The sequence below is a fragment of the Xenorhabdus miraniensis genome (genome assembly GCF_002632615.1).
The window spans coordinates 1-54,510 of the sequence record NZ_NITZ01000014.1; the positions used below are offsets into that span (position 1 = coordinate 1).

The window sequence follows — 54,510 nt, forward strand, 5'->3', positions numbered from 1 at the left end:
CAGCCCAGAGCTGAATCTGATTGAAATTGTCTGGAGGCAGGCTAAATACCACTGGCGACGTTTTATGACCTGGACTCAGGAAACAATGGAATATGAGCTCAATACGTTATTGGCCGATTATGGCGACAAATTTGCAATTAATTTCTCTTGAGGACTTAACTGCACTTTGTTTCAGATAAAAAAATCACTCTAAGTAGGCGTTGTATACAAATTACAGGATATTACCCTTAATGTTGAAATGGACCAAAATTTGGCCTGACAAACCCAGCTTAATTAAATTTTTTATTGCATTTGTGATAAATGTCACTGAAATATATATAATAAACTACTTTACCCCACATCGTTCATATCATCTATAAATTTATATTTAGTCAGTTTAAGTTTATATTTATCGATTCAGGTGACTTAGGTGAAATTATGTTTAATGACAAACAAAAAATAAATATACCCCCAAATAAAATAAAATTGAATCATTAATAATAGGCTGTACCATATCCCGCGGTAAATGTTTGCATTATGTTGTTTTTGCTCTGTTTCATGTTCCAGTTGATGAGCATTTTTTAGAGGTAATAATGAAGAACACAATGAATGAAGCCATTAAATCAATATTTAATGGCCTGCCTGATCTTCCGCCTGAAACTTATTTTCAGGAAGGTTTTTTCAGGGACCCCGCGAGAACTATCAATACGGATGATAGGTACTTTCTATCTCCTGCTGATGGGTTTGTTATCTATAGTGGAATAATAAATCCAGATGAGGCGATTACTGAAGTAAAAGGAAAAAAATACAGCATTCAGGACATTATCAGAGATAAGCATTATGACAAGCGTTCACTTGTCATTGGTATCTTTATGACATGTTATGATGTGCATGTTAATAGAGTTCCCTATGATGGCATCCTGAGTTACGTGGAACATGAACCTCTGGAAACCAACAATCTACCAATGATTGATGTAGAGAGTAACATTTTTTATAAAGAGAATATTGAATTAATTTATGACGACTATTTATGCCTGAATCAGCGTGTCGTTAATAAAGTCTATTCTCCGGGCATTGGCAGAGAATACTATATGGTTCAGGTTGGTGATTATGATGTTAACACGATAACGCCATTCCATATTCAGCAGAACACCCCTGTATTCCAAGGAAATAGATTCTCTATGATTCGATATGGTTCACAAGTCGATTTAGTCATTCCTGTCGCTGATGACGATGAATTAACTTCATTGGTATCTGTAAAAGAACACGTGACTGGTGGTATGACTAAGTTAGTCAGAATCAACGATAACTCTCTATAATATATAATATAAACTAGAATTGAGGTTCCAAGATGTTAAATAAATCGCCTAATATCATTTCTGATCTGAAAATGCCCGTTTTTTTATTAGCTCCTCCATTTTCATTAAATACCAGTGTAAGAAATAACATTTGGATGGAAGAACTAGATGAATCCGATATTAATGTTAACAGTAAAGTGGCATTGAGACAGTTTTATAAGCTTTACAGCTTTATGTCATCACAATCATTAGTCTATTTATTGCCATCTGATACTCATCAAGCACTGCAAGATCAAGTATATGTTGCTAACTTGGGAATTATTATTGGTGATGAAGATCCAACAGCAATAGTTGCCAATTTTGCATCAGAAATCAGAAGATCAGAAACACCAATTGGGGTGAGTTTCTTTGAATCATTAGGCTATAAAACTGAAGTTGCCCCTTACTATTTTGAAGGCGAAGCTGAGTTAAAACATCTGCATAGTAATGTACTGGTTGGCGGTTATGGAATAAGAAGTGATATTAGAACCTATGACTGGATGGAAGAAAAATTCAATCTCAAAATCGTAAAAGTAGAAGAAAGAGATCCTTATCTGTATCACTTAGATTGCAGTATCTTCCCTCTGGATAAAGAAAACACTCTGGTTTATACCGGTGGATTCAACAGTGATGAATTGAAAGAACTGGAGAAAGTGACTAACGTCATCAGTATCAACAAAGATGTTGCATATAGTGGTATTTGTAACTCTGTTAGAGTCAATCAGCATATTCTCTGTTCATCCAATATCAACGACCTGAAAGCAGGTACAGAGGAATATATCTATGAAATGAACAAAAGCCATGAGCTGGAAAAAATTTGCTCCAAACTGGCATTAACGCCAAAATTATTCAATTTATCTGAATATATGAAGAGCGGTGCCCTGCTTTCCTGCATGGTTATGCACTTGAATAGATATTCTTATAAAATACAGGTAATCTAAAAATTGCGAACAATGATGCTATAATATTGGTCACATCTTTTTAGCTATAATTAAGTTGGTTGCAATATAAATAATATCTTCCATTTTATATTATGGTGCTTTTTATTTCTTTTGTTATTAAGTGAGATAAATCCATCATGATTTTAACGCGGAACTGTATTTTATTGATATAGGATGAATGTTTTCCAAGGATGGAATCAGCTGCCCTTTTTATATCATGGTAAGTCCTAACACATTATCTATACTAGTTAAATTGATAACTTAACAGTGATCAGTATATGAAATACATTACATTTCTCTATTCATTTATACGTAAGCAAAGAACAGCACTGGTGTTGGCTATTGTTTTTACGATAGTGGCAGCTTTAGCGGAAGTTATATTCCCATTTCTTGTACAAGAATTAGTTAATACTTTATTGAAGGATAAGTTAATACTTTCCTTTTCTTTTAACCAATTAATTGCTTCCCTGATAGCTATATCATTATTGATCGTCATAAGCCACGCCATTATTATCTGGATGCAGACGATTAACGCTTCAGAACTGAGTTATAACATGAGGAAATCGCTCGTCGATTCTTTCCTCTCCTTTCCCTATCATATAACCAGAAAATTCCATTCTGCCAATCTGGCTTTTAGAATAAAAAACGATACGTACCTTGTATCGGATAGGATTAGAGGGTTATATAGCGAATTTCTTTACGATACGTTATCCATCATTGGTCCATTTATAGCCATGGCTTTGATTGATCTTAAACTGGCAATTCTGGCATTTATGATGGTTTGTCTGACCACGGTGATCAGCAAACCACTCACTAATCGCGTGGCGGTTTATGAAAGGATTTTGCAGATATATAACTCACGATTAACCGGGGTCATACAGGAATCGCTTTCCTGGATTAAATCCGTCAAGATTTTTAACTCTGAAGAGTCAGAGAAAAAGAGAATTGATGATGCCAACATCAAGGTAAAGAACGTTGAGAGAATTACAGGCCTGTTCATGTCCCTTTCTGTTCCTCTTGGTTATTCCGCACAGTTAGCTTCAACAATTGCGGTGCTTTGGTATGGTGGTTTGTTATTAATGGATGGAACGATCAATCCCGGTAACTTTGTCGCTGCATTTACCTATGAACAGTTAATGTCTGATTCCATCAAGAGATACAGTAATCATTTAAATAAATTTGCTTCGCTCAAATCACTGTTGGACAGAATTTTCGAATTGTTGGGTGCCCACAAACCAAATACCCACAAAAAAAATCAGTCAGTAGCTAATGGCAATGCCGATGCTATTGATATCAACATCAAGAAATTCTCCTATAACGATAGAGATACACTGTTCAGCGATATGAATATCTCTATCCAAAAAGGCGAGCGAGTTCTGATTGTTGGCGATAACGGCCAGGGCAAGAGTACGATATTTGATATCGTGACAGGGTTAACACCACTAAGTGAAGGCCATATTTCAATTTTTGGTGAGGTTATGAAGGATCCCGATGCTCAACATTGGCTGAAAAAGTTTGGAGTGATGTCTCAACAAACACAGATCATAAAAGGTACTTTATACGATAACCTGCATATTGCTAATACTGAGTCCACCAGCGAAGAGATGATTTCTGCATTGATTAAAGCCGGTGGCAGTGAGTTATTGGGTAAACTGAAGGATGGCCTGGACTCATACATTGATGAAAAAGGCGCTTCCTTATCAGGTGGTGAAAGGCAGGTTATTGGTTTGGCTCGCTTGTACCTCAAGACGCCAGAGATACTACTGTTTGATGAGCCGACAACTTATCTGGACAACAGTAAAATAAACAGTTTTGCAGAGTCTCTGAATAATATCGTTCATGGTAAGACTGTGCTTATGATAAGCCATGACCCACGTGTATTCAGACTCGCTGATCGGGTTATCAAAATCGACAAGGGTAAAATTGCATTTGATGGCTCCCTCCAAGAGTATATGAGCCAAGTAACAACACACTAGTCTTTAATGGCCCATTAAATTGGGCCATTTTACTTTTCCTACATGCCCAAGGCAGTTTCAGCAAATTCCCCGAGTTCTATTTCAGAATTTTCGAATTTTGGATGGTAATTTTGCCATAAAGAGGCATCCTTACCTTCTATCCATGGAGGTGCCACAGGCACACCTTCCCTCCAAAATTGAATACAAGATCTCACCTTCGGATCACGTCTATTTCGGTAAATCCACCTTAGTTCACTCCCTGTATATGAACTCTTTTTCTTTCTCTTATTTTCAGACAGTTTGTAGATAACGCGTTCAATATCGATTTCATCTAAAATAAAATGAATACATGATCGTGTCAAAGACTGAGAGAACCAAGATAATCCTGCTTTACATTTTCGACTAGTTACCTGCTCGGGATAGTGAACATTTTTGCTACCAAAATCAATATCCAATTTCGCTGCATAGTGGCGTATTGAGTTGTATTTACAATGATTTTTTATTGCGTTATCAAAAGATTCTTGATTAGATGGAATTTTGTGCTCAAATTTTTTACGGATGTCGTATTCTCTCTGGGTTATTGAATATCTGTCAATTGTCGATATATTCTTAGTATCAAGAAAGCGAGCAAATCCAAATTGTGGATATTTTTGAGCATATTTAACTCTTTCTCTAGAAAGTCCAAATATAAGATCTCCTTGCTCAAAACTCGTCTTGAATGGTGGATAAAATGGCATATTTACCTCCCAGTACAACTACTTATATAAAACTATATCTATAATACTATAAAAAACCATAAGACTTTTAACAACCATATAGACTCAATAAAAGTAATCAACATTTGTTATTAGTTTTCATCAAGGTTTTTACCCTACCAAACTTTTCTTTTTTGTTGGTATAAAAAGGATTTAAAAACAAGGCATTAGTTTTCACCAAAGTTATTTGGCCTTGACTAATGCAAAATAAATTTTTTTACTAACGTGAAGATTAACGATAAAAACTCGCAAACAGAGGGCAATATGATTGTTTTTGTGACAGGGGCAACTTCCGGTTTTGGTGAAGCAATTACAAGAAAGTTTATCGAACATGGTTCCACAGTGATTGCTACAGGGCGCCGTGAGGATAGATTGGAAAAGTTGAAAAAAGAGTTAGGTGAACAATTCCACCCCATTCAACTTGATGTGAGAGATCGCGCTGCAATTGAACAAGCAGTCCAGCAATTACCAGATACGTTACGCAATATTGATGTTCTTGTGAATAATGCGGGGCTTGCTTTAGGGCTGGAACCAGCTCATCAAGCTAATATTGATGATTGGGAAACTATGATTGACACCAATACCAAAGGATTAGTAAATATGACACGCGCCCTGCTGCCTAATATGGTAGAAACCAATAGTGGGCATATTATTAATATTGGCTCTACCGCAGCAAATTGGCCTTATGCGGGTGGTAACGTATATGGTGCTACGAAAGCTTTTGTAAAACAATTTAGTTTAGGATTACGGGCTGATTTACAAGGCAAAAATATTCGGGTCACTGATATCGAACCTGGCCTTGTCGGCGGAACCGAATTTTCTCACGTACGTTTTAAAGGCAATGAGGAAAAAGTGGATAAAACTTATGAAGGCACAGATGCACTGACGGCTGATGATGTTGCAGAAGCGGTATTTTGGGTTGCTAACCTCCCTTCTCGTGTCAATATTAATACATTAGAGATGATGCCCGTTTGTCAATCATTTGCGGGTTTAAGTGTACATAGAAACCAATAATCCTATTTTGGTGAACTGTTAACTCTATTAATTCAATTAATGTGGTGCTACCAATAAAACTCCTGTTTGACGCTTTTTTGGTAGCTTCAGTAAATGACCTAGTCTTGCTAAATGGCACAATGAAAGAGGTTCAAATATGAAATTTGTGAAATATGTTTCCGCTATCGCTCTGTTGTTGTCATTCTTTTGGCAAACGCCTGCATTCTCTGCGCCCTGCACATCAGATAGCACATGTGTAACCATTAATGGTGGCGGTGAGAATTCGATAAGCAAAGAAATGGCTCGTCAGAGCAAAGAAGAATGGAATGATCAGAGAAGATTACGTAAGAGAGTGGAGCAGCGCAGAGAGAAAGAATTTGATAAGTATGAAGTAGAAGTTGATAATCGAGAGGCCTGTTTAGAAAGCGCCAATATCAGTGCTTATTGGGAACCCAATACGAAACGTTGTTTGGATATTAACACAGGCCGTCCGATCAAACCTTGATAGACTCAACACCGACATCAACATCAAAGTAAGGAGATGATGGTGAAAAAAATCCTACTGGCTACAGCACTGCTCTTTACACTTTCTCCCTTTGCAGTACAAGCTTCACAAAAGGTTACATGTGAAAGCCTGAAAGCGGAAATTGCACAGAAAATCATTAACAATGGCGTTTCTGAAACGGATTTTAAGCTTGAAGTCATTCCTAATGACCAAGACGCTAAGGACAGCGCCGTTAATGGGAAAATTGTTGGTCATTGTGATTCCGGCAAGCAGAAAATAGTTTATATCCGCCTTGCTCACACTAATACGGATAAAACGATTTCTGGCGATAAGAAAAGCCAAGAGTAACACTCTTTCAGATTTAACAGTAAAAAGGGGCATCTTTTGCCCCTTTTGTTATTAAATATCGATAGCTGATATTGCATTAGTATCCAAATAGCACGACAAATCGCGTTCTTCCGGCCTTAAGAGATAAGGAATTTCACCAATTTGTGGCGCCGGTATGTGACACCGTAACCTCTCTAGTGTCTTAGCGTAATGTGCTAATCCAGGGTTGATTCGGTTAGCAACCCAACCTACTAAGGGAACGCCATCGTTAATAATGGATTGAGCTGTGAGAATAGCATGATTAACACAACCAGCCTGAATCCCAACGACCAAAATGACGGGCAACTTTTCTTGTACAACCCAATCAGAATAAGACACCGCATCTTCCAGTAACATACGCCAACCACCGTTACCTTCAATAATCACACGATCTGCTTTATTCCCCAGGTTTTTCAGCCCTTTTGTCATTTGAATAAAATCAGCTCGATTTCCTTCTTCGTAGTTACTTTCCCAAATAACAGGGTTGACCTCTTCATAGTCCACTTTAACAGGTGAGGATTGATATATGATTAAAGCATCACGATTGCGTATCCCCTCCGATGTTTCTCGTTTTTCTGTTGCAATGGGTTTATATCCTACCGCGGTTGTGCCTTCACGATTAAAAACTTGCAGTAATGCGCGGGTAACAACTGTTTTACCAATGTTGGTATCCGTGCCTGTAACAAATAAGCGCGTTATCATAAATTCATTTTCCGTTTTCCATAGTAACAAGTACAGATAGGCCGATTACTCTTTTTAGCGAGCAGGCTTAGAGTGTAGGAGATGTATTTGAGGTAGGGATTGCGTTAGCTCAATGTTTTTCCTGATGCGAACTATCCTTATCCTTGCATGAGTGCTATTAGTAACTCACCGCTATACAAGGATTGTTTAATTAATGCTGTCGCAGGAAATGTATCTGTATTATTAAATTGAGTGGCAACTATATCAACCTGTTGACTATAGCCGGGAAGAGAACGCTGAGATATCTGCTGTTGAATGGCGGGATAAAGGATATGTTTTACACTGTTCAGCGGTGAACCAATCAGGATCCTTTCGGGGTTAAAGATATTGACCATAATCGCCATGATGCGCCCGATTCGTTCTCCGGCATCATGGATAATGTCTGTTACCAGCGGATCTCCTTCTATGGCCGCCTGACAAAGTAAATCAATCGTCAATGGCACATGATTAGTTGTCATCGTATTGACTAAGGAGCAAGGATATTGCGTTGCCAAACAGCGGGCTTTCTGCAAAATGTTTTTGATACTGATAACCGTTTCAAGACAGCCCCGGTTACCACAATAACAAAGCTCTCCATCAGGTTCGATTTGAGTATGCCCAATCTCTACGACACTTTGATTCCCAGCGTGAAGCATTTGCCCTGCGGTGATAATGCCTGCCCCGACATTATCATCAATGACTAATTGAATAAGATTCTGGCAGTTTTTCCCTGTGCCGCACAGAGACTCTGCTATTGTCCATGCGGTTATACTGTGCTGTAAAAAGATCGGTAATCCTGTGCGTTGATGTAAGAATGCCCCTATGGGGATATCCAGGATATCGTAGTACGGTGAACGGTGAATTATTCCGTTAACCGGATCAACTATTGCATCAATAATCACGCTAATAGCTGTTAAACGCTCAAGAGCAGATTGATGACGCAAGAAGAAGTTATCAATTTCATCAACGATACGGTCCAGAAAAGACTGATTTTGAAGTACAGAGAATGGTAATTCCTCTTCTACCAGAAGATTACTGCTCAAATCACGAAGCCCGACGACAATACTTCCTTTGTTAATGCGGATACACAAGAATTGCCACCCTTCACTATCTACTTTTAATCCGATAGCAGGACGCCCCCGAAAGCCGGGTTCGTGAAACTCAGCTTCTTTCACTAAATGGGCATCAATGAGCTCCCGCGTAATTTTAGTAATGCTAGCGGGTGCCAATTGGGCTTTTTTAGAAAGTGCAATTCGCGAGATAGGCCCGTATTGATCAATTAACCGATAGACCAAACCAATATTTGCCTGTTTAATCTGGTCAATATGACTTGGTTGAACATCGACACTCACCTCGCCTCCCGCTATTTAATTCGCGCCGCTAAAAAATTAATAATGATTATGTCGTTGTTTAAACGATAAGATATCCGCTTGAAGTAGAAATGTGATCTTTCACACGAACTTCTCGTGATTATTGCTTTTTATTAACATTCTTGCCTTTTGTTTAACAACGTCATTTACGAGTTTTCGTCTACGACAATATTTGAGATTAAAAGATTGGTTAGCCGGGCTGCCGCAGCACTGTTATTGTAATTTTTATGCTTAACCAACCAAACTTCAGAGTAAGCTGGATTATTTGCTAAAGGAATATATTGGACACCATCTAGTTTCATGCGAGTAAATGATTCAGTAATTATGCTTATACCTAACCCTGCTGCAACCAATCCAAGTATTGTCATCGCCTCACCCGCTTCTTGCGAAATCATCGGCGTCACCCCTGCATTTGCCAATAACGCGATAATTTCATCGTACAAAGCTGTCCCTACATCACGCTCAAAGAACACCAGTGGATAATCAGATAGCATTTCCAGATTAACGCCTTCATTGGCATATTGAAGTAAAGGGTGATCATCATATACCGCTAGCATAAAACGCTCACGGAAAAGTAACTGATACTCTAAGTTATCTGGTAACAACGTATTACGCATAATCCCTATATCGATTCTTCCCGTCTGCAAAGGCGCTATTTGCTGTTTGGTATTCATTTGATGCATATGAATAGCCACGTCAGGATAGCATTCGCGGAACTGGCGCAGGCTAAGAGCGACTTTATACATAAAAGGCGCGGTGGACGTGAAGCCAATGGATATTTCCCCTAATTCTCCTTGATGCATTCTGGCAGCTTTAGTTGCTGCTGCCTCAATTTGAGCAATTATCTGATATGCTTCCTGAAGAAACATATGCCCTGCGGGAGTTAAGCTAACATTTCGATTATTACGCATAAGTAGCTTGGCGTTTATATTAGCTTCAAGCGCTTGAATTTGCTGGCTTAATGGGGGTTGTGAGATATTTAATCGTTCTGCTGCGCGCCCAAAATGCAACTCTTCCGCCACTGCAATAAAATAGCGTAAATGTCTAAGTTCAACATTAATACTCATACTCTATCACTCCCTAACGTTATCACCTCAATTGATATGTTTAACATATCATTCTATTGAATTAATATATTAGACAAAATATTCACGGATTTCTATTCTTGATCTGAATCAAGTACTTAACGTTTTTTTACTTAGATAAGGAAGTAGCGTGAATACAATCCAAAGCGTCAGTGAAAAATCAGCAGTCTCTGGCGTTGAAAGTGATGTTGAGAACACGATCGAGCAAAGACGCGGGAGTAAGCAGCATTATATTCAGCGTGAAGATGTAGCATACCTACGTGTAACGCTATCATTCTTTACTGTTGGGCTGGCAACTTTTGCATTGCTTTACTTCATCCAGCCAATATTGCCAATTTTGTCAGAAGAATTTAACGTCTCACCGGCGAACAGCAGCTTAGCGCTATCACTCTCCACCGGAATGTTATCCCTTGGATTACTCATTACAGGGCCTCTATCCGATGCACTTGGCCGTAAAAATGTGATGGTTATTTCATTGATTGCGGCAGCTATTTTCACCCTCTTGAGCTCTGTCATGACAAGCTGGCACGGAATCTTGCTTATTCGTGCACTTGTGGGTTTGTCAGTCAGTGGCGTTGCCGCTGTAGCCATGACTTATTTAAGTGAAGAAATTCATCCGAGCTATGTTGCCTTATCTATAGGGCTATATATCAGTGGTAATTCAATTGGAGGAATGAGTGGTCGTTTGATTACCGGTGTGGTTGCAGATTACTTCTCCTGGCGATTTGCTGTTATTTTATTGGGTACTTTTGCTTTGATCTCCGCCATTGCATTTTGGAAAATGTTGCCAGAATCCAAGCATTTCAAACCCTGCTCACTAAAACCTAAGACATTGCTCATCAATTTAAAATTACACTTCCGAGATGAAGGGCTTCCTCTTCTGTTTGCTGAAGCATTTTTGCTGATGGGTAGTTTTGTCACAATGTTTAACTACATTGGTTATCGGTTATTAGATGCGCCCTATCATTTTAGTCAGGCTATTGTTGGATTATTATCCGTTGTCTACTTAACCGGAACTTACAGTGCAACAAAAGCAGGTTCTCTGACCAGTAAACATGGACGTGGCAAAGTATTGTTAGTAGCAGTCAGTACAATGTTGATTGGTTGTATAATCACAATGTTCTCCTCCATCTGGGCGGTCATACTGGGAATGATGATATTGACAACAGGTTTCTTTGCCGCTCATGCTGTTGCTAGTGGATGGGTTGGAAAACGAGCTAAACGAGCCAAAGCGCAGGCTTCATCTCTGTATTTATTTGGTTACTACGTGGGTTCAAGTATTGCCGGCACGTTAGGTGGTGTATTTTGGATGTATTTTGCATGGAATGGTGTAGCAATATTTATTGCACTCTTAACCACAACTGCTCTTTATTTAGGTGTTAAGCTCAATAATTTGTCAAATTAAAAGAATATAATTGCCGACAATCTATTATGAATGTCGGCAATTTTCCAAGAAACTCATTTAAAACCCCCAATTATTCGCTTTTTATTTGTTTATTCTTTGATTATCAGTAATAAGATTGATGAGGTAACGCAATAACTTTTGTTAAATAACCATCAATGATCTCAATACACCCTTCTTTCTTCAATGAAAATAATATGCGTTGTATACAACTGCGAGAAAGTGTGCACCTCTGCTCTATATATTTGATAGCAGAAATATTTTCTCGAAATTCATCAGGTAATGTTATTAGGCGAGATAATAGGCCGCATACAACCTCTTTGGCACCATGACGGAAGATACTAATATCCCTCGCATACAAGAAAGACATTTTATACGAAATTATTCTCATCCATTCCCGGTAAAGATCATGCTTTTTTATGGCATTTAAAGCATTAACTCTAGGAATTTGATAGAGTTCGCAATCTGGCCCCAATTCAATAGAATAGTAGATTTCTGAGCCGGAATAGAAAGATATTCCTATGATATAAGGTGAAAAAGACGTCGCGATGATTAGAGCATCATTTATTCTGCGCATATTGACATAACCTTTCTCCAGCAAAAAAAATTTAGCAAACTCATCTTCAATTTTAATAAATGTTCCTTGTGACGATAAATCTGATGTGATTAATTCAGAATATGGTAATAAAACATCTATAACCTTTCTAAAGGAATTCACTGGCTTGACTAATTTTTTCATATTTAACAACCTTGGTGCATTACTTCACCCCACGGAAAATAATGTGGCGTGAAAAATAAGTAAAAAGTTTTTCTTATGTATAACTGTGTAAATGTCTTCCTAACTCACTCTTAAATAGTTTATTCATATTTTAATACTCATAATTAATGGATTATTCGATTTTAAATTTTTATCACAATGTTGAAATATATCTCAATAGGCATTTTTTTACTTTTTTGTGTTATTGAATTTTTGTTTTATTTGATTGTGGAGGTTTGCACTTTTTAGGGGTATAGTTAAAAGTATGTTGTAACTAAATAAAAAGATCTTAATGATACAATTGTTGAGGATGGCAATATGAATAAATACCTTTCAATTGAGTCGCTTACAAGCTGCTTCAAAAAACAAGAAAAAAAATTATCTGAACTGATTGCTTTGTTGATGAACTATCCGCTTATTGATGCCCGGGTATTCGAATTACCTCAGATAGAAAAAGGCGAAGAACATGAACAAATAACTGAAATTACAGTTAATCCTCTACAAGGAAATGACGCTCTCAATTTAGGTTTACGTTTCTATCAGAAGTTATTCATACACCATAATAACCCCAATATCAGTAGCAAAGCAGCCAGTCGGCTTCCCGGAGCATTATGTTTTGCAGTTAGCCACCAGCAATATAAGGAAGCAATGAGTGTAGTTAATGAAGTGAATCAATTAAAAGTCGAGCTGGAAAATATCGTCACCAAAGAATCCGGCGTCAGAAAAGAACAACGCTTTGAATTTGTTCATAATCATTTGCGAGGGCTCATTACATTGAATGCCTACCGCACCATCACTCCCCTATTAGATCCTGATTCCATTAACTTTGGCTGGGCCAACAAAAACATCATTAAAAAAGTCACCAAACAACAAATTCTGGAACAACTGGAGAAAAGCTACAATGCAGGGCGAGCAGTTCCTCCTTACACTAGCGATCAATGGGCGTCTCTGGTAGCTCTGGAAATTACAGACATCAAGAAACTACCCGATGACGTGATATTGAAGATCAAAAGACCAGTAAAAGTACAACCCATTACTCGCGTATGGTACTCAGAGCTGCAAAAGCAAGTTCAATACGCGTGTCCACTTCCTATTATTGTATTCTATACAAAGGACAGTGAAGCCAAACCGAAAATCGGCGCATTATCTGACTATAATGCCAATGCGATAAAATATAGATATAAACCCAAGGCTAAACCATTGGAGCTCGTCATTCCTCGTCTTCATCTCTATAAAGAAATTTAAGCGATAAAAAAACCGGAGTGAATATTCTCCGGTTTTTAAATTTAATGGCGTAAACAGAAGTACATCATAGCAAGAACATTACTTCATGCTGCCAACCATATCTTCTGGACGAACCCAATCATCAAACTCAGCTTCAGTCAAATAGCCCAATTGCATCGCGGATTGTTTCAAAGTCAGACCTTCTTTGTGGGCTTTTTTAGCAATCTCAGCGGCTTTATCGTAGCCAATATGAGTATTCAGAGCCGTTACCAGCATCAGTGATTCATTCAGCAATTGAGTAATGCGATCATGGTTTGGTTCAATACCAATCGCGCAGTGCTCATTGAAGCTGCGCATGCCATCCGCCAGCAAACGAACAGATTGCAGGAAGTTATCGATAACCATTGGGCGGAATACATTCAGCTCGAAATTACCCGACGCACCACCAATATTGATAGCCACATCGTTACCCATAACCTGAGCACATAGCATAGTCATTGCTTCACACTGAGTCGGGTTAACTTTACCCGGCATAATTGAGCTGCCTGGTTCATTTTCAGGGATGGAGATTTCACTGATGCCGCAACGTGGGCCAGAAGCCAGCCAACGAACGTCATTAGCAATCTTCATCAACGAAGTAGCCAAACCTTTCAGCGCACCATGAGAATGAACCAGTGCATCACAAGTTGCCAAAGCTTCAAATTTATTTGGGGAAGTCACAAAAGGATGGCCAGACAATTCAGCGATTTTTTTCGCAACGCGAACAGCATATTCTGGATGAGTATTCAGACCGGTTCCTACCGCTGTACCACCCAAAGCCAATTCGCACACATGAGGAATGCTGTCTTCAATATGTTTCAGGTTATGTGTCAGCATAGCTGCCCAACCAGAAACCTCCTGACCTAAAGTCAGAGGAGTCGCATCTTGTAGGTGGGTACGGCCAATTTTTACGATATTTTTAAATGCTTCTGCTTTGTCTGCCAGTGTTTTTTGTAATACTTTTAACTCTGGTAACAAGTTCTCACGTACTGCGGTAACTGCTGCAACATGCATAGCAGTTGGGAAAACGTCATTAGAACTTTGACTTTTGTTGACATCATCATTAGGGTGAATCAAACGTTCATTGCCCCGTTGACCGCCAAGGATCTCACTACCACGGTTCGCCAACACTTCATTCATGTTCATGTTGCTTTGAGTTCCCGAACCGGTCTGCCAGATAGCAAGAGGGAATTCTGTCGGGTGTTTACCTTCCAACACCTCTTTCGCCGCAGCGATAATTGCGTCACCACGTTCTTTAGGCAGAAGGCCTAAATCCATATTGACGCTGGCTGCTGCTTGTTTAGTCAATGCAAGAGCATGAATCAACGCAACAGGCATTTTCTCCTGAGAAATGCGGAAATGCTCCAGTGAGCGCTGAGTTTGCGCTCCCCATAATTGGTCAGCAGGTACTTCGATAGGTCCCATTGAGTCTTTTTCAATGCGAGTGGCTGCCATTACTATCTCCTTAGCACACAGAATAATTGAATACACCGGAATAAATTTTGCAGATAAATTAGCCGGCATTTTTTTATAATGCCATAAATTTATGATCGATAATGCGACCTAGCCGTGTTTATTGTATCGTTGTCATATAAATAAATTTATTTTTTATTACAGGAAATTCCGCCATGCTGAAAATGACTAATAACATCCAACATTATGACTGGGGGAGCAAAACTGCCCTGACGGATATTTACGGCATCGAAAACCCTGATAATCAGCCAATGGCAGAATTATGGATGGGAGCACATCCGAAATGCAGTTCACTGGTGACCGATCCGGAAACCGGCGAAACCATCGCCTTGAATACACTGATCGCCAAGGAACCAGAGAAATATCTCGGAGAAACGGTAGCCCGTCAATTCCAGCGTTTACCTTTTTTGTTCAAAGTGTTGTGCGCGGCTCAGCCGCTTTCAATTCAGGTACATCCTGATAAAACGTCTGCCGAGATGGGATTTGCTAACGAAAATGCACAAGGAATACCTTTAGATTCAGCACAACGTAATTATAAAGACGATAATCACAAACCTGAGTTGGTCTATGCGCTGACACCATTTAAGGCCATGAATGCTTTTAGGCCACTATCAGAAATCGCACAACTATTGGAAAATGTTTCTGCTGCGCATCCTGATATTCAGGTATTCATCCAGCATCCGACAGAACAAAACCTGTCGTTTCTCTTTGCCCAATTATTGAATATGCAAGGTGAATCGAAACGTTTAGCCATTGCTGTCTTAAAATCTGCGCTGAATAGCCATCAGGGAGAACCATGGGATACTATCAGAAAGATGACCTCCTTCTATCCTGATGATAATGGTTTGTTTTCACCCCTCTTGCTTAACGTGGTCGAGCTGAAACCCGGCCAGGCAATGTTTCTGTACGCACGCACCCCTCATGCTTATCTTGAAGGTGTAGCTCTGGAAGTTATGGCCAACTCAGACAATGTGCTGCGTGCTGGTTTAACCAGTAAACATATTGATGTACCAGAATTAATGGCGAATCTGGATTTTATTCCGAAATATGCAGATGCTTTGCTGACCACGCCAAAACAGGAAAAAGATGCGCTGAACTACCCTGTTCCCGTCAATGATTTCCATTTTTCTGTTTATGCTGTTTCAGAACGACCCATTACATTGGAGAATAATTCAGCATCAGTTTTATTTTGTTCTGAAGGTCAAGTAGTTATCAACTCTGGTGAGCAGCAATTGAGATTATTCTCAGGTGAATCAATCTTTTTATCTGCTATAGAAAAAACCGTAATTGTTCATGGTGATGGAAAAATTGCCAAAGTATCTAACTAATTATTCTATATTCATATAGTTACATCTATTACATCGGTTGTTAATCACATTTTCAGTGAAAAATGATTAAAATATCTTAGTTAGGCTATACACTTAACAACCATTATTGACATAAATAAAAGTGCACATATCAACCATGTTATGTGCGTTAACGGATGGGATTTCCACATGAAAAAATCGTTAGTTGCTGTAAGCGTTATTATTGCTCTGGGAGCGGTATGGACAGGGGCATCATGGTACACAGGTAAAAAGCTTGAAGGACGTTTGGATGGTTTCATCACTAAGGCAAACACTGAACTCAAAAAAGAATTTCCTGAAAGCGGTATCGAATTACAGGCAAAAGACTTCAAACGCGGTGTTTTCAGTTCCGATGTCCGTTTAATCCTGAACATAAAAAATACTCAGTCAAACGATAAAGGTGTTCCGTTAAGTAACGAAGAAATTATTTTTAAATCAACCATCGATCATGGTCCATTTCCTATTGCCAGCCTGAAAGCATTCAACTTAGCACCGCAAATGGCCTCCATCCATTCTGAACTGGAACAAAGCAATACACTGAAAGAGCTATTTAAACTTACCGAAGGAAAATCGCCAATCAGTTTAGATACCAGCATTAGCTATGGAAGAAGCCTCTCTTCCATTATGAACTTGAGCCCCATTAGCCATACAGAAGACAAGGAAAATGGTGAGAAGCGCGTTCTGTCTTTCTCCGGTGCAAAAATCAGTATTGATACCAACCGTGATTTAAGTGCATTTTCATTTTCCGCCAAAAGTGATGAATTATCTTTCAGTGATCCCACCCAAAAAGAGTCAATTATCCTGAAAGGTATTGATTTTTCAGGGGAGAACAAAAAAGGTAATTTCGATATCTATATTGGTAACCAGAACTACAGCATTGGCGAAATTGCCATGCTTGGGATTTCTGGCGAAACAGATGAAACTTCTCTCAAGGGATTCAAAATTACGTCCGATTTGACAGAAGATAAAGACAACCTGAACATCAAAATCGCTTATAGCGTTGATGGAGTAAAGATTAAAAATATAGATTTCGGCTCAGGTAAACTTGCTCTGGGCATGGAAAAGTTAGATGGCAAGTCTGTGCGTAAGTTTACTCAGGCTTATCACGATAGTTTAGTGACATCAGATGCGTTATCTTATGATGCGAACTCCTATGCTATTCTCAGTAACTTACACTTACTTCTGAATAAAAACCCACAATTCAGCATTTCTCCTTTCAGTTGGAAAAACAGTAAAGGTGAAAGCGCAGTCGATTTCAAACTTTCCTTACAAAACATTCCTGAAGAGAAGAACGCGTTATTCCTGATGGGGCCGGAAGAGATGATCCGCACTCTGGTCCAAGATCTGTCATTACGCGTTAGCGTACCTAAGGCTATGTTGGTAGAATCTATCACACAAGCAGATATCTTGGACGGCGCAGACAAAACGGCGGCAGAAGCTAAAGCAAAACAACAAGTTCAGATGCTTACTCAAGAAGGCATTGAGCAAAAGATCCTCACTGATGAAAACGGCGTTATTGGTCTTAATTTCCAGTATGCCAATGACAAAGTTAAATTAAATAACAAAGAATCCAGCCTGCATCAATTCTTGCTTGATAATGAGCTTGTCAGCTCCTATGATGATAACAATGGTGCACAGGACCCGCATGGTGATACAGATAGTGAGTGAAATCAGCATGATAAGGCTAAATTTCCTGTATTGAATAAACAGGCAACTGAATAAAGAAAAAAAATCTGCACTGCTGAGACATCGCTAAAACATCGATAGTGCTTTCATTTTCTTGCCAGTCAACACATTGACTGGCTTTTTTTTATATCTGAAATTTAATAAGAAGGATAAAAGATGATTGATACACGGCTCCCATTGACCGATTTACACCGTCACCTTGACGGCAATATTCGCCCTGAAACCATTTTGTCCCTTGCGCGTCAACATAATATCCCCCTTCCTGCTTATGAACTGGAAGCCCTGCGCCCTCATGTCCAGATCATTGAAAATGAACCAAACCTTGTTAGTTTCCTTCAGAAACTGGACTGGGGAGTCGCCGTTCTGGCAGATTTAGATGCCTGCCGCAGAGTCGCCGTTGAGAACGTTGAAGATGCCGTCAACGCGGGCCTTGATTATGCTGAATTGCGCTTCTCTCCTTATTACATGGCGATGAAGCACCAACTGCCTGTTGAAGGTGTTGTTGAGGCAATCATTGATGGCATCCATTCTGCAAGCCAGCAACATGATATTCAGATCCGCTTGATCGGCATATTGAGCAGAACATTTGGAGAAAAAGCGTGTTCTCAAGAATTAGCCGGCCTTCTTGCTCATAAACGACACATTACCGCATTAGATCTGGCGGGTGATGAACTCGGCTTCCCTGGCCATCTGTTTGAACAACATTTTATCCAAGCGCGTAATGCAGGCTGGAATATCAGTGTACATGCCGGAGAAGCGGCTGGTGCAGAAAGTATCTGGCATGCTATTCGTGAATTGGGAGCAACCCGTATCGGACACGGTGTTAAAGCCATCACTGATCCAGCTTTGATGGACTATCTGGCTGAACACGGAATCGGTATTGAATCCTGTTTGACATCAAACCTGCAAACCAGCACAGTCAGCTCATCAGCGACTCACCCACTGAAAAAATTCCTTGAACACGGTATCTTGGCATCAATCAATACCGATGACCCGGCAGTCGAAGGCATTGAAATTCGCCACGAGTATGAGATTGCTGCACCGGCCGCAGGATTGTCTCCAGAACAAATCCGACAGGCACAGGTTAATGGATTAACAACCGCATTCCTCAGCGAAGCGGAAAAGCAAGCGCTGAAAGAGAAAGTGGCAAGTCGCTAAGAAATATCACTATTTATTTTCAAAAACAGCGACTCTCAAAAACTCGTTATTTAAAATGAGTTAACTCTAAAGGCAGAAATTAATCTGCCTTTTTAGATTTTGAACGTCGTGCATAACGCTGAGCCAGAACCGCGCAAACCATCAGTTGGATCTGGTGGAAAATCATCAATGGCAATAACATTATCCCTACCATTGAAGCAGGAAATAACACATTAGCCATCGGTACACCATTCGCCAGACTCTTCTTCGAACCACAAAAAACAAGGGTAATTTCGTCTTCTTTGCTGAAGCCAAGCAAACGCGAACTGTATACATTAATTATTAACACGAGTGCTAATAAAGCGCAGCACACAATGCCAATCATCATGAGTGAATAAGCATCAATTTTATGCCAAATACCTTCCACCACCGCTTCACTGAATGCCACATATACCACCAGCAAAATGGAGGAGCGGTCGGTCATGTTAACCAGTTTCTTGTGTTTTTCCACCCAACCGGCAATCAGAGGACGTGACAGGTGACCAACAATAAAAGGCACCATCAACTGCAATATAATATCTTTTATCGCCTGCCAGGTATCAGTATGAGCGCCCCCTTCATGCGTTTGAATTAAAAAACCAACCAATAACGGGGATAAGAACACACCTAATAAACTTGAAGCGGAAGCACTACATATTGCAGCAGCAACATTTCCTCCAGCAACGGAAGTAAAGGCAATAGCCGACTGCACAGTAGCAGGTAAAGCACAAAGATAAAGAAATCCCATATAAACCGTAGGAGACATCCATTCCGGCACAATGACATGCAGCCCCATCCCCAATATTGGGAATAAGACAAAGGTGCTAATAAAAATCACCAAATGCAGTTTCCAGTGCCCGATACCTGCCAAAATCGCACTACGGGATAATTTCGCGCCATGCATAAAAAACAACAATGCAATAGCGGCCGTTGTTAAATGTTGAAACCATTTTTTAGCTTCGCCTTCACAGGGAAAAAACGATGCAATGATAACCACTGTAATCAGTATCACTAAAAAAGGATCAATTTTTAATTTCTGCAACAAGCTCATTAAAATAGCTCCCTTTGCCTTACCGTCCACGGCTTGATCAATCAATCAGAATTGTGCGTTGCTCTTTTGCTGATTTTTCACCTGCTTCAATAAGCTTCATGATCAAAATGGCTTCACTGGCAGTCACTGGGTTAGGCTTACCAAACAAAATAGCATCACGAATAGCGGCATAATAAGTACCATAATGGCCGGGTAAAGTGGGTATCACTTGCGTAATTAAGTCCTCACCTTGTGACAACGTCACCGAACCATCACGTGCATCATAACCCCAATCCGCCCGAGGGGGTCTTTCACCTGCTTTCAAGCGTTCTTCTTGTGGATCCAAACCATATTTGGTGTAACTTCCAGCCATACCGTGCAATGTAAAAATAGGCGATTCTGTTGCTGCAAGCATGGTTGCATGTAGCACGACTTTTAAATCAGGATAAGTGAGCTGTGCATGAAAATAATCCGCTGTCTCTGCATTCGGACGTATCATGCCTAAATCCACAGTCATCGCTTTTGGCTTGCCGAATAGTTGAACGGCCTGATCCAATAAATGCGGGGCTAAATCATACCAAATCCCACTCCCCGCACCGGCAGCTTCACGCCAGCGTTGACGAACAGCAGGACGGTAACGGTCAAAATGGGCTTCATAATATTTCAGAGCTCCTAATTTATTTTCTTTAATCAGCGACTTCACTGTCAAAAAACCTGAATCCCAGCGACGATTATGAAATACAGATAACAATAAATTAGCTTCTTCTGCTTGTTTTTTCAGAGATTCTGCCTGTTCCACTGTAATAGTAAAAGGCTTATCAACGACAACATGCTTACCTGCCGCCAGAGCTTTTTGTGCTAGTGGATAGTGAGTATCATTGGGTGTTGGGATAACAATAAGATCAATATTCGGATCACTGAACAGGGTTTCAGGAGAGGAAGTCACTGATACCGTTGGCCAGTCTTTTTTGACTTTCTCTGCATCGCTACTTGAGATGGCCACCAGTTGGACATTAGGGGTTCCCGCAATCAATGGTGCATGGAAGGTCTTGCCTGCATAGCCATAACCTACCAAACCAACTTTTAAAAAATCACTCATAACTGCCTCTAAAAATAGTAATACTACGCTCAATACTACAAACCAGTAACAAGACATCAGAAAATAGCACCACCTATCATACGTTAGCAAATAATCCTGATATCTGTGTTACCATCTTTTCTCTATATCAAAATACTCATTATGGAGCGAAGATTTCTTTATGTATCAATCCAATGATTATTACCGCATTAGCGGCTGGTTATTAGCACCTGCTGCTTACTTAATCATGACATTAATCGCCGCCAGCTTTATTCTATTGTTATATGCCATGATGTTTATCCATAAAAATGAAGCCATCCATCAACTTGATAGTAGCTTTACCACTATGTGGTATATCTCCGTATTAACCTCAGCAATAATGTGGTGTTTTACTGTTTGGGTTTTGAGATTACTTTTTATTCGCTCAAAACGCTTCCCACGTATTTTTATTATTTGGCTTATGGTTTCTGTTTTGATTGCCATAAAAACCTTCGCCTTTTCCCCCATTACTGATGAGATGGCAGTACGATCCTTATTATGGACATTACTGGCTGCCGCTGTTTTTGTTCCTTATATTAAACGCTCTTATCGCGTAAAAATGACTTTCACACAAGATCGATAACATACCCCACAATTGATTGTTATTATTGCCCCTACTTACCTCACCGTCAGGTGAGGAATTTCTATTCAAACTGTATATTTTCCAGCATATTATTTTCAGGTATAGCAATGACTGAATACCTCTTGTTATTCATTGGCACAGTTTTGGTCAATAACTTTGTTTTAGTAAAATTCCTGGGGCTATGTCCTTTTATGGGCGTATCCAAAAAACTCGAAACCGCCATTGGTATGGGGTTAGCAACAACATTTGTTCTGACGTTGGCCTCTATCTGCTCATGGCTGATAAATACCCTAATTCTTGTACCGCTTGATTTGGTTTATTTACGTACATTAAGTTTTATTCTTGTCATTGCGGTTGTTGTTCAATTTACGGAATTGGTCGTCCGTAAAACCAGCCCGACACTGTACCGGCTCTTAGGGATCTTCCTGCCACTGATTACAACTAACTGTGCTGTACTCGGTGTCGCCCTGCTGAACGTCAATCAATCCCACGGTTTTCTTCAGTCTGCCGTATATGGTTTTAGTGCCGCTGCGGGTTTTTCCCTTGTCATGGTACTGTTTGCCGCCATTCGTGAACGTTTGGCTGTTGCCAATATTCCTGCCCCTTTTCGTGGTTCATCGATAGGGCTTATTACTGCGGGATTAATGTCCCTCGCATTTATGGGCTTTAGTGGTTTGGTGAAATTCTGATGATGTCATTATGGCTTGCTATCGGCGTATTAAGTATGCTCGGCTTAAGCTTTGGCTTAATTCTCGGCTTTGCTGCCCGTCGCTTTAAAGTAGAAGAAGATCCGATTGTTGAGAAAATCGATAATCTGTTACCACAGAGTCAATGCGGGCAATGTAGCTATCCCGGCTGTCGCCCTTATGCAGAAGCCGTTGCCAATAACGGTGAGATGATCAACAAATGTGCGCCCGGTGGAGAGCAAGTGATGCTCAAAATATCCGAATTACTGGGTGTCGATCCCCAACCGCTGGATGGCGATGAAAGCGTACAAAACCCAGCCAGAAAAGTGGCTTTTATTGATGAAGAGAATTGCATAGGCTGCACCAAATGTATTCAGGCATGTCCGGTTGATGCCATTATTGGTGCAAACCGCGCCATGCACACTGTTGTTGAAGATCTCTGCACAGGCTGCGACCTGTGTGTCGCACCTTGTCCAACTGATTGCATCACGATGATCCCTGTAGCAACTACCACCTCAAATTGGAAATGGGATTTAAACACCATTCCGGTAAAAAACATTCCTGTGACACCTGAACTTACTGTGTTCTCTCCGGTTAAGCCTGTTGAGGTTAAAAGCAATGTTTAATCTACTCAACTGGCTTAACAAGAACAAAATATGGGATTTTGACGGGGGCATTCATCCACCGGAAATGAAACTGCAATCCAGCCGTACACCATTGCGCTATGCTCCCCTGCCGGATGAATTCATCATTCCCCTGCAACAGCATTTAGGGCCGGAAGGTGAATTACTGGTTAAGGTGGGTGATAAGGTTCTGAAAGGCCAACCATTGACTATCGGTACAGGCCGAACCGTTCCTGTCCATGCCTCTACCTCAGGGACGATTACAGCCATCGAACCTTGCGTTACAGCACATCCTTCCGGGCTGAAAGAATTGTGTGTCCGGTTGCGTTCTGACGGCGAAGACCAATGGTGCGAGCGAATCCAATCTCCTGATTATACAAAACTTAATGCCGATGAATTATTACAACGCATCCAGCAAGCGGGCATTGCGGGTTTAGGTGGAGCCGGCTTCCCGACAGCGATAAAACTTAGGGGCGGGAAATACAATCTCAACACGTTGATTATCAATGCCGCAGAGTGTGAACCCTATATTACTGCTGATGACCGTTTGATGCAGGAGCATGCGCAAGAAGTTATCGAAGGTATCCGTATCTTGATGCACCTGCTCAACCCAAAACAGGTGTTGATCGGTATTGAAGATAATAAACCCGAAGCGATTGATGCCCTGAACAAAGCGCTCAATGGTGATAAGTCTATTATTGTACGGGTGATTCCAACGAAATATCCTTCGGGTGGAGCCAAACAACTTACCAAGATCCTGACAGGTAAAGAAGTTCCATCCGGCGGGCGTTCTTCTGATATCGGTGTTCTCATGCAAAACGTCGGTACAGTGATGGCGATTAAGCGCGCTATCATTGACGGAGAACCTCTTATTGAACGCATCGTAACCCTGACAGGAGAAGCCGTCACTTCCCCGGGTAACTTCTGGGCACGCCTTGGCACGCCGGTTCAGTTTTTGCTGCAACAAGTTGGATTCAAACCTAAAACAGAACAAATGGTCATTATGGGTGGGCCATTGATGGGCTTTACCTTACCTGACCTGAATGTGCCGATTGTCAAAATCAGTAACTGCATTCTTGCTCCTTCAACGCAAGAAATGGAACCCAAAGAGATTGAAGAAGCTTGCATTCGCTGTGGCTTATGTGTAGAAGCATGCCCGGCCGGATTACTGCCACAACAACTCTATTGGTTCAGCCGTGGGCAAGAACATGAAAAAGCTAAAAACCACCATTTATTTGACTGTATCGAATGTGGTGCTTGTGCTTATGTGTGCCCAAGCAATATTCCCCTCGTCCAATATTACCGACAGGAAAAAGCGGAAATACGGGCTATAGACGCAGAAACACGCCGTTCTGCTGAAGCTAAAATTCGTTTCGAAGCCAAACAAGTACGTATGGAGCGAGAAAAATTGGCGCGTGAAGAACGCCATAAGAAAGCAGCTGTACAAATAACCAGTAATGATAAAAACGCTATCGAAACCGCACTTGCTCGCGTGAAAGAAAAGCAAAACAATGCAGGCGAATCGATCACGATACAAGCAGGACAATTACCGGACAATACAGCGGTCATTGCCGCACGTAAAGCCAGAAAAGAACAATTACGTGCTCGTCAGGCAGAAAAACAGGTAACTTCAAGTTCAGATACAGAAGTCACGGTAACAACGGAAAGTGACGATCCCCGTAAAGCAGCCCTCGCCGCTGCAATCGCCAGAGCAAAAGCGAAAAAATCCGCACAAATCAGCGAAGAGGTGACAACGTCATTAAACGAATCACAAAATAGCGGGGAAGATAAACAAGATCCGCGCAAAGCCGCTGTTGCGGCTGCGATTGCCCGTGCTAAAGCCAAAAAAGCCGCACAAAACCAGCCTGAATCGGCTGTACAACCGGCCGTTAACGCTGAACCGGAAGAAGTCGATCCGCGCAAAGCTGCTGTCGCCGCTGCGATTGCCCGCGCTAAAGCCAAAAAAGTGGCACAAGACCAGCCTGAACCGGCTGCACAACTGGCCGTTAACGCTGAACCAGAAGAAATTGATCCGCGTAAAGCTGCTGTCGCTGCTGCAATTGCCCGTGTTAAGGCCAAGAAAGCAGAACAAAATCAGGCTGAATCGGCTATACAACCGGCCGTTAACGCTGAACCGGAAGAAACCGATCCACGTAAAGCCGCTGTTGCGGCTGCAATTGCTCGTGTTAAAGCCAAAAAAGCAGCCCAAGAAAAACAAGAAGTTCCAACAGAATAGTGACATTTATCAATGAAATTCAGGCCAGTAAACACTGACAATAACCAGCTAAAAGTCGCAAGTTCGCCTTTTACACACAATCAAAAAAGTACCAGCCAGATTATGCTTTGGGTGGTTTTAGCTGCCACTCCCGGTATTGCTGTACAAACCTACTTCTTTGGCTATGGCACTTTATTCCAAGTCCTATTAGCAGTCATTACCGCATTGTTAGCAGAATCCGCTGCTATTGCTTTAAAAAAACAGTGGGTCATGCCTTATCTCAAAGATAACTCGGCTTTAGTGACAGGGTTACTTTTGGGAATTAGCTTACCGCCACTGGCGCCTTGGTGGCTGATCGTTCTCGGCACATTTTTTGCCATCATCATTGCCAAACATTTGTATGGTGGGCTTGGGCAAAATCCATTTAACCCTGCCATGGTGGGCTATGTCGTCCTGCTTATCTCATTTCCGGTACAAATGACCAGTTGGATGCCACCAGCATCGTTACAAGCATTCACCTTAACCCCTTGGGATAGCCTGATGGTCATCTTCACTGGGCATACACCGGATGGTTCTACCCTGCTACAGCTACAACAAGGTATTGATGGGCTGAGTCAGGCAACACCGCTGGACAGCTTTAAAACCGGTAGGCTGACTCACGATATTAATGAAGTATTACAACAACCGATATTGCAGGGTGCTTTGGCAGGTATTGGTTGGCAATGGGTCAATATTGCTTATCTGATCGGTGGGTTGATTATGCTTAACCGAAAAGTCATCAGTTGGCAGATCCCGACTGCATTTATTTTGTCATTAGGTGCCTGTGCATTACTGAGTTGGCTTATTGATCCCACTCGCTATTCACCACCGTTATTACAACTCCTTTCCGGCGCAACCATGTTAGGGGCTTTCTTTATTGCAACCGACCCGGTCAGTGCATCAACAACGCCAAAAGGCCGCTTGATTTACGGTGCTATCATTGGGGTGCTGATTTGGGTGATTCGCGTTTATGGTGGTTATCCAGATGCCGTGGCATTTGCCGTATTGCTGGCAAATATTTGTGTGCCGCTGATTGACCATTACACACAACCTCGTGCTTATGGTCATAAATAGGGAGATTGCTATGTTAGAAACGATGCGACGTCACGGTGTGATCCTTGCAATCTTCGCCGCCTGCACAACAGGCTTAACCGCGATTGTTTATTCATTAACAAAAGACCGGATTGCAGAACAAGCAGCGTTACAACACAAGGTATTACTGGATCAGATTGTCCCCCCTGCTTTATATGACAATAAAATGCAGGATGAATGCTATTTGGTGGTAGACAAGGCACTGGGTAACTCCCAACCTCATCACCTTTATCTCGCCCGTAAAAATGGCACTCCGGTTGCAGCAGCACTGGAAAGTACCGCACCTGATGGCTATTCAGGAGCGATTCAGTTACTGGTCGGCGCTGATTTTTCCGGCAAAGTATTAGGAGTTCGGGTGACTGAACACCATGAAACACCGGGTTTGGGCGATAAGATTGATACCCGGATTTCCGATTGGATAGAGGTATTCTCTGGCAAAAAAGTGATGTCAAAAGGCGATCACAATTGGGCGGTTAAAAAAGACGGTGGGGAATTTGATCAATTTACCGGCGCAACCATTACCCCGCGTGCTGTCGTCAGCGCCGTTAAACGGACAGCCCTTTATCTGGAGACGGTTCCTGCACAACTTTCTTCGCTTCCAACCTGTGGAGAGGAATAATCATGAGTGAAACCAAAAACCTATTTATTCAGGGGCTATGGAGAAACAACTCCGCATTAGTGCAACTTTTAGGGCTTTGCCCTTTATTGGCCGTTTCCTCTACCGCAACCAATGCGTTGGGATTAGGTTTAGCCACTACACTGGTTTTATTGAGCACCAACATTGCCGTATCCGCTTTGCGCCGTTGGGTTCCCCATGAAATCCGTATCCCAATTTACGTGATGATCATTGCCTCTGTCGTCAGTGCAGTTCAGATGCTCATCAATGCCTTTGCCTTCGGGTTATATGAATCATTGGGGATTTTTATCCCTTTGATTGTGACAAACTGCATTGTCATTGGCCGTGCGGAAGCCTACGCCTCAAAGAATTCAATCTACCATTCAATGATCGATGGCCTTGCGATGGGCTTTGGTGCAACCTTTGCCCTGTTCGTACTAGGAGCGATACGTGAAATTCTGGGTAATGGCACCCTGTTTGATGGTGCGGATTTGCTGCTGGGCAGTTGGGCGAAATCACTGCGGATTGAAATTCTCCATATGGATTCCCCTTTTCTGCTTGCCATCCTGCCACCCGGCGCATTTATTGGATTAGGTTTGATGCTGGCAGGAAAATATATCATTGATGAACGCCTGAAAAATCGTTCAGAAAATAAAGAACGCCAATGCTATATAGAAAAAAACAATGTAGAAACAGGCTGCGGAAGCCATATCACAAGAAGCTGAGGGTGTAATCAGATATGAATCAACAAAAACGGATCGAAATCCTCACCCGCTTACGGGATAACAATCCGCATCCAACAACTGAATTGGTTTTCAATTCGCCTTTTGAATTGCTGATCTCCGTTTTACTGTCTGCACAGGCGACAGATGTGAGTGTGAATAAGGCAACGGCAAAGTTATACCCCATTGCCAATACTCCAAAGACAATCCTTGATTTGGGGGTTGATGGTTTGAAAGAGTATATAAAAACCATCGGGTTATATAACACCAAAGCGGAAAATGTGATTAAAACCTGTCGGATTTTGCTGGAAAAGCATCAGGGTGAAGTACCGGAAGATCGCGCAGCGCTGGAAGCGTTACCGGGGGTGGGGCGAAAAACGGCTAATGTTGTATTAAACACCGCGTTTGGCTGGCCGACAATTGCCGTTGATACCCATATTTTTCGTGTTAGTAACCGGACGAAATTTGCACCGGGAAAAAATGTGGATGAGGTGGAAAAGAACCTATTGAAAGTGGTGCCCGATGAATTCAAGGTGGATTGCCACCATTGGCTGATTTTGCACGGGCGTTATACCTGTATTGCCCGTAAACCTCGTTGTGGATCTTGTATTATTGAAGATTTGTGTGAGTTTAGGGATAAGACGGAATAATAAACTATATTTGGTTAATCTTTCACCTTAACACACCTGTGGGAGATTAACCATATCAAAAACAGGTAATTACACAAATTTAGAAACAGGGTTTATTGAAACACAGGAAATGCTGTTGTTATTATACCACCTTTATTACTTGGCTTAAAGTAACCTCTAATTTCCATGTTATTAACAAGTTTTCCCATTGTAATGTTTGTATTACTATATTTTCCAACCCAACGTCCTGCTTCAGTTGTTGAATGCCCCGAATTTTGAAACGATTGTATTATTGCCTGCGTAACTTGTCCTTCTCTCCAATTATCAGGAAAAAATGTTGATTCTTTAAGTAAAGGAGCCCCATCTTGACCCTTTATCTCAACATTTGCTTTATATACGCCATTACTATCTCTAACAATAGATTCTGGAGTATCCACTACTTTAGCATTTGGAGGATCAATACCATTCTCACGATAATGAAAGCCACCACCCTTATCACCTTTGTATACATGATTACCATTAATGCAAGGAACTAAACCAAATGGATCAATCCATCTTACTGGATTATGTACATACCCGTATGGGTTCATTCCTCCTAGTAATCCTATCGGGTCCTGCGTCAAATACTGTCCAGCATCACAATCATAATACCTGAACCGATTATAATATAGCCCGCTTTCCTTATCTTCATACTGCCCGGCAAAACGCAAATTACAGCTAACATGATAATCTTCATCATTTGCAGCCAATAATGGCATTCGTTCAGCTTTGCCCCAAGTTGTCAGTCGGCTTGCCCATACCAACTTACCGGCTTCACTGAGTATTTCCCGTGGCGTTCCCTGATGATCACTGACGATATAATGCAGTTTGCCTTTTTCATAGCGGGCAGAAGGAGTTAATACTCCCGGTTGATACAACCAGAAAATACTGAGTTCATAGGCGGGTGTACCATCTGCATAAAGTGGAACTTCTTCAACCAACTGGTCACCACTCCACAGATAGTCATACCCCATAATGGTATCGGGTTTTGCCGTTAAATCTGGTTTGCCGTCCAGCCATTGTTGCAGATTAGCTGCTGCCAATTTACCATCGTGCACTTTCAGTTTGTGGATACGTCGTCCAAAAGGGTCATAGCGATAATGCCAACGTGAACCATCTGGTGTCTCACAATGAGTTAATTGATTTTGCGTATCCCAGCGATAACGCCATACCTGTGGGCGGAAACCATCTCTGTGTTCTGTTTTTTCTATCTGCCGCCCATTGTCGTCATAGCGATAGGAAATGTTACCGCGCTTAATTACCCGCCCTGCCTGTTGACGTTGTTCTATCTGTTCAATGGCTCCCCGTGCATCCACCAGCACTTGTTGACTCAGGTTGCCATTGGCGTCATAACGAAACTGTTCTTCATAGGGCAATCGGCCATTGAATTCTGCGCTGACAATTTGGTCATTTTGGTTATAGCGGTAACGGGTCTGTCCCCAAATACCGTCATCGATCATTCTGACACTGTATGCCCGGTCATATTGCCAGCTACGGTTAACCGCAGTAGCTTGTGGTGGAAAATGGGGATCATTTTGCGCCAAAGTTTCGCGAAATAGTGCAGTGGCTCGTCCAGCGGATTGATGCGCCAACAACCCCGTTGAGGTATATCGGCTGGCAAGAATAAACCCTTCCGCACTTTCCCGTACAATTTCCCGCCCTAAAGCATCATGGCTCAAGGTCAGTGGCGTATGTTGGTTAAACTGAAAATGGTTAACAGCGCCCATCACGTTATAACCAAAGTGCAGGGCATGATCACCGATGGTTTCAGCAGTCAATTGCCCGGTCAGGCTATTCCACTCACGAGTGATTTCACGCCCATTGATGCGCTCACAAATGGGCAAGCCAACCGCATCATATTCATATTCCACCACCGCATCATCATTTGCTGCCCTGATAAGCTGGCGACGGGCGTTATATTCATAAGTGGTTGTCGATTTCAGTTCGTGCTTATCTTTCTCCTGATACCAGGTTTCTTGTCGGGTCAACAAACCTGCCGAAGAGTAGTGCCAGCGTAACTGGTGATTATCAGGGTAACCAGCCTGAATGCGACGTCCCAACGCGTCATACTGATAGTCAATGATGCGACCGGTAAAGTCGATTTCACGGATAATCTGACCAGCAGCATCCCGCTCATAGCGATAGGTTTCACCTGTCGAAGCCGTAACAGAGCAAAAACGAGTGAGTCGATCATAACCGAAGTGTAAAGTCGTACCATCCGGGCGGGTAATGTGAGTCAGCAGGTCAAAAGCACCATAACTATAGCGGGTAGTGCGGCCTTCCCCATCGGTCACAGCGATAATACGCCGCTCACTGTCATACTCCATATGCTGGGTAACGCCATCCGGCAATTCAACTTCTGTCAGGCTGCCATTATCGAGACTGGCATGAACAGAACTATAGCGGTAACGGGTTTCCTGCTTAAGTGCATCCGTAGTACGGCGCAGACGCCCCAGTTCATCCAGTTCCAAACCGGTTGTTTGACCATCAGGTGTCATAACCGCGGCAAGCCGCTGATGCTCGTCATAGGCATAGTGCCATTGCCGACCATCCGGCAACAGATGCTGCCGTAATTCGCCATGAATACCGTACTGATACTCTTCTTTATACCCTTGTGGGTTGGTGACAGCGGTTAGATTGCCTTGCTGATCATGATGGAATTGCCAGATATCGCCTGTCGGTAAAGTTGCTTCAACCATTTGACCATATTCATCATAGTCATAGTAAAAAGCCTCCCCCGTTGGCAGCACAATTTCGGTCAATGCACCATCGTTGTTGTAGTCAAAGGTGGTATAGCCTCCCAGTGGATCAATTTCCCAAACCTTCTGGTTGTAACGCCACTGAGTCCGCGTTTCACGCCCTAACGGATCAACCTCACGGATCACCTGATTATTCTGATTGTAATAGGAAAGGGTTTTCCCCCCTTCTGCATCAAGATAAGTGGTAACACGAGCCTCATCGTCATAGATAAAACGATCAGACCAATAACCTTCGGAGGAATGAGTGGAAACTACCCGGCCACGTTCATCGTAGTGAATATAAAAATCCGTCTTATCTGTGTCATGCCAGCGGGTCATAAATCCTTGCGCGGTGTATTCATGCCACAGATGGTTTTGCTGAAAGGCGTCACATTCAGCCAGATAGCCGTATTGGTCATAATGGCAAGTGACCAGACGCTGCCGTATCTGCTGAAAGTGGTAATCCACTGTATAAAGCTGATGGTTTTGATAATGAAGGGTTAATCGGAAACCGTCGTTGCGTACAACTTCAATCAACTGATGCTGGTCGTTATAGATAAACTGAATATGATTCTGATGGCGATCAGTGATAGCGGACAACCGACGCCTGTTACCCACAATATGGTTAAAATGGAATGTTTGCTGACTCTGCCTGTTAACCAGACTCAGCTCACCATCAAGCTCTCCTGTCAGCAAACAATGCAAAAGATGGCGGTTACGTGCCAGAACCTGATTTTCCGGTGTTGAAAAATCATAAATCTGTCCATCGGCATCGGTAAAATGGACTTTTTCACCATCTACCACTAATTGTCGTGACCAATCATCGGCCCATTTTTGCCCTAATAATCCACGCAAGCAGGCGGTAGAACGATAAGTTCGGCTTAAGGTAATAGGTAACAGGCCGGGGATGGCAATAACTGAGAATGTTTGCAGGTAATCGCCAGAGGTGATATCGACAGGTTCGCCTTTTCCACAACTACCACCTTCGCACTTAGAAGGGGGGTCTTGATCAGATTGTTTGGCTTGATCTTTTTTACTTTCTTTGGATTTTTTAGGCTTAGTTGATTCACTTTTCTCGCTTTTTCCTTCAATTTTGATACCTGATTGCTCTCTTTTGGGTGTTTTTGTTAATGCTTCTTCTGTCTTAGTTGCAGTCTTGGCTTCGATTTTGGATGCCACTACTTTTGCTTCACTGGCAAAAAACTTTTCACCTGCTTTCGCTAAAGCCGAGACTCCTTTAGTTGCTCCTTTAATCGCTCCTTTAACTTCTCCCACACCAACAAACCAAGTTCCAAGATCACCAATTTTTTCTGCTGGAGTATTTAGCTCAAAACGATGAGACTCGAGTAAATTTTTTACTTCTGTCATCCATTGGCCAAAGGCAGACATCCCACTCCAACCAAGTTTGTTTCCCAACCAACTGTATTCTGCTCCCATAATAGAAGGCCCAAAACTCAATATATCAAGCAGTGTATTGGCAGATCCTTTCCCGAAACCTTTTCCTATACCAATAAGAGTTTGTATATAGTGAGCTCCTGCTATCTCACCAGAAGAGGTTGGCTTCTCGCCACTAAAGTACTTAACAATTCCATTGAGTGCATCCTCAGGATGTTGTGATATTGTAAAGATATCGTTTATATTTCCACTCACAACTTCTTTAAGTGCATCAGCTCTATCCTTTACCCATTCCCAGCCGTCATGACCCCCTTCTTTAACGCCTTCCCAGAGCCGGCTGAAAAACCCTTGCTCTTCTTTTTTAGTCTCAGGCTTAACTGGAGGATTAGCCTCCTTCGGACTCCTTTTTGCCCGCTTTGGCTGACCAACGATTGTCCCTTTCGTATTCCCTGTACCTGTTGGGCTATCGTTCTTTGCTCCTTTTGCCATATTTCCTCCCTTATGTCCCATTCATCCAAAATTTATCCCCGTGGCGCAATGTCAATTTACCGCCCGCACGCACCGTTTGAGTATGCTCTTCTGGGTGGCACTTCCCCCCCACCGTACCGCTTTTAACCCCCATCGCCGTACCCGCTTCATCTCCCAATGTCTGCGGCACAAAACTTTGCCCAAATACCACCACTGGCTGTCCATTTGCCCGTACCGATGTGACCGGTGCGGAAGAGTCTCCCAGTTTGGCAATAACAGGATAAGGAATCGGTGGTGTAGCAGGCCCCATTGGGGTTTTACATACATCGGGAACCAGACTGATAATCAACCATTGGGTATCTTTACGGGCAATATAGTTATCCGCCATGATGCGGCTCCTGTTCAGGTGCAAATGTGATTAAAGGGGCTTTCGGATTTATTTCAAACCGGGCTTCTGTGACTCTGATGGGTAAGTCAATGCTAAAATGCAGACGGAAAGTCAGCTCTAGTGTCATTGCATCGGTGTCAATAATCAGGGTATCGAGATTCATCAGAACCGGAAAAAGAGCACCATCCTCCATGCGGAACAGGATAAAAGGACGGTGCCCCGGCAATTGGGTTTGTAAGGAGCCATCCGGTGTCAAGTTGGTCAATTGCAGTGAAATATCGGTCGAGGGCCAGTCAATTTGCTGATCTTGTGGCGCACCGTTCCAGTAACCGAAATCAAAATCCTGTGGCAGATAGGGATGGCGTTGATCCAGCCACGTTTGGTCATAGGTTCCGGCCAGTGTTCGCCGTGGTAACCATGCCCGGCCGATAATCCCCATACCCTGTGGCTGGCTGGCAATTTCTGTTGCTGAAAGATGGCCTGACAGCATCGCGGCAAAATGCTGTGCAGTTACCGGTGCATTGGGATGGGTAATACGCGGTGCCGGATAACGAGGCAGATCTTTTGCCCTTGCATACCACGGCAAAACAAATCCCGTGCCGATGGGGTTATATTCCCAAACCACATGAGCCAAAGGTGCTTTTTCGCCATCAGGGTGCTGGCTGCGCTGTTCAGGAGAAAGTTTATCTTCCTCTGTTAATGCCTTCGCCGCTTTATCATCCTCGGCTTCAATCCGGCATCCCCCGCCAAAGGCATAGCGATAATCAAGCGGTAAGCGGTCAAAAGGTTTGGGATCAGAGAACTTCCATTGTCCATTCTCCATGCGGAAAAATTCTCGCTCACCGGAGATATTCAATGTCTTATCCAGCAAAGTTTCGCCATTGGCATCCGTTACTGACAGGCGAATAGGAAAAGAGGGACAAGGCTTGCCTTCCGGCGCATAAGCCGTACCGTTGACGATCACGTCACATTTGGGCTTAAACGGTGCCAGATCACTTTCCTGCAATACCTGCGAGATGTTCAGACCTCCCCGGTATTGATCCTGCACACACAAATCCATCACCGGCAGCAGTTCAGCCAGATATTCCCCTTTTGCCGCAGGCAGTAACTGATAACCCACTTTCATGGCAACAACATCGTATTCCTGATCTTCTGTATCCAGCATCCGGTAATTCATCACCGAAAAAGGAGTGAGATTTTTGAATTCCACCGTCCTGTCTCCTTAGTTCAAATCAATGTCTTTGCCGTGGATTTGTACAGGGCCGCTGGCATCAAACAGAAACGTTTTCCCTTTGATGGTAATTTTACCGCTGCTGTCCATGCGCAATGTGCTGTTACCGCATTTCAGTTCAATGACCTTACCTGCCGAAATAGACAGGGTTTGTCCCACAGACACCTTCTTCTGCATACCAACCGATTCATTTTGACTCATGGAAACCGTGGTATTCATACTGGCACCAACGGTAATGGTATAAGCCTGTCCCACTGTCAGGGTCTTGGCCATCCCGACCACTTCGGTACTGGTCTGTTGCACAACTTCCTGTTTATTTTTTTTCACAATAACGGCCTGATTACCGTCAATCGTTTCGGTGTGATTACCCTGCACCTGCGTGGTACGGTTATTTAACACTTTGGTATTCATATCCTTCTGGGCATGAATAAACACTTCTTCACTGCCTTTGGCATCTTCAAACCGCAGTTCGTTGAACCCTTCACCTTTATGGGTGTGAGTTTTGAAGGTAGTACGGGTTTTCTCGGCAGGTAAATTAAGGGGCGGTCGGTTGCGGCCGTTGTAGTTACAGCCTGTCACGATCGGGCGATCAATATCCCCGTTAAGGTAAGAGACTATGACTTCCTGACCGATACGGGGTATTGCCATAAAGCCAAAACCATTACCGTTCCAGCCTTGTGCGACACGTACCCAACAAGAGGAACCATCCCCCGCTTCATCATGACGGTTCCAGTGGAAATGCACCTTAATGGCGCCATGCTCATTAACAAAAATTTCTTCCCCCGGCGGCCCGACAACCGTCGCTAATTCATCACCATCAGCCAATGGCTTATAACGATACGGTGGCCGCCAATCCTCTTTCCCCGGAATAAAAGTGACACTGTTGGTCAACGTTGTGCCTTCACCGGCAATACCCGCCGCTTGTGGCTGTGAACCATAGTGATTAACGGTAATCACCTGCCAACGATCATTCATGGCCGCAATGGGGTGTGATTTCAGGATGAAGATTTTACCGGGGCGCAACTGGATACAGTTGGTGTGAGCCGAACCCAGTTTACTTTCGCTGTTGAGTTGATTAAGGCGTACTTCACCTAATGGTTTGCCTTCTTTACTCCACGGGAAACGCCCATAACTTTCAAATACCGTATGGCGCCCGCCTTGGGGCAAAGTGGCCTGAGTCTGCAAGGGCTGAGAAGGACGCAGGTAGTTGTAATCTTTGTGGATATACTCATCTGGATAGAGATATTCCCCGTATTCCCATTGCCAGGCAGTAGTATCTTTATCATCGGTATTGGGCTGAACGTTGTAAGTCAGATTAAGATCTGCGGTCATGCCCAAATGGGAATCACTGAAAAAGAGTTGTTCTTCTTCAAACCAGAAAGCAATTCCTTCTTCCGCCGCCAGACGGCACCAGAAATCATAGGCAGATTCACGCTTTTGAGTGGTGTATTCCCGTACCGGATGGAGGTTGCTGTCTTCATAAAATTTGCTATCTGACTTAACACGATGCTCTTTCAGCAATTGTTTGAGAATATCCGGCACAGACTGGCGCTGAAACAGGCGGCTGTCCTGATGCAGAGTCATCCGCCACATTTCCGGTCGGACGGTAAAGGTATAGTAAGTTTGTCGTCCGTCGCTATTGCCCTGCGCAGCCCCTGCCACAATACCTTTAACAGTACGTTCTACCTTGCCATTGCGGGTCACGGTGAGGGAAGCATAGGTTCCCAATTGATCATTGAGTACCACATTGTTAAGGGGACTGACTACATTCAATGACAGATGATAAAGCTGTGACAGCCCTTCCTGTAGGCTGAAATTTACCACCTGAAAAGTGGTGCCGGGTAAAGCACCTATCTGACAAGTAAACACTAGCCCATCCATTTGCGTCTCCTCACATAATTGGACGATATCCTTGCAGCGGACAAGGTGATAAAAGCCATCGGATATTGGAAACCTGCCCGATGACGGTCATGCGTATGCGCATATCTTCGGTAAGACAGAACGGTAAAAACTGGTACAAGGCATTGGCGAACCGGAATAGTTCCCCCTGATTGGTGTAAGCGGATTCATCCAGTGTCAGCTCAACATGCACACAACGGTGAGGAATACCAAGGATAAGCCAGTCACCGGGGGTGGATTGAATTTCTACAATACCTGTCGTTATTCGCTGTATATTGCGGTGGGTATTACGATCAAAATCAGCGTAAAAATCGTAATCCAGCAGCAGTTGTTTGAGTGCAGATACCGAATTCAGCCAGAAACCATTCGCGGCATGATGTGACAAGACTCTCCAGTATCGTGAACTCTCTGTCACGGGAGGATAGCTGGAAGAAGTGGGTGTCAAGTTTTTGATTTGCAAACCATCAGGAATATCCTCATCCGCCAAACAAATATCCCCCACTGCCAGTTCGGGTAAGTCAGTATTGAATGTCACAAAATGACAGGTGAATTCCTGCTCTGGCGGCTGCTCCATCGGTCTGGCATGGCTGTCATAAAACGTCAGCGCATATTCCAACCTTCCCAAAGCATCACGGGTAATATCCAATTCATAGAACCAGGTTTCTTCATCAGCGCCGCGAAAAAAATGCGTAAATTGGTTCATAGGGTAAAACTGGCAACGTTTGCCGCGTTCTTTACCCGGTTCATCTTTTAGCTGGAGGTTAACCAAGTGCAGAATCCCTTGCCCTGATGGCAAAGGCAGTGGATAACGGGCAGTGTCTGGTGCAAAAGAAAGTGTTATCTTCGATTCACGTTCAAGATTCACCACGGGTACACAATGGAGATGGAAAGCGTTAGCCAGTTGCGCTTCGGATAAGGGCAATACTTCATTGAGTTTCAATGTCACGCTGAATTGCCGGTTTTCCGTCATGGGTAACCGATCACACATGGCTGTCGGCAAGGATAAGGTCAAAAAGTGGTGAACATGAGGCAGGTAAAGCGATTCCATCAGCATTTGCGGAGCCCAATTGCCCGCTACCGAGATGGGGGGCGACAAAATCAAGCGAGAAGCCCCGGACAAAGGTTCAAACCAAAGTGGTTCGGCTGGATATTTCAATTCGTTGTGATGCAGTTCTGCGCCCCGGAAGCTGCGACACAGAGCGAGCATCAACGTATCTGCCACTGTTTCATCAGGGCTGAGGAATAAACTAATCGAGCAAATAGGCCAATAATCATCCTTGCCTGTATACTGGAAAGTGAGCGTAATATTGCTGGTTTCTGCCTGATAAGTGATTTTCCGTGCCACCAATATCAAAGGTTCAATGTGACATTTCCTGCTTGTGACAAACGTTACACCGGTATTGGATGAAATTTCTGATCCCCGTGGCAATATACAAGTGAGATCAAACCCTTCCATATTATTAAATTGAACAACACTCGTTGCTGGAATACCCTTGATAGGCAGAGCGTTTAACCGCTGTAGTAAAGGTAGTGTAATTTCAGGAAAAGCATCATCAACTTTCTGATGCAAGCGAGCTATTAAAACAGCAAAACCTTGATTTAGTCTTTCAATATCAGGATCGTATCCATTAAGATTTTCTGCTAAATGAGGTTTTTCTTCGGCAGTTAGTTTTTCAAGTTGCCGCAGATAATCCAATTCCCACTGGTAATAAAATTGAAAAGAATCCATGTCTGCTTCCTTAGAAATATGCGGGATGCAATCTCATTTAAATTTTAAGAATGGAATTATTTAATAGAATTTATTATATTTAAGATGTTATTAAGGCTTTACTTTAACAAACCTGCCATTTAAATTACACAATCACTGGCTAACCTGAAAACTACATGAAAACCTCACCCCGAAAAACAATATTTATTAACATGGCGCCAATGATTTTTAACAAAATATTTACATTATTAAATTTATCGTATTTCCAAAAATAAATCTAAAATACTCTTTTATTGATTAGCTATTTAGAATTTCTTGACAATAAAACCAACCTGTCTTCCCATATTATTCTCCCCGTTGGATGATAAAAGCAGTTAATAATCAGGCATTATTAAATTCTGAAATAAAAAAATAATGTTTCCAAATCGCCTTTTAGTTTTTAAACAAGAAAATAGATCCCAATACTCTACAATTAAAAACTTATTCCAGTAGGCATTTATTATTACAGGCAATGTGAATACAGACTGTGTACAGAAACGAGATCGTACACAGAGTATACGTAGAACAATCACTAACGACTAACCACCCCCTTAAAAAATCCTCTTTCTTTTCTCCTGTTATAAACTGTATAATTGTTGACCTTTTTCCACGGTTTTTCGTGTTTTCATAAGATGTTACTTGCTCCATACCGTCGATTCGCGTAAAACTGTTGTCCAAAATTATCGATAATAACTCCATACTCTCCAGATATTATGTTTCAAAATAATCCGCTGCTTGCGCAGCTAAAACAGCAACTTCACGCTCAAACCACACGCGTAGAGGGTTTAGTCAAAGGAACTGAGAAAGGCTTTGGATTTTTAGAAGTCGATGGCCAAAAAAGCTATTTTATTCCGCCTCCCCACATGAAAAAGGTCATGCACGGGGACCGAATTACCGCTGCTATCCACACCGATAAAGAAAAAGAGATTGCCGAACCAGAAACTTTGGTTGAACCATTTCTGACCCGCTTTGTAGGCAGGATCCAAAAGAAAGAAAATGACAACCGACTCTGGATTATTCCTGACCACCCATTATTGAAAGATTCCATCCCTTGCCGCCCGACAAACCAAGTTACCCATAATTTTGAAAATGGTGATTGGGCGGTTGCTGAAATGCGCCGGCATCCACTGAAAGGCGATCGTGGGTTTCATGCCGAAGTCACTGGCTATATCACTCAAGGCGACGACCACTACGCTCCTTGGTGGGTAACACTGACACGCCATAGTCTGGAGCGTGAAGCACCAACCATGACAGATTGTCAGTTAGACGATGAATCCATTGAACGCCTCGATCTTACTGCCCTTGATTTTGTCACTATCGACAGCGCAACAACTGAAGATATGGATGATGCCCTGCACATTGCCCAAAATGATGATGGTAGCCTGAAACTTTCTATTGCTATTGCTGATCCGACCGCTTATATCAAAGCTGACAGCGAACTGGATAAGATTGCTTATCAGCGTAGCTTCACCAACTATCTGCCGGGTTTCAATATCCCCATGCTCCCTCGTGAGCTGTCAGATGATTTATGTTCCCTGCGCCCGAATGTCCGCCGCCCTGCCCTGGTTTGTCAGGTTTCTATTCTGGAAGATGGTCAATTGGGCGATGACATTCAATTTTTCGCTGCATGGGTTGAATCAAAATTCAAGCTGGTTTATGACGAAGTTTCAGACTGGTTAGAAGGCCAGGATGGTTGGGTTCCAGAATCAGAAGCAGTCAAAACACAAATCACGCTTTTAAAAGAGATGTGCGACCGCCGCAATAACTGGCGTCATCAACACGCGTTAGTTTTCAAAGAGCGCCCGGACTATCGGTTTATTCTTGATGAAGGTGGCAATGTTGTTGATATCGTTATTGAACAACGACGCTCAGCCAACCGTATTGTTGAAGAAGCCATGATCACAGCAAACTTGTGTGCTGCCAAGGTGATGCGCGATAAATTAAGCTTTGGTATTTATAATGTCCATACAGGCTTTGACTCTTCTCATATTGAACAGGTTGTTGAAGTCCTGAAAGAACATGGCATTGATGTGAATGCTGAAGCGTTATTGGAATTAGACGGATTCTGTGAATTACGCCGGGACTTGGATAAACAACCAACACAATTCCTGGATAGCCGCATCCGCCGTTTCCAAACTTTTGCAGAAATCAAAACTGAGCCTGGTCCACATTTTGGGTTAGGTTTTGATGCTTACGCGACTTGGACATCCCCTATCCGTAAATACAGCGATATTATCAACCATCGTTTGTTGAAAGCGATTATCCAGCAAACTGACGCTGAAAAACCGACTGAAGAAATTTGTCTGCAATTAACCGATCGCCGTCGGGCAAATCGCCTGGCAGAACGCGATGTTGGTGATTGGCTCTATGCTCGCTTCCTTCACCCTCATGCAGGCACAGACAAAACATTCCCGGCAGAAATTATCGATATTACCCGTGGCGGCATGCGTGTCCGTCTGGTTGATAATGGTGCCGTCGCATTTGTTCCCGGGCCATTTTTGCATGCTGTTCGTGATGAGCTGCAATGTAGCCAGGAAACAGGCTCGGTATTGATTAAAGGTGAAACTGCTTACCGTTTGAATGACATCATCAATGTCCGTATTGAAGAGGTCAGAATAGAGACACGTAACATCGTTGCCCGTCCTATCGGCTAACCTTACAGGTTATTTCTATATTAAAACAAACTGCCGCCCATCATCACAGAGGGCGGCAGTTTTGTAATAGCAAATTTATGGCGGTATCAGCACGTATTGTGACTCAAAACAGAGACGCTAAATGCTTAACCTCCCGCCAGTTTCACCTTCATCCCTTTTGCTTCCAGCAATTGTTTCAGTAAGTCACGTTTATCGCCCTGTATTTCTATTTCACCGTCTTTAACGGAACCCCCGCAACCACATTTTTTCTTCAATTCGGCTGCCAACTTAGCTAGTGTTTGGTCATCCGCATCAATGCCCGTGATAATACAAACACCTTTGCCTTTGCGACCACTCGTTTGGCGCTGAATACGTACAATGCCATCACCTTTCGGGCGAACAGGTTTAATTTTTTCCTCTTGGATACGGCCGCCATCCGTTGAGTAAACTAAGCGAGAGTTATTATTCATATTCATGAACAATTCCAATAGATTGATTAATCTGCTGTAGTGCCAGTGCCGGGTTTTCTGCACGAGTGATCGGACGTCCGATCACCATATAATCAACCCCCGCCTGAACTGCCTGAGGTGGTGTCATGATACGACGCTGATCGCCAACTTCCGTACCTTCAGGACGAATGCCCGGTGTAACAAGCTGGAATTTCTGTCCACAGGCGGTTTTCAATTGTTGTGCTTCATGGGCAGAACAAACCACCCCATCTAAACCACATTCTTTTGTCAATAATGCCAAACGTTCAGCGTGCTGTGCCGGAGTTACATCAATACCAATGCCCAACAGGTCAGATTGTTCCATGCTGGTCAACACCGTGACAGCGATCAGCAACGGGGCATCCTTACCATAAGACAATAACGCTTCTTTAGCTGCGGTCATCATTCTCGCGCCACCACTTGCGTGAACATTAACCATCCATACTCCCAATTCAGCCGCCGCTGCGACCGCTCTTGCGGTTGTATTGGGGATATCATGAAATTTAAGATCCAAAAATACATCAAAACCACGCTGATGCAACGCCTGAACAAATTGTGGGCCATACAGCGTAAACATTTCTTTGCCCACTTTCAGACGGCAGGATTGTGGGTCAATCTTATCGACAAACGCCAGCGCTGCGTCCTGATTGTCATAATCCAATGCAACGATAACAGGCGAGTCAATCTGTTTATCTAAAGTTTGAGCTGTGTAGGAGGTCATTTTTAGGCCCTTTCATTTACTAATGAACTTGAATAACTAATTGAATTACTACTCGTGAAGAGAAACATATCGTGACAGTGTCACTGACCATCTAATCCCCTGATCGGTTTAATGGAATCCCATGAGCGACACGATGGACAGTGCCAATATAACGAGCGGGAAGTAAAACCACATTTATGGCATCGATAATCAGGTTTAGTGCGGATCTGTTCACCGACCATATTACGCAGAAGAATCAAACTTTCTTTCGCTCGCCCTTCTTCTGCATCCACCAAATGGTAATCCATCAAGCGATAAAAACCTCTCATCGTCGGATGGCGTTCCAATTGACGGTGAATATAATTTTGCGCCACATCGCGCCCTTCTTTCTTCTCAATAAGATCAGCCATATGAAGCTCTGCAATTGCACCACACTTTTCATCTACACAGCGTTGTACAAAAGCCTCCCACTCTTCCGGTTGAGATAGATGCTGATAACACTCTTCCAACATCGGCAGAGATTCACTGATGAGCTGTTTATCTTGTTCGAGAACACGTTTCAGGGCATCAGACGCTTTAGAGTACTCCCCTTGAGCCATATAAAGACGACCAAGCATGATTGAAACACGAGCACAATTTTTGTCTGCCTGAGCTGCTTTATTCAGATATCCGATAGCGTCGTTAAAATCATCACTGCCCATACATTGCAGCGCCAGCTCACAGTAAAAATGGGCGATTTCTTCCCGAAAGTGGTGTTTACCCAGTTTTACCAGCTTTTCAGCGATCTCAATCGCTTTATTCCAATCACTGGTTGACTGATAGATGGTTAACAAAGAATTGAGGGCATTTTCACGGAAGTCAGTTTCATCAACCAACTGAATGAACATGTTTTCGGCTCGATCATATACGCCGGCGGCCATATAATCCCGGCCAAGTTGCTGAATAGCAAGCAAACGTTGTTCGAACGTCAGAGAGGCACTTTCCATCAGGGATTGGTGAATACGGATAGCTCTTTCAACTTCACCACGGGAACGAAACAGATTTCCCAGTGTTAAATGCGCTTCAAATGTAGAGCTATCCTCTTTCAGCATATCAAGAAATAAATCGACCGCTTTATCCTGCTGATTAGAGAGTAAGAAGTTAACACCATCAACATATTCACGAGAAAGACGGTCAGCAAATTGCTGTTTATCTTGTTGAGCACTTCTGCGCCCCATATACCAGCCATAGGCGGCAGCAATAGGAAGCAACAGAAACAACAGCTCTAACATGGAGAATTATTCCTTGTTTAATGCTACGGGTGACGCGTTTTTTGCGGATGACTCAGATGGTTGTTCCAACTGGGTTTCCAACCGTTTGATTTTACGTTTTGCACGTCGGAGAGAAACACAGGCGCGCAAGTAAAATGCCCCACAAATTCCCCAACCAAGGGCAAAACCGACGGCAAACAACACAGCCAGTAATGAGGATACAGAATAATCACCTTTAGCGATCAAATAATTAAATGTCACGATCTGATTATTATTTGACCCCAGAGTCACTGAGATAACAAACACAACCAGTGCCAGTAATAAAATCAGAAAATATTTCACATTTTTTCCTGCTATCTATTGTTGCTGATTAATTATGCCAAATAACAGACATACAGGCGTGTTAAGTTAGCATTTCTCGTCTACGCAAAGGAAGCAATTTATTACACTAGACGCTGATTTCCTTCTTTTTGTGATATTATTCTACTTGTTTGTGCTTAATCCTACCTTTTTTTCCAAACAAGCTGATAAGCCACATATGCTAAAATCAGCTTATAGTTTAGCATGTTAATATACTCATTATTAAGGAACCTGATGCTTTGTATTCATGTGCATTAACAAATTCTGTTATAATGCCCCTGCGTGCATGTGTTGTAATCAGAGAAAATTTTTTTGCGTGGTTTTAGCTGATTTCTCAACCGGGATTGTTCTGGGTGTTGCAATATTTATAACGAGCCAAATCAACATATGATGAATACTAAAATACAGCTAAAACGAGTAGCTGAAGCGAAATTACCTACGCCGTGGGGCGAATTCCTGATGATTGGATTTGAGGAGATCAAAACAGGTCGTGACCATGTTGCCCTTGTTTTCGGTGATATCTCTGGTGATGAGCCTGTATTATCCCGTATCCATTCAGAATGTCTGACGGGGGATGCTTTGTTCAGTCTAAGATGTGATTGTGGGTTTCAATTAGAATCTGCCCTATCGCAAATTAGCAAGGAAGGCCGTGGCGTACTGTTGTATCATCGTCAGGAAGGCCGCAATATCGGCCTGCTGAATAAAATCCGCGCTTATGCTTTGCAAGATCAGGGCATTGACACCGTTGAAGCTAACCACCAGTTAGGCTTTGCTGCTGATGAGAGAGATTTCACCCTTTGCTCAGATATGTATAAACTGTTGGGTATCCATGCCATCCGCCTCCTGACCAATAACCCTAAAAAAGTTGAGATTATGATAGAAGCAGGCATTAATATCGTCGAACGTGTCCCTCTGATTGTAGGGCGTAACCCGAAAAATGCTTATTATTTGGATACCAAGGCCAGCCGAATGGGGCACTTATTACTTAAATAAGCCTGTTTTTATCAAGTTTAGCAAAACTAATATATTGTATACATAACACGTTTATTGTTGCAGGCAGTTCAAACACGGGCTACGTGTAAAAACCAGAGCATACATGAAAAATAAAAACTGCGCCGGCATAGACGCAGTTTTTAATTTTGAGTATCGTTTATCTATCTGATTGTGGCTATTTTACAGTAAAGGCATTATTTCAACATATTACGGATCACATAATGTAAAATGCCATCATTATAGAAATAAGCCAGTTCTGTACCAGTATCAATGCGGCAACGAGTATCTATCACAGTTTCCTGTCCGTTGGCATAAGTGATCTTCACTGCAATTGTCTCTCCCGGATTAATGTTTCCCAATCCAGCCACATCAATCCTCTCATCACCGGTTAGATTTAATGTCTTGCGGCTGACACCCTGAGGAAACTCCAGCGGCAATACGCCCATACCGATAAGGTTAGAACGATGAATACGCTCGAAAGATTCAGCAATCACTACTCTGACTCCCAACAGCCTTGTGCCCTTCGCAGCCCAGTCACGACTTGAACCTGAACCATACTCTTTACCTGCAATAATGGCCAACGGTAACTTTTCTTCCTGATAACGCATGGCAGCATCATAGATGGTCAGTTGAGACTGTGATGGGATATGGCGAGTATACCCCCCTTCAATACCAGCAACCATTTCATTGCGAATACGGATATTGGCAAATGTTCCCCGCATCATCACTTCATGGTTACCGCGTCTTGAGCCATAAGAGTTAAAATCTTTTGGTGCAACCCCGTGTTCTTGCAAATAACGCCCGGCTGGGCTGTCAGCCTTAATATTCCCCGCAGGTGAAATGTGATCAGTCGTGACCGAGTCCCCTAAGATTGCCAAAATGTAAGCCTGATGAATATCCGCCACCGGTTTAGGCTCGGCCTTCATATCACTAAAAAAAGGCGGATGGCGAATATATGTAGAATCCGGCTGCCAGGAATAAGTTGCTGAACTGGCAACATCCAAAGATTGCCAGCTCTCGTCACCATCAAACACAGCGTTATACTCTTTATGAAACATTTCCGTTCTGACTTGTTCTACCGCTGCCGCGACTTCGCTGCTATCAGGCCAAATATCTTTCAAATAAACATCATTGCCATCCTGATCTCTCCCGATGGGTTCTTGCGTCAGATCTTTTTTCATATTGCCGGAAAGCGCATAGGCCACCACCAGTGGCGGTGATGCCAGCCAGTTTGTTTTCACCAACGGATGAATGCGTCCTTCAAAATTCCGGTTGCCGGAAAGTACAGCGCCTACCGTTAAGTCAGATTGCTTGATTGCCGCCTCAATCGGATCTGGTAACGGGCCAGAGTTACCTATACAGGTGGTGCAACCATATCCCACCAGATTGAAACCAAGTTTCTCCAGATATGGCATAAAACCTGCCAATTCCAGATAATTGGTAACGACTTTAGAACCCGGAGCCAGTGAAGTCTTAACCCATGGCTGACGCTGCAAGCCTTTCTCAATTGCTTTTTTGGCAAGTAAACCCGCAGTCATCAGCACACTGGGGTTAGACGTATTTGTACAGGATGTAATAGCAGCGATTACCACCGCACCATCTTGCAGCGAAAAGGTTTGATCATCCAAGGTTACAGATACCAAAGATGAATGTGCCTGGTTTTTTTGGATCTCCAATTCCATGGCAGACTGGAAAGCTTGTGGTACATTTCCCAAAGCCACTCTGTCCTGAGGACGTTTTGGCCCGGCCAAACTTGCCTCAACTGTCGACATGTTCAACTCAAGAGTGCTGGTAAAAATAGGTTCATCCCCTGCATTACGCCATAACCCCTGAGCCTTACAATAGGCTTCAACTAAGGCAATTTCCTCTTCATTACGCCCGGTTAACCGCATATAGTCTAATGTAATGTCATCAACAGGGAAGAAACCGCAGGTTGCGCCATATTCAGGCGACATGTTGGCAATGGTTGCTCTGTCTGCTAACGGTAAATCGGACAATCCATCACCATAGAATTCAACAAATTTCCCGACAACACCATGCTTACGTAACATTTGAGTGACTGTCAGTACCAGATCGGTTGCCGTAATCCCTTCTTGCAATTTTCCGGTCAATTTAAAGCCAACGACATCCGGGATTAGCATTGAAATCGGCTGTCCCAACATGGCGGCTTCAGCTTCAATTCCGCCAACCCCCCATCCCAGAACCCCTAATCCATTAATCATAGTTGTATGAGAATCCGTTCCAACTAGCGTATCTGGATAAGCAAAACTTTTACCATTCTGCTCTTCATACCAAACCGCTTTCCCCAGATATTCAAGGTTAACCTGATGGCAAATCCCTGTTCCGGGCGGCACAACGCGGAAGCGATTAAAAGCCTTCTGTCCCCAGCGCAAAAACAGATAACGTTCATAGTTACGTTCCATTTCAATCTGGACGTTTTCAGTAAACGCCTGCTCTGTGCCAAATTTATCCACCATCACTGAGTGGTCAATAACCAGATCAACAGGAGACAATGGATTAACTTGTTCCACATTTCCGCCGAGTCTCAACACAGCTTCTCGCATAGCAGCAAGATCCACCACGGCCGGGACGCCGGTGAAATCCTGCATTAACACACGGGCTGGACGATAGGCAATCTCCCTATCTGCATGGGCGTTTCTCTGCCATTCCACCAGCGCTTCCAGATCACCTTCCACAACGGACTCACCGTCAAGATTACGCAGAAGATTTTCAAGCAGAACTTTCAGAGATTTTGGTAGGCGGGATATTTCACCCAATCGCTCGGATAACAAAGGTAAGCTGTAATAGTGATAGATCTTACTGCCAGTAGATCCACCCTCAATCAATTTACTACTGATAGAGAGCGTTGAAGCACAGTCCGTTTTTAATTTAAACGACATAACTCCTCCATTCTTATTATGGTCAGTACACTATCTAACCATAACATATATGCGGATATTTGTTATTCAGTGACCACACATTTTGCTAATCCTCTGTAAATCCTCATTTATTGACAAATTTTGGTGATGCGTCCCCAAAACAGATATGTTTTATTTATAACATAAGAGGTTGATGTGACTGGAATACTACTGGCTAATAGATTTCAAATTACACCTCAATATATGAAGCGTATATTCAAAGTATTCAATTGGTTCAATAGAGATTGGAGAATATATTATGAATATGAAAACGAATGAAAAACGTCAAAATTATTTAAGTTATATACAGCAGGCTGATCAATTCTTTTCTGTCAAAGTTAATAATAAGTTTTCCCTGTCAGATTACCGATTTAGCGATACAGATGGCCTTGTACAATTTATTATCACCTCACAAGCTGCCAATAAAACAGGTGTCATGCACCAATTAAATGAAATAAAGAAAACACAAATAGCCCTTTCCTCAATAGTCGCTGACTATATAACCAAATATTCTGATAACAATGGTTCAAAATATAAAACAGATATTCAATTTTGGGGTGATATCATGGCAAAATTACCATTGATAAGCATTAGAAGTATAGAGAGTCAGACTTATCATCACGAGATGAAAGGTCTTTCTATCGCAACAAATTTACTTCAACTTATTATGGATATTATTTTGAATACATATTCTCCAGATCTGAAAAACTTTGCCAATTTTCTGCAAAAACAGGGAGATGCCATACGAATGGGGTTAAAACGAAATAATGATCACTACTCCACTCTCACATTGGCCAGTGTCATTGAAGTCATGGAGGTCGGTGATCAAGTTGTGTATGTTCCCAAAATCAAATTATATAAAGTAGATTTTAATAGAACTAACTCTGAAATAACATCAAACTGTGCTTCCAATGAAAATATTAATGTCGAATTTACTTATTCTACCTGTGTTGCATTATTTGATTATCAAGCCCTGGAAGACCCCGAAATAAAAATCGCTTTTGAGAATTTTATTCTTAAAAACAAAAAATCCTCAATAGAAGATTCTGATAGTTTTTTCAGCGGTGAGTTTAAAGCGTAATCAAAGAATTGTTATTCAGTAATGCTAATCTTTTTAAGAAATATGATTAAATTCATGCCAGCAATCTTAATCTATATAGTTAAAATTAATTTATATAGAGTGACAAAGCTATGTATACACCTCGTAAGATAAAAGCGTCAGGTAACAACAATATCTCTGAATTTATTTCTACATATAGCTTTGGATTGCTGGTTTCTTTTTCTTTGGGTAGCACTCATCTTCCATCTGTCATACTGAAATTGCGCTACCGCCCATTGTTACGGTGTCACTAAAAAATAACTCTTTAGCAGGCAGAAAGTAGATTATTAAGAATTATTCGCTTGTTTTTTAGCAAAAATAGGAGGATAAAAAGTTATTCATTTTTTGCAGGAGCAAGCATATGGATAATTCACCTAGTGCCCGACTGAGCTTATCAAATTATTTCGATTTTCTGTGCAACCAAAAGCTTGTCAATCTCTATACCAAAATAGATGGGGGTCAATCTATACAAATAGTATTCAATGATTTCAACCAACTAAGGTCCCCCTTTCTGCTACAAGAACCAGATAACTGTATTCACACCAGACTAATAAGTATGGGATTTACACCAAGTGACAATAACAATAAAAGATATATACTACGGGATAGACATTTCAGTAGCATGTCCATAGATACATATAAGAAGCATATCCTCCCTAAATTATCATATGACACTGATGAAGATAGAGCGATAAAGTGTTTTGAGCTTGTTACCGGTTTACTTGATGTTACATCGTCACCAGAATCAGAGAATGTACAACAAGCCCCAACCCCAGAATACTATGAAGCGGCAATGAGTGGTCTTGTACCTTGCTCATCTAATTTACTGCCTCCAATCTCACCTCCGCATGCTCCAGGCAGAAATGCCAGGAGGCAGCAACTGGCCAGACGGAATCCCCCCTCACATAATATTCCCTCTTATGGCTCTGCTCCTCCCTCTTATGGCTCACCACCTGCTTACGGCTCCCCTCCTCCTTATGAAGCGCCACCATCCTATGAATCAATTACCCAAAACCCAATGGGAAACAGAGGCGGTATGCCGGGGCCATCTAATCTACCATCGACCAGTGGCAGAGGTTCTGCAAGACTACCTCGTGGCCGAAACAGAGGAAGAAAATAAAGACCAACCACCTCTTTATTGCCTGAGAGGTGGTTTAATCTTATTTATACTATCGGCAACTCAATATCTTTGAACATTTCTTCGATTTCTTCATTGGAACGCAATGCAATGGCTTTATCTACAACATCACGCGTCAAATGAGGAGCGAAACGCCATATAAAATCATACATATAACTGCGCAGGAAACTACTACGCCGGAATCCAATCTTGGTTGTGCTGTAACTGAATCTATCACGCATATCAATACGTACCAGATCACTATCCTGAACGGGTTCAACAGCCATACTCGCAATCACACCAACGCCCAGTCCTAAGCGCACATAGGTTTTAATTACATCAGCATCAGTTGCTGTAAACACAATTTTAGGTTTCAGGCCAGCCCGGTCAAAAGCAACATCCAGCTCAGAACGCCCGGTAAAACCAAAGGTGTAAGTAACTATTGGATATTCTGCCAATTCTTCAATTGTCACATTCTGTTTGTTGGCGAGAGGATGGTCTTTCGTTACGACAACAGAACGATTCCAATGGTAGCAAGGCAGCATAATCAGATCGCTATAAAGGTGAAGCGCTTCAGTTGCTATCGCAAAATCGCTATTCCCTTTGCACACCTCTTCCGCAATCTGGGTTGGTGAACCTTGATGCATGTGCAGTGATACGTTGGGGTAGCGCTCAATAAAGCCTTTAATGACAGGAGGTAAAGCATACCTTGCCTGAGTATGGGTTGTAGCAATATAGAGAGAGCCACGATCGGGATAAGTGTGTTCACTAGCGACAGAACGAATTGAATCGATTTTTGACAGAACTTCACGTGAAATACGGACAATCTCTTCACCAGCCGGAGTCACGTGTGTCAGATGCTTACCACTGCGAGCAAATATTTGTATTCCCAACTCATCTTCAAGCATCCTGACTTGTTTGCTGATCCCTGGTTGAGAGGTATACAATCCTTCTGCTGTAGAAGATACATTCAGGTTGTGATTAACCACCTCTACAATGTAACGCAATTGCTGTAGTTTCATATCAGCACTGTCCCTAATAATCAAATGTACGAATATTTTGTAGTTTAATCAATTTCTATATTGCTAATAGTTATTCACTTATAACCATATAGAATATTTATCTTTAGGCATATAACCACTATAACACCTGTTGTATATTTATATAACAAATAATTAGGTTTCGTAACTATAATCAAGCATTCATTGCAGATATATTGTGTTTAAATTTTCTTTAAATACAAAAAAGCCAGCTATAAAGACTGGCTTTTTAGAAAGAAAAGTTACGTTTTTAGTAAAAAAAGAAATATCTATCTGAATAGATCTCAATGAATTACATCTAATAAATAAAGATATAATGCACTAATTAATAACTTACGTTATTACTTCTCTTTCATTACCCAAGCACCTTCAACAAAAAATGCTGCCCATCCGGTAGCCTTACCATTTTTTTCCGAAGAGACATATTGTTGCTTAGTTTTACGACTAAAACGCACAACCGTTTTATTTCCGTCCGGGTCAACAACAGGTGCTTCGGCCAAATAACGCAACTTCTCCGGCAGCCGATCTTTGAATCGAACAAGTTCCTCAACCAATGGCGCACGTGTTTCACGTGATTTAGGGAAAGTATTGGCGGCTAAGAATATTCCCGCAGCGCCATCACGGAGCACAAAATAGGCTTCCGATTTCTCACATGCCAGCTCAGGCAATGGAACCGGATCTTCTTTAGGTGGTGCCACTTCCCCATTACGCAGGATCTTACGCGTGTTTTTACACTCTTCGTTTGTACACCCCATGTACTTACCAAAACGCCCCATTTTCAGGTGCATTTCTGAGCCACACTTTTCACACTCAACGATAGGGCCATCATAACCCTTAATGCGGAATTCTCCCTCTTCAACCGCATAACCATCACACGCAGGATTATTACCACATACATGCAGCTTACGCTGGTTATCAATCAAATAGCTGTCCATCGCTGTACCGCATTTCTGACAACGGCGACGAGCGCGCAGGGCATTAGTCTCAGCATCATCCCCTTCCAGAATATTCAAGATTTCATTTTCTGGAATCAGGTTAATTGTCTGCTTGCATCTCTCTTTAGGTGACAGAGCATAACCAGAACAGCCGAGGAACACGCCGGTTGTCGCGGTACGGATCCCCATTGGACGACTACAGGTCGGACACCCAATCGAAGTGATCACCATTGGATTCGGACGCATCCCACCTTCGTCAGGATCTTTGTTAGCAATATCAAGTTGCTCACTGAAATTGGAGAAAAATTCGTTCAGAACTCCTTTCCAATTCGCCTCGTTGTTAGCAACGTGATCAAGCTGATCTTCCATTCTCGCTGTAAAGTCATAATTCATCAATTCGTTGAAATTCTCTTCCAGACGATCATTGACGATTTCACCCATTTTCTCCGCATAGAATCGACGATTTTCAACCCGGACATAGCCACGATCCTGAATGGTTGAGATAATCGATGCGTAAGTTGATGGACGACCAATACCCCGTTTTTCCAGTTCCCTAACCAGGGACGCTTCGCTAAAACGTGCTGGCGGTTTCGTAAAGTGCTGGCTTGGGAGCAGTTCCTGCAAATCAAGTTCGGTTCCCACTGCAATTGTTGGTAAGGTGTTATCTTCATCCCCTTTACGCAAAGCAGGCATTACTTTTGTCCAGCCATCAAAACGCAAAGTACGCCCTTTAGCACGCAGCTCAAAATCACCCGCTTGAACAGTCAGTGTTGTAGAGTCATATTTTGCCGGCATCATTTGGCAGGCAATGAATTGACGCCAGATAAGCTGATACAATTTTTGCGCATCAGCTTCCATATCTTTCAATTCTTCAGCCATAACATCAACATTAGAAGGCCGGATAGCTTCATGCGCTTCCTGAGAATTTTCCTTACTACTGTAGATATTGGCACTTTGTGGTAAATATTTGTCCCCAAAATGGTTACTGATATAACCTCGAACCATATCCAGCGCATCCTGACTCAGATTCGTTGAATCAGTACGCATATAAGTGATGTGACCCGCTTCATAGAGGCGCTGCGCCATCATCATGGTTTTCTTGACACCAAACCCAAGCCGTGTACTTGCAGCCTGTTGCAATGTTGAGGTAATAAATGGCGCACTTGGCTTACTGGAAGTCGGGCGATCTTCACGATCGATTACCTTGTATCTCGCTTTTTCAAGCAAAGATACTGCTGCCTGCGTTTGTTGAGAATTTACTGGCTTAAATGCTTTTCCCTTTTCATGAGTCACTTCCATATGGAGGGAAATGTCTCCTTTAGCCACTAAATCTGCGTGTAATTGCCAGTATTCTTCCGGCACAAACGCCTTAATTTCACGTTCTCGCTCGACCACGAGACGAACCGCAACGGATTGAACCCGTCCAGCGGACAACCCTCTGGCAACTTTTTTCCACAACAACGGTGAAACCATATAACCTACAACACGATCCATGAAACGGCGTGCTTGCTGGGCGTTAACGCGATCAATATTCAATTCACCCGGTTTATCAAAAGCCTGAGTAATTGCATTTTTAGTGATTTCGTTGAACACAACCCGGCTGAAGCGGGCATTATCCCCACCAATCACTTCCCGCAAGTGCCATGCAATGGCTTCCCCTTCGCGGTCAAGGTCAGTTGCGAGATAGATATGCTCGGCTTTTTCAGCCAGCGTTTTCAGTTCCGCGACAACTTTTTCTTTGCCCGGCAGAATTTGATAATTCGCTTCCCAATCATGGTAGGGATCAACACCCATGCGATTTATCAGTGCTGTTTTCTCATCTTTTTTTGCTTTCTTTTTATTCTTATCGGTAGATGAGCTTGAACTCTTTTGACTCGCTGCACCACTCGTCGGCAAATCACGGATATGACCTACACTGGACTTAACAACGTAGTCATTCCCCAGATATTTATTGATTGTTTTGGCTTTTGCCGGGGACTCCACTATAACAAGAGCTTTGGCCATAGTTACCTTTACCTAATTATCTTCTGTTCAGATGGCGAAAATCACGGCGTTATGTTGCGATATATAAAATAAAATCTCTTTTTATATTGCGATAGATTTGCAAGATATCAACTAATTTTTATCTTGTACTTTTGTTTAAGCGCAAAACCCTTTGAAATATTTAAGGTATTTTATATACCAACACAGACCATGCAATAGTATGATTTAACCGTTGTAAACAAAATCTTCCATCTGCATGACGAAAAGTCCACACTCTACCTGATAAAAAACGATGCGCAACAACTTATTTTTTGAAGGAGCATAATAGATGCAAACTGAAACAATGCCCATTAAGCGGGAACAGTTACTAAAAAAAGCAAATGAAATCATTAAGAACCACGAAGATTTTATACAAGGGATGTATGCCGAGAGTGTAGAGCAAAAAGGTGGGGTATTAGTATTTAAAGGTGAATACTTTCTGGATGAATCCGGGTTACCTACAGCAAAAAGTACCGCTGTATTTAATATGGAGCCTGTAAATTAAATTGTGTATTTGCCTTAACTTGATATGTTTAATTTATTATCAAAATAAGGTTGATTTATGAACGAAAAACAATTACAGGCTCTG

Annotated in this window: 44 protein-coding genes; 24 read left to right on the top strand and 20 right to left on the bottom strand. The window is 42.4% G+C overall.

Annotation, left to right across the window (positions count from 1 at the left end; translation table 11 throughout):
- The first annotated feature begins 572 nt into the window (after window positions 1–572).
- The 3 genes from Xmir_RS13585 to Xmir_RS13595 all read left to right on the top strand — a co-directional run bounded on the left by Xmir_RS13585 (window position 573) and on the right by Xmir_RS13595 (window position 4,233).
- Window positions 573–1,298, top strand: a complete 726-nt coding sequence (locus tag Xmir_RS13585; RefSeq protein WP_099114759.1) for a phosphatidylserine decarboxylase — start codon at window positions 573–575, stop codon at window positions 1,296–1,298.
- A 32-nt stretch (window positions 1,299–1,330) separates the two neighbouring features.
- Window positions 1,331–2,257, top strand: a complete 927-nt coding sequence (locus Xmir_RS13590) for a dimethylarginine dimethylaminohydrolase family protein (RefSeq protein WP_099114760.1) — start codon at window positions 1,331–1,333, stop codon at window positions 2,255–2,257.
- A gap of 332 nt (window positions 2,258–2,589) precedes the next feature.
- Window positions 2,590–4,233, top strand: a complete 1,644-nt coding sequence (locus Xmir_RS13595; protein WP_208620437.1) for an ABC transporter ATP-binding protein — start codon at window positions 2,590–2,592, stop codon at window positions 4,231–4,233.
- Window positions 4,234–4,271: 38 nt separating this feature from the next.
- Here Xmir_RS13595 and Xmir_RS13600 read toward each other — a convergent pair whose 3' ends face one another.
- Window positions 4,272–4,949, bottom strand: a complete 678-nt coding sequence (locus Xmir_RS13600) for a hypothetical protein (RefSeq protein WP_099114762.1) — start codon at window positions 4,947–4,949, stop codon at window positions 4,272–4,274.
- A gap of 282 nt (window positions 4,950–5,231) precedes the next feature.
- Between Xmir_RS13600 and ydfG the strand changes: the two genes are divergently transcribed.
- The 3 genes from ydfG to Xmir_RS13615 all read left to right on the top strand — a co-directional run bounded on the left by ydfG (window position 5,232) and on the right by Xmir_RS13615 (window position 6,813).
- Window positions 5,232–5,981, top strand: coding sequence for a bifunctional NADP-dependent 3-hydroxy acid dehydrogenase/3-hydroxypropionate dehydrogenase YdfG (gene ydfG / locus Xmir_RS13605; RefSeq protein ID WP_099114763.1), 750 nt, complete (start codon window positions 5,232–5,234; stop codon window positions 5,979–5,981).
- A 136-nt stretch (window positions 5,982–6,117) separates the two neighbouring features.
- Window positions 6,118–6,465 carry a DUF1283 family protein gene (locus Xmir_RS13610; RefSeq protein WP_099114764.1) on the top strand — a complete coding sequence of 116 codons (348 nt, stop codon included), beginning with the start codon at window positions 6,118–6,120 and terminating at the stop codon, window positions 6,463–6,465.
- Window positions 6,466–6,504: 39 nt separating this feature from the next.
- On the top strand, window positions 6,505–6,813 hold the full coding sequence (locus tag Xmir_RS13615; RefSeq protein ID WP_208620438.1) for a DUF1161 domain-containing protein: 309 nt from the start codon (window positions 6,505–6,507) through the stop codon (window positions 6,811–6,813).
- A gap of 51 nt (window positions 6,814–6,864) precedes the next feature.
- Here Xmir_RS13615 and bioD read toward each other — a convergent pair whose 3' ends face one another.
- From bioD to Xmir_RS13630, 3 genes are all read right to left on the bottom strand, one after another.
- Window positions 6,865–7,533, bottom strand: a complete 669-nt coding sequence (gene bioD, locus Xmir_RS13620; protein WP_099114765.1) for a dethiobiotin synthase — start codon at window positions 7,531–7,533, stop codon at window positions 6,865–6,867.
- A gap of 137 nt (window positions 7,534–7,670) precedes the next feature.
- Window positions 7,671–8,903, bottom strand: coding sequence for a sugar metabolism global transcriptional regulator Mlc (mlc, locus tag Xmir_RS13625; protein ID WP_099114766.1), 1,233 nt, complete (start codon window positions 8,901–8,903; stop codon window positions 7,671–7,673).
- A 164-nt stretch (window positions 8,904–9,067) separates the two neighbouring features.
- The gene (locus Xmir_RS13630; protein WP_099114858.1) at window positions 9,068–9,982 is read right to left on the bottom strand and encodes a LysR family transcriptional regulator; all 915 of its coding nucleotides are present in this window, start codon (window positions 9,980–9,982) and stop codon (window positions 9,068–9,070) included.
- A gap of 154 nt (window positions 9,983–10,136) precedes the next feature.
- On the opposite strand from Xmir_RS13630, the gene Xmir_RS13635 reads away from it, so the two are divergent.
- A complete protein-coding gene (locus tag Xmir_RS13635) occupies window positions 10,137–11,411 on the top strand; it encodes an MFS transporter (protein ID WP_099114767.1) in 1,275 nt (424 codons plus the stop codon).
- Between the two features lie 103 nt (window positions 11,412–11,514).
- Here Xmir_RS13635 and Xmir_RS13640 read toward each other — a convergent pair whose 3' ends face one another.
- Window positions 11,515–12,147 carry a helix-turn-helix domain-containing protein gene (locus Xmir_RS13640; protein ID WP_099114768.1) on the bottom strand — a complete coding sequence of 211 codons (633 nt, stop codon included), beginning with the start codon at window positions 12,145–12,147 and terminating at the stop codon, window positions 11,515–11,517.
- Window positions 12,148–12,483: 336 nt separating this feature from the next.
- Between Xmir_RS13640 and tus the strand changes: the two genes are divergently transcribed.
- Window positions 12,484–13,410, top strand: coding sequence for a DNA replication terminus site-binding protein (gene tus / locus Xmir_RS13645; RefSeq protein ID WP_099114769.1), 927 nt, complete (start codon window positions 12,484–12,486; stop codon window positions 13,408–13,410).
- A gap of 78 nt (window positions 13,411–13,488) precedes the next feature.
- Here tus and fumC read toward each other — a convergent pair whose 3' ends face one another.
- Window positions 13,489–14,883 carry a class II fumarate hydratase gene (gene fumC / locus Xmir_RS13650; protein WP_099114770.1) on the bottom strand — a complete coding sequence of 465 codons (1,395 nt, stop codon included), beginning with the start codon at window positions 14,881–14,883 and terminating at the stop codon, window positions 13,489–13,491.
- 173 nt (window positions 14,884–15,056) lie between these two features.
- Here fumC and manA point away from each other — a divergent pair, with 173 nt between their 5' ends.
- The 3 genes from manA (at window position 15,057) to add (ending at window position 19,091) form a co-directional block, all read left to right on the top strand.
- The gene (gene manA, locus Xmir_RS13655; protein WP_099114771.1) at window positions 15,057–16,229 is read left to right on the top strand and encodes a mannose-6-phosphate isomerase; all 1,173 of its coding nucleotides are present in this window, start codon (window positions 15,057–15,059) and stop codon (window positions 16,227–16,229) included.
- Window positions 16,230–16,397: 168 nt separating this feature from the next.
- Complete coding sequence (locus Xmir_RS13660) at window positions 16,398–17,915, top strand: YdgA family protein (protein ID WP_099114772.1); 1,518 nt, start codon at window positions 16,398–16,400, stop codon at window positions 17,913–17,915.
- A gap of 174 nt (window positions 17,916–18,089) precedes the next feature.
- On the top strand, window positions 18,090–19,091 hold the full coding sequence (gene add, locus Xmir_RS13665) for an adenosine deaminase (RefSeq protein WP_099114773.1): 1,002 nt from the start codon (window positions 18,090–18,092) through the stop codon (window positions 19,089–19,091).
- Between the two features lie 79 nt (window positions 19,092–19,170).
- Here add and Xmir_RS13670 read toward each other — a convergent pair whose 3' ends face one another.
- On the bottom strand, window positions 19,171–20,160 hold the full coding sequence (locus Xmir_RS13670; RefSeq protein ID WP_099114774.1) for a bile acid:sodium symporter family protein: 990 nt from the start codon (window positions 20,158–20,160) through the stop codon (window positions 19,171–19,173).
- A 37-nt stretch (window positions 20,161–20,197) separates the two neighbouring features.
- Window positions 20,198–21,238: an oxidoreductase gene (locus Xmir_RS13675; RefSeq protein ID WP_099114775.1), complete on the bottom strand. Its 1,041-nt coding sequence runs from the start codon at window positions 21,236–21,238 to the stop codon at window positions 20,198–20,200.
- Window positions 21,239–21,398: 160 nt separating this feature from the next.
- Between Xmir_RS13675 and Xmir_RS13680 the strand changes: the two genes are divergently transcribed.
- The 8 genes from Xmir_RS13680 (at window position 21,399) to nth (ending at window position 28,482) form a co-directional block, all read left to right on the top strand.
- Window positions 21,399–21,839, top strand: coding sequence for a DUF2569 domain-containing protein (locus tag Xmir_RS13680; protein ID WP_099114776.1), 441 nt, complete (start codon window positions 21,399–21,401; stop codon window positions 21,837–21,839).
- Between the two features lie 107 nt (window positions 21,840–21,946).
- On the top strand, window positions 21,947–22,528 hold the full coding sequence (gene rsxA, locus Xmir_RS13685) for an electron transport complex subunit RsxA (RefSeq protein ID WP_047962684.1): 582 nt from the start codon (window positions 21,947–21,949) through the stop codon (window positions 22,526–22,528).
- A complete protein-coding gene (gene rsxB, locus Xmir_RS13690) occupies window positions 22,528–23,151 on the top strand; it encodes an electron transport complex subunit RsxB (RefSeq protein WP_099114777.1) in 624 nt (207 codons plus the stop codon). The genes rsxA and rsxB overlap by 1 nt, the downstream gene beginning before the upstream one ends.
- Window positions 23,144–25,384, top strand: a complete 2,241-nt coding sequence (gene rsxC / locus Xmir_RS13695; protein WP_099114778.1) for an electron transport complex subunit RsxC — start codon at window positions 23,144–23,146, stop codon at window positions 25,382–25,384. The genes rsxB and rsxC overlap by 8 nt, the downstream gene beginning before the upstream one ends.
- A 12-nt stretch (window positions 25,385–25,396) precedes the next feature.
- Window positions 25,397–26,476 carry an electron transport complex subunit RsxD gene (rsxD, locus tag Xmir_RS13700; RefSeq protein WP_099114779.1) on the top strand — a complete coding sequence of 360 codons (1,080 nt, stop codon included), beginning with the start codon at window positions 25,397–25,399 and terminating at the stop codon, window positions 26,474–26,476.
- A gap of 10 nt (window positions 26,477–26,486) precedes the next feature.
- Window positions 26,487–27,113, top strand: a complete 627-nt coding sequence (gene rsxG / locus Xmir_RS13705) for an electron transport complex subunit RsxG (RefSeq protein WP_099114780.1) — start codon at window positions 26,487–26,489, stop codon at window positions 27,111–27,113.
- 2 nt (window positions 27,114–27,115) lie between these two features.
- Window positions 27,116–27,835 (top strand): electron transport complex subunit E, encoded by a 720-nt coding sequence (locus Xmir_RS13710; protein WP_099114781.1) that lies wholly within the window; start codon window positions 27,116–27,118, stop codon window positions 27,833–27,835.
- Between the two features lie 14 nt (window positions 27,836–27,849).
- Window positions 27,850–28,482 (top strand): endonuclease III, encoded by a 633-nt coding sequence (gene nth / locus Xmir_RS13715; protein WP_099114782.1) that lies wholly within the window; start codon window positions 27,850–27,852, stop codon window positions 28,480–28,482.
- Window positions 28,483–28,574: 92 nt separating this feature from the next.
- Here the strand turns inward: nth and Xmir_RS13720 are convergent, their stop codons facing one another.
- From Xmir_RS13720 to Xmir_RS13740, 5 genes are read right to left on the bottom strand one after another with little or no spacing between them, the layout of a single operon-like run.
- Window positions 28,575–33,122, bottom strand: a complete 4,548-nt coding sequence (locus tag Xmir_RS13720) for an RHS repeat-associated core domain-containing protein (RefSeq protein WP_244170933.1) — start codon at window positions 33,120–33,122, stop codon at window positions 28,575–28,577.
- Between the two features lie 10 nt (window positions 33,123–33,132).
- Complete coding sequence (locus Xmir_RS13725; protein WP_099114784.1) at window positions 33,133–33,489, bottom strand: DUF4150 domain-containing protein; 357 nt, start codon at window positions 33,487–33,489, stop codon at window positions 33,133–33,135.
- Window positions 33,479–34,699 (bottom strand): DUF2169 family type VI secretion system accessory protein, encoded by a 1,221-nt coding sequence (locus tag Xmir_RS13730; RefSeq protein WP_099114785.1) that lies wholly within the window; start codon window positions 34,697–34,699, stop codon window positions 33,479–33,481. Before Xmir_RS13730 ends, Xmir_RS13725 begins: the two co-directional genes overlap by 11 nt.
- Window positions 34,700–34,711: 12 nt before the next feature.
- On the bottom strand, window positions 34,712–36,601 hold the full coding sequence (gene tssI / locus Xmir_RS13735; RefSeq protein WP_099114786.1) for a type VI secretion system tip protein TssI/VgrG: 1,890 nt from the start codon (window positions 36,599–36,601) through the stop codon (window positions 34,712–34,714).
- Window positions 36,602–36,611: 10 nt separating this feature from the next.
- Complete coding sequence (locus Xmir_RS13740) at window positions 36,612–38,348, bottom strand: type VI secretion system baseplate subunit TssF (protein ID WP_099114787.1); 1,737 nt, start codon at window positions 38,346–38,348, stop codon at window positions 36,612–36,614.
- A 731-nt stretch (window positions 38,349–39,079) separates the two neighbouring features.
- Between Xmir_RS13740 and Xmir_RS13745 the strand changes: the two genes are divergently transcribed.
- The gene (locus Xmir_RS13745; RefSeq protein ID WP_099114788.1) at window positions 39,080–41,020 is read left to right on the top strand and encodes an exoribonuclease II; all 1,941 of its coding nucleotides are present in this window, start codon (window positions 39,080–39,082) and stop codon (window positions 41,018–41,020) included.
- A 125-nt stretch (window positions 41,021–41,145) separates the two neighbouring features.
- On the opposite strand, the gene yciH is transcribed toward Xmir_RS13745, so the two are convergent.
- The 4 genes from yciH to Xmir_RS13765 all read right to left on the bottom strand — a co-directional run bounded on the left by yciH (window position 41,146) and on the right by Xmir_RS13765 (window position 43,779).
- Entirely contained in the window at window positions 41,146–41,469 is a 324-nt protein-coding gene (gene yciH, locus Xmir_RS13750; RefSeq protein ID WP_099114859.1) for a stress response translation initiation inhibitor YciH, read from the bottom strand.
- On the bottom strand, window positions 41,462–42,208 hold the full coding sequence (gene pyrF, locus Xmir_RS13755) for an orotidine-5'-phosphate decarboxylase (protein WP_099114789.1): 747 nt from the start codon (window positions 42,206–42,208) through the stop codon (window positions 41,462–41,464). Before pyrF ends, yciH begins: the two co-directional genes overlap by 8 nt.
- A gap of 80 nt (window positions 42,209–42,288) precedes the next feature.
- The gene (gene lapB, locus Xmir_RS13760) at window positions 42,289–43,458 is read right to left on the bottom strand and encodes a lipopolysaccharide assembly protein LapB (protein WP_099114790.1); all 1,170 of its coding nucleotides are present in this window, start codon (window positions 43,456–43,458) and stop codon (window positions 42,289–42,291) included.
- Window positions 43,459–43,464: 6 nt separating this feature from the next.
- Window positions 43,465–43,779 carry a LapA family protein gene (locus tag Xmir_RS13765; protein WP_099114791.1) on the bottom strand — a complete coding sequence of 105 codons (315 nt, stop codon included), beginning with the start codon at window positions 43,777–43,779 and terminating at the stop codon, window positions 43,465–43,467.
- Between the two features lie 408 nt (window positions 43,780–44,187).
- Between Xmir_RS13765 and ribA the strand changes: the two genes are divergently transcribed.
- Window positions 44,188–44,790 (top strand): GTP cyclohydrolase II, encoded by a 603-nt coding sequence (gene ribA / locus Xmir_RS13770; protein ID WP_084728543.1) that lies wholly within the window; start codon window positions 44,188–44,190, stop codon window positions 44,788–44,790.
- Between the two features lie 194 nt (window positions 44,791–44,984).
- Here the strand turns inward: ribA and acnA are convergent, their stop codons facing one another.
- The gene (acnA, locus tag Xmir_RS13775; RefSeq protein WP_099114792.1) at window positions 44,985–47,690 is read right to left on the bottom strand and encodes an aconitate hydratase AcnA; all 2,706 of its coding nucleotides are present in this window, start codon (window positions 47,688–47,690) and stop codon (window positions 44,985–44,987) included.
- A 277-nt stretch (window positions 47,691–47,967) separates the two neighbouring features.
- Here acnA and Xmir_RS13780 point away from each other — a divergent pair, with 277 nt between their 5' ends.
- Both Xmir_RS13780 and Xmir_RS23600 read left to right on the top strand, forming a co-directional pair.
- Window positions 47,968–48,789 (top strand): hypothetical protein, encoded by an 822-nt coding sequence (locus Xmir_RS13780; protein WP_099114793.1) that lies wholly within the window; start codon window positions 47,968–47,970, stop codon window positions 48,787–48,789.
- A gap of 640 nt (window positions 48,790–49,429) precedes the next feature.
- Window positions 49,430–49,927, top strand: coding sequence for a hypothetical protein (locus Xmir_RS23600; protein ID WP_145956901.1), 498 nt, complete (start codon window positions 49,430–49,432; stop codon window positions 49,925–49,927).
- Between the two features lie 44 nt (window positions 49,928–49,971).
- Here the strand turns inward: Xmir_RS23600 and cysB are convergent, their stop codons facing one another.
- Window positions 49,972–50,946: an HTH-type transcriptional regulator CysB gene (gene cysB, locus Xmir_RS13790; RefSeq protein WP_099114795.1), complete on the bottom strand. Its 975-nt coding sequence runs from the start codon at window positions 50,944–50,946 to the stop codon at window positions 49,972–49,974.
- Between the two features lie 359 nt (window positions 50,947–51,305).
- Complete coding sequence (gene topA, locus Xmir_RS13795) at window positions 51,306–53,903, bottom strand: type I DNA topoisomerase (RefSeq protein ID WP_099114796.1); 2,598 nt, start codon at window positions 53,901–53,903, stop codon at window positions 51,306–51,308.
- 307 nt (window positions 53,904–54,210) lie between these two features.
- On the opposite strand from topA, the gene Xmir_RS13800 reads away from it, so the two are divergent.
- The gene (locus tag Xmir_RS13800) at window positions 54,211–54,426 is read left to right on the top strand and encodes a DUF2498 family protein (protein WP_099114797.1); all 216 of its coding nucleotides are present in this window, start codon (window positions 54,211–54,213) and stop codon (window positions 54,424–54,426) included.
- Window positions 54,427–54,510 lie beyond the last annotated feature (84 nt).

Bases quoted from the DNA above. Each gene is read 5' to 3' on its own strand.
- lapB (WP_099114790.1), bottom strand. From the start codon at position 43,458: ATGTTAGAGCTGTTGTTTCTGTTGCTTCCTATTGCTGCCGCCTATGGC.
- Xmir_RS13590 (WP_099114760.1), top strand. From the start codon at position 1,331: ATGTTAAATAAATCGCCTAATATCATTTCTGATCTGAAAATGCCCGTT.
- Xmir_RS13675 (WP_099114775.1), bottom strand. From the start codon at position 21,238: ATGAGTGATTTTTTAAAAGTTGGTTTGGTAGGTTATGGCTATGCAGGC.
- Xmir_RS13670 (WP_099114774.1), bottom strand. From the start codon at position 20,160: ATGAGCTTGTTGCAGAAATTAAAAATTGATCCTTTTTTAGTGATACTG.
- Xmir_RS13660 (WP_099114772.1), top strand. From the start codon at position 16,398: ATGAAAAAATCGTTAGTTGCTGTAAGCGTTATTATTGCTCTGGGAGCG.
- pyrF (WP_099114789.1), bottom strand. From the start codon at position 42,208: ATGACCTCCTACACAGCTCAAACTTTAGATAAACAGATTGACTCGCCT.
- Xmir_RS13710 (WP_099114781.1), top strand. From the start codon at position 27,116: ATGAGTGAAACCAAAAACCTATTTATTCAGGGGCTATGGAGAAACAAC.
- cysB (WP_099114795.1), bottom strand. From the start codon at position 50,946: ATGAAACTACAGCAATTGCGTTACATTGTAGAGGTGGTTAATCACAAC.
- Xmir_RS13745 (WP_099114788.1), top strand. From the start codon at position 39,080: ATGTTTCAAAATAATCCGCTGCTTGCGCAGCTAAAACAGCAACTTCAC.
- Xmir_RS13720 (WP_244170933.1), bottom strand. From the start codon at position 33,122: ATGGCAAAAGGAGCAAAGAACGATAGCCCAACAGGTACAGGGAATACG.
- Xmir_RS13680 (WP_099114776.1), top strand. From the start codon at position 21,399: ATGTATCAATCCAATGATTATTACCGCATTAGCGGCTGGTTATTAGCA.
- Xmir_RS13610 (WP_099114764.1), top strand. From the start codon at position 6,118: ATGAAATTTGTGAAATATGTTTCCGCTATCGCTCTGTTGTTGTCATTC.
- nth (WP_099114782.1), top strand. From the start codon at position 27,850: ATGAATCAACAAAAACGGATCGAAATCCTCACCCGCTTACGGGATAAC.
- rsxA (WP_047962684.1), top strand. From the start codon at position 21,947: ATGACTGAATACCTCTTGTTATTCATTGGCACAGTTTTGGTCAATAAC.
- Xmir_RS13725 (WP_099114784.1), bottom strand. From the start codon at position 33,489: ATGGCGGATAACTATATTGCCCGTAAAGATACCCAATGGTTGATTATC.
- rsxC (WP_099114778.1), top strand. From the start codon at position 23,144: ATGTTTAATCTACTCAACTGGCTTAACAAGAACAAAATATGGGATTTT.
- Xmir_RS13585 (WP_099114759.1), top strand. From the start codon at position 573: ATGAAGAACACAATGAATGAAGCCATTAAATCAATATTTAATGGCCTG.
- add (WP_099114773.1), top strand. From the start codon at position 18,090: ATGATTGATACACGGCTCCCATTGACCGATTTACACCGTCACCTTGAC.
- Xmir_RS23600 (WP_145956901.1), top strand. From the start codon at position 49,430: ATGTCCATAGATACATATAAGAAGCATATCCTCCCTAAATTATCATAT.
- manA (WP_099114771.1), top strand. From the start codon at position 15,057: ATGCTGAAAATGACTAATAACATCCAACATTATGACTGGGGGAGCAAA.
- fumC (WP_099114770.1), bottom strand. From the start codon at position 14,883: ATGGCAGCCACTCGCATTGAAAAAGACTCAATGGGACCTATCGAAGTA.
- acnA (WP_099114792.1), bottom strand. From the start codon at position 47,690: ATGTCGTTTAAATTAAAAACGGACTGTGCTTCAACGCTCTCTATCAGT.
- Xmir_RS13600 (WP_099114762.1), bottom strand. From the start codon at position 4,949: ATGCCATTTTATCCACCATTCAAGACGAGTTTTGAGCAAGGAGATCTT.
- topA (WP_099114796.1), bottom strand. From the start codon at position 53,903: ATGGCCAAAGCTCTTGTTATAGTGGAGTCCCCGGCAAAAGCCAAAACA.
- tssI (WP_099114786.1), bottom strand. From the start codon at position 36,601: ATGGATGGGCTAGTGTTTACTTGTCAGATAGGTGCTTTACCCGGCACC.
- rsxG (WP_099114780.1), top strand. From the start codon at position 26,487: ATGTTAGAAACGATGCGACGTCACGGTGTGATCCTTGCAATCTTCGCC.
- rsxB (WP_099114777.1), top strand. From the start codon at position 22,528: ATGATGTCATTATGGCTTGCTATCGGCGTATTAAGTATGCTCGGCTTA.
- Xmir_RS13800 (WP_099114797.1), top strand. From the start codon at position 54,211: ATGCAAACTGAAACAATGCCCATTAAGCGGGAACAGTTACTAAAAAAA.
- Xmir_RS13640 (WP_099114768.1), bottom strand. From the start codon at position 12,147: ATGAAAAAATTAGTCAAGCCAGTGAATTCCTTTAGAAAGGTTATAGAT.
- rsxD (WP_099114779.1), top strand. From the start codon at position 25,397: ATGAAATTCAGGCCAGTAAACACTGACAATAACCAGCTAAAAGTCGCA.
- tus (WP_099114769.1), top strand. From the start codon at position 12,484: ATGAATAAATACCTTTCAATTGAGTCGCTTACAAGCTGCTTCAAAAAA.
- yciH (WP_099114859.1), bottom strand. From the start codon at position 41,469: ATGAATAATAACTCTCGCTTAGTTTACTCAACGGATGGCGGCCGTATC.
- ribA (WP_084728543.1), top strand. From the start codon at position 44,188: ATGAATACTAAAATACAGCTAAAACGAGTAGCTGAAGCGAAATTACCT.
- Xmir_RS13740 (WP_099114787.1), bottom strand. From the start codon at position 38,348: ATGGATTCTTTTCAATTTTATTACCAGTGGGAATTGGATTATCTGCGG.
- bioD (WP_099114765.1), bottom strand. From the start codon at position 7,533: ATGATAACGCGCTTATTTGTTACAGGCACGGATACCAACATTGGTAAA.
- Xmir_RS13780 (WP_099114793.1), top strand. From the start codon at position 47,968: ATGAATATGAAAACGAATGAAAAACGTCAAAATTATTTAAGTTATATA.
- Xmir_RS13615 (WP_208620438.1), top strand. From the start codon at position 6,505: ATGGTGAAAAAAATCCTACTGGCTACAGCACTGCTCTTTACACTTTCT.
- ydfG (WP_099114763.1), top strand. From the start codon at position 5,232: ATGATTGTTTTTGTGACAGGGGCAACTTCCGGTTTTGGTGAAGCAATT.